Annotated in this window: 50 protein-coding genes and 1 pseudogene (1 of these 51 running past the window's edge); 41 read left to right on the top strand and 10 right to left on the bottom strand. The window is 71.7% G+C overall.

The genetic code is table 11. From position 1 onward, the window contains the following. Window positions 1-260 precede the first annotated feature (260 nt). The 4 genes from ACZ499_RS20950 to ACZ499_RS20965 all read left to right on the top strand — a co-directional run bounded on the left by ACZ499_RS20950 (window position 261) and on the right by ACZ499_RS20965 (window position 5,732). The gene (locus ACZ499_RS20950; protein ID WP_385550206.1) at window positions 261-2,750 is read left to right on the top strand and encodes a RelA/SpoT family protein; all 2,490 of its coding nucleotides are present in this window, start codon (window positions 261-263) and stop codon (window positions 2,748-2,750) included. 92 nt (window positions 2,751-2,842) lie between these two features. Beyond that, a complete protein-coding gene (locus ACZ499_RS20955) occupies window positions 2,843-4,204 on the top strand; it encodes a serine/threonine-protein kinase (RefSeq protein ID WP_468676913.1) in 1,362 nt (453 codons plus the stop codon). A 9-nt stretch (window positions 4,205-4,213) separates the two neighbouring features. Beyond that, entirely contained in the window at window positions 4,214-4,600 is a 387-nt protein-coding gene (locus ACZ499_RS20960) for an effector-associated constant component EACC1 (RefSeq protein WP_468676916.1), read from the top strand. Next, window positions 4,581-5,732: a caspase, EACC1-associated type gene (locus ACZ499_RS20965; protein ID WP_468676917.1), complete on the top strand. Its 1,152-nt coding sequence runs from the start codon at window positions 4,581-4,583 to the stop codon at window positions 5,730-5,732. Before ACZ499_RS20960 ends, ACZ499_RS20965 begins: the two co-directional genes overlap by 20 nt. 68 nt (window positions 5,733-5,800) lie before the next feature. On the opposite strand, the gene ACZ499_RS20970 is transcribed toward ACZ499_RS20965, so the two are convergent. After that, window positions 5,801-7,030, bottom strand: coding sequence for a DUF349 domain-containing protein (locus ACZ499_RS20970; RefSeq protein ID WP_468676919.1), 1,230 nt, complete (start codon window positions 7,028-7,030; stop codon window positions 5,801-5,803). Window positions 7,031-7,205: 175 nt separating this feature from the next. Beyond that, window positions 7,206-7,997 carry a peptidylprolyl isomerase gene (locus tag ACZ499_RS20975; protein WP_385540409.1) on the bottom strand — a complete coding sequence of 264 codons (792 nt, stop codon included), beginning with the start codon at window positions 7,995-7,997 and terminating at the stop codon, window positions 7,206-7,208. A gap of 149 nt (window positions 7,998-8,146) precedes the next feature. On the opposite strand from ACZ499_RS20975, the gene ACZ499_RS20980 reads away from it, so the two are divergent. The 4 genes from ACZ499_RS20980 (at window position 8,147) to ACZ499_RS20995 (ending at window position 12,379) form a co-directional block, all read left to right on the top strand. Then, the gene (locus ACZ499_RS20980; RefSeq protein WP_468408987.1) at window positions 8,147-8,857 is read left to right on the top strand and encodes an MBL fold metallo-hydrolase; all 711 of its coding nucleotides are present in this window, start codon (window positions 8,147-8,149) and stop codon (window positions 8,855-8,857) included. 14 nt (window positions 8,858-8,871) lie between these two features. Further along, window positions 8,872-10,134, top strand: coding sequence for a histidine--tRNA ligase (gene hisS, locus ACZ499_RS20985; protein WP_468408985.1), 1,263 nt, complete (start codon window positions 8,872-8,874; stop codon window positions 10,132-10,134). A 193-nt stretch (window positions 10,135-10,327) separates the two neighbouring features. Next, a complete protein-coding gene (locus ACZ499_RS20990; RefSeq protein WP_468676922.1) occupies window positions 10,328-10,960 on the top strand; it encodes a vitamin K epoxide reductase family protein in 633 nt (210 codons plus the stop codon). Between the two features lie 66 nt (window positions 10,961-11,026). Next, window positions 11,027-12,379 (top strand): replication-associated recombination protein A, encoded by a 1,353-nt coding sequence (locus ACZ499_RS20995; protein WP_468408981.1) that lies wholly within the window; start codon window positions 11,027-11,029, stop codon window positions 12,377-12,379. 253 nt (window positions 12,380-12,632) lie between these two features. On the opposite strand, the gene ACZ499_RS21000 is transcribed toward ACZ499_RS20995, so the two are convergent. Then, window positions 12,633-13,331, bottom strand: a complete 699-nt coding sequence (locus tag ACZ499_RS21000) for a DUF2470 domain-containing protein (protein ID WP_468676924.1) — start codon at window positions 13,329-13,331, stop codon at window positions 12,633-12,635. A gap of 243 nt (window positions 13,332-13,574) precedes the next feature. On the opposite strand from ACZ499_RS21000, the gene rpsD reads away from it, so the two are divergent. Next, complete coding sequence (gene rpsD / locus ACZ499_RS21005; protein ID WP_385540480.1) at window positions 13,575-14,189, top strand: 30S ribosomal protein S4; 615 nt, start codon at window positions 13,575-13,577, stop codon at window positions 14,187-14,189. Window positions 14,190-14,747: 558 nt separating this feature from the next. Here rpsD and ACZ499_RS21010 read toward each other — a convergent pair. Next, window positions 14,748-15,530, bottom strand: a pseudogene (locus ACZ499_RS21010) (ATP-binding protein); the annotation flags it as partial. Window positions 15,531-15,691: 161 nt separating this feature from the next. On the opposite strand from ACZ499_RS21010, the gene ACZ499_RS21015 reads away from it, so the two are divergent. From ACZ499_RS21015 to nusB, 14 genes are all read left to right on the top strand, one after another. Next, entirely contained in the window at window positions 15,692-16,114 is a 423-nt protein-coding gene (locus ACZ499_RS21015) for a DUF948 domain-containing protein (protein WP_079125788.1), read from the top strand. Window positions 16,115-16,121: 7 nt separating this feature from the next. Further along, complete coding sequence (locus ACZ499_RS21020; RefSeq protein ID WP_385540423.1) at window positions 16,122-16,463, top strand: DUF6167 family protein; 342 nt, start codon at window positions 16,122-16,124, stop codon at window positions 16,461-16,463. Continuing rightward, window positions 16,463-19,132: an alanine--tRNA ligase gene (gene alaS, locus ACZ499_RS21025; protein ID WP_468676926.1), complete on the top strand. Its 2,670-nt coding sequence runs from the start codon at window positions 16,463-16,465 to the stop codon at window positions 19,130-19,132. The genes ACZ499_RS21020 and alaS overlap by 1 nt, the downstream gene beginning before the upstream one ends. Next, the gene (ruvX, locus tag ACZ499_RS21030) at window positions 19,132-19,596 is read left to right on the top strand and encodes a Holliday junction resolvase RuvX (RefSeq protein ID WP_371651240.1); all 465 of its coding nucleotides are present in this window, start codon (window positions 19,132-19,134) and stop codon (window positions 19,594-19,596) included. Before alaS ends, ruvX begins: the two co-directional genes overlap by 1 nt. Window positions 19,597-19,697: 101 nt before the next feature. Next, window positions 19,698-21,389, top strand: a complete 1,692-nt coding sequence (mltG, locus tag ACZ499_RS21035) for an endolytic transglycosylase MltG (protein ID WP_468676928.1) — start codon at window positions 19,698-19,700, stop codon at window positions 21,387-21,389. Further along, the gene (locus ACZ499_RS21040) at window positions 21,386-22,231 is read left to right on the top strand and encodes a shikimate dehydrogenase (protein WP_468408970.1); all 846 of its coding nucleotides are present in this window, start codon (window positions 21,386-21,388) and stop codon (window positions 22,229-22,231) included. Before mltG ends, ACZ499_RS21040 begins: the two co-directional genes overlap by 4 nt. A gap of 146 nt (window positions 22,232-22,377) precedes the next feature. Next, complete coding sequence (aroC, locus tag ACZ499_RS21045) at window positions 22,378-23,562, top strand: chorismate synthase (protein ID WP_468408968.1); 1,185 nt, start codon at window positions 22,378-22,380, stop codon at window positions 23,560-23,562. Further along, a complete protein-coding gene (locus tag ACZ499_RS21050; RefSeq protein WP_385540432.1) occupies window positions 23,559-24,077 on the top strand; it encodes a shikimate kinase in 519 nt (172 codons plus the stop codon). Before aroC ends, ACZ499_RS21050 begins: the two co-directional genes overlap by 4 nt. Then, on the top strand, window positions 24,074-25,168 hold the full coding sequence (gene aroB / locus ACZ499_RS21055; protein ID WP_468408966.1) for a 3-dehydroquinate synthase: 1,095 nt from the start codon (window positions 24,074-24,076) through the stop codon (window positions 25,166-25,168). The genes ACZ499_RS21050 and aroB overlap by 4 nt, the downstream gene beginning before the upstream one ends. Beyond that, a complete protein-coding gene (aroQ, locus tag ACZ499_RS21060; protein ID WP_385540436.1) occupies window positions 25,165-25,605 on the top strand; it encodes a type II 3-dehydroquinate dehydratase in 441 nt (146 codons plus the stop codon). The genes aroB and aroQ overlap by 4 nt, the downstream gene beginning before the upstream one ends. A 128-nt stretch (window positions 25,606-25,733) precedes the next feature. Further along, window positions 25,734-26,624, top strand: coding sequence for a Pro-rich N-terminal domain-containing protein (locus ACZ499_RS21065; protein ID WP_468676931.1), 891 nt, complete (start codon window positions 25,734-25,736; stop codon window positions 26,622-26,624). 224 nt (window positions 26,625-26,848) lie between these two features. Continuing rightward, window positions 26,849-27,955, top strand: coding sequence for a M24 family metallopeptidase (locus ACZ499_RS21070; RefSeq protein ID WP_468408962.1), 1,107 nt, complete (start codon window positions 26,849-26,851; stop codon window positions 27,953-27,955). Between the two features lie 60 nt (window positions 27,956-28,015). Further along, on the top strand, window positions 28,016-28,582 hold the full coding sequence (efp, locus tag ACZ499_RS21075; protein WP_468408961.1) for an elongation factor P: 567 nt from the start codon (window positions 28,016-28,018) through the stop codon (window positions 28,580-28,582). 2 nt (window positions 28,583-28,584) lie between these two features. Then, window positions 28,585-29,019 carry a transcription antitermination factor NusB gene (gene nusB, locus ACZ499_RS21080; protein ID WP_385540439.1) on the top strand — a complete coding sequence of 145 codons (435 nt, stop codon included), beginning with the start codon at window positions 28,585-28,587 and terminating at the stop codon, window positions 29,017-29,019. Window positions 29,020-29,212: 193 nt separating this feature from the next. Here nusB and bldD read toward each other — a convergent pair whose 3' ends face one another. After that, on the bottom strand, window positions 29,213-29,713 hold the full coding sequence (bldD, locus tag ACZ499_RS21085) for a transcriptional regulator BldD (RefSeq protein ID WP_067155757.1): 501 nt from the start codon (window positions 29,711-29,713) through the stop codon (window positions 29,213-29,215). A 228-nt stretch (window positions 29,714-29,941) separates the two neighbouring features. Here bldD and pyrR point away from each other — a divergent pair, with 228 nt between their 5' ends. From pyrR to ACZ499_RS21155, 14 genes are all read left to right on the top strand, one after another. Beyond that, window positions 29,942-30,517, top strand: coding sequence for a bifunctional pyr operon transcriptional regulator/uracil phosphoribosyltransferase PyrR (gene pyrR / locus ACZ499_RS21090; protein WP_371651220.1), 576 nt, complete (start codon window positions 29,942-29,944; stop codon window positions 30,515-30,517). 94 nt (window positions 30,518-30,611) lie between these two features. Next, window positions 30,612-31,598 carry an aspartate carbamoyltransferase catalytic subunit gene (locus tag ACZ499_RS21095; protein WP_468676935.1) on the top strand — a complete coding sequence of 329 codons (987 nt, stop codon included), beginning with the start codon at window positions 30,612-30,614 and terminating at the stop codon, window positions 31,596-31,598. A gap of 2 nt (window positions 31,599-31,600) precedes the next feature. Next, the gene (locus tag ACZ499_RS21100) at window positions 31,601-32,887 is read left to right on the top strand and encodes a dihydroorotase (RefSeq protein WP_468676937.1); all 1,287 of its coding nucleotides are present in this window, start codon (window positions 31,601-31,603) and stop codon (window positions 32,885-32,887) included. Further along, window positions 32,884-33,474 (top strand): PH-like domain-containing protein, encoded by a 591-nt coding sequence (locus ACZ499_RS21105; RefSeq protein WP_468408956.1) that lies wholly within the window; start codon window positions 32,884-32,886, stop codon window positions 33,472-33,474. Before ACZ499_RS21100 ends, ACZ499_RS21105 begins: the two co-directional genes overlap by 4 nt. After that, window positions 33,471-34,610, top strand: a complete 1,140-nt coding sequence (gene carA, locus ACZ499_RS21110; protein ID WP_468676938.1) for a glutamine-hydrolyzing carbamoyl-phosphate synthase small subunit — start codon at window positions 33,471-33,473, stop codon at window positions 34,608-34,610. The genes ACZ499_RS21105 and carA overlap by 4 nt, the downstream gene beginning before the upstream one ends. After that, entirely contained in the window at window positions 34,603-37,911 is a 3,309-nt protein-coding gene (gene carB / locus ACZ499_RS21115) for a carbamoyl-phosphate synthase large subunit (protein ID WP_468676939.1), read from the top strand. The genes carA and carB overlap by 8 nt, the downstream gene beginning before the upstream one ends. A gap of 57 nt (window positions 37,912-37,968) precedes the next feature. Further along, entirely contained in the window at window positions 37,969-39,078 is a 1,110-nt protein-coding gene (locus ACZ499_RS21120; RefSeq protein ID WP_468676940.1) for a quinone-dependent dihydroorotate dehydrogenase, read from the top strand. Continuing rightward, complete coding sequence (gene pyrF, locus ACZ499_RS21125) at window positions 39,075-39,914, top strand: orotidine-5'-phosphate decarboxylase (protein WP_468676942.1); 840 nt, start codon at window positions 39,075-39,077, stop codon at window positions 39,912-39,914. The genes ACZ499_RS21120 and pyrF overlap by 4 nt, the downstream gene beginning before the upstream one ends. A gap of 275 nt (window positions 39,915-40,189) precedes the next feature. Continuing rightward, window positions 40,190-40,513 carry an integration host factor gene (locus tag ACZ499_RS21130; protein WP_030493613.1) on the top strand — a complete coding sequence of 108 codons (324 nt, stop codon included), beginning with the start codon at window positions 40,190-40,192 and terminating at the stop codon, window positions 40,511-40,513. A gap of 38 nt (window positions 40,514-40,551) precedes the next feature. Next, window positions 40,552-41,145 carry a guanylate kinase gene (gene gmk / locus ACZ499_RS21135; protein ID WP_371651203.1) on the top strand — a complete coding sequence of 198 codons (594 nt, stop codon included), beginning with the start codon at window positions 40,552-40,554 and terminating at the stop codon, window positions 41,143-41,145. A 26-nt stretch (window positions 41,146-41,171) separates the two neighbouring features. Further along, complete coding sequence (gene rpoZ, locus ACZ499_RS21140) at window positions 41,172-41,444, top strand: DNA-directed RNA polymerase subunit omega (RefSeq protein ID WP_003970369.1); 273 nt, start codon at window positions 41,172-41,174, stop codon at window positions 41,442-41,444. A 107-nt stretch (window positions 41,445-41,551) separates the two neighbouring features. Then, window positions 41,552-42,769 carry a bifunctional phosphopantothenoylcysteine decarboxylase/phosphopantothenate--cysteine ligase CoaBC gene (gene coaBC, locus ACZ499_RS21145; protein ID WP_468676943.1) on the top strand — a complete coding sequence of 406 codons (1,218 nt, stop codon included), beginning with the start codon at window positions 41,552-41,554 and terminating at the stop codon, window positions 42,767-42,769. A 241-nt stretch (window positions 42,770-43,010) separates the two neighbouring features. Then, window positions 43,011-44,219 carry a methionine adenosyltransferase gene (gene metK, locus ACZ499_RS21150; protein ID WP_371651198.1) on the top strand — a complete coding sequence of 403 codons (1,209 nt, stop codon included), beginning with the start codon at window positions 43,011-43,013 and terminating at the stop codon, window positions 44,217-44,219. A 97-nt stretch (window positions 44,220-44,316) separates the two neighbouring features. Continuing rightward, entirely contained in the window at window positions 44,317-46,464 is a 2,148-nt protein-coding gene (locus ACZ499_RS21155; RefSeq protein ID WP_468676945.1) for a primosomal protein N', read from the top strand. Window positions 46,465-46,705: 241 nt separating this feature from the next. Here the strand turns inward: ACZ499_RS21155 and ACZ499_RS21160 are convergent, their stop codons facing one another. After that, window positions 46,706-47,239 (bottom strand): hypothetical protein, encoded by a 534-nt coding sequence (locus ACZ499_RS21160; RefSeq protein ID WP_468676946.1) that lies wholly within the window; start codon window positions 47,237-47,239, stop codon window positions 46,706-46,708. 281 nt (window positions 47,240-47,520) lie between these two features. Here ACZ499_RS21160 and fmt point away from each other — a divergent pair, with 281 nt between their 5' ends. Together fmt and ACZ499_RS21170 are read left to right on the top strand one after the other, a co-directional pair. Next, entirely contained in the window at window positions 47,521-48,450 is a 930-nt protein-coding gene (fmt, locus tag ACZ499_RS21165) for a methionyl-tRNA formyltransferase (RefSeq protein ID WP_468676947.1), read from the top strand. A 101-nt stretch (window positions 48,451-48,551) separates the two neighbouring features. Next, window positions 48,552-50,009: an RsmB/NOP family class I SAM-dependent RNA methyltransferase gene (locus tag ACZ499_RS21170; RefSeq protein WP_468676949.1), complete on the top strand. Its 1,458-nt coding sequence runs from the start codon at window positions 48,552-48,554 to the stop codon at window positions 50,007-50,009. Between the two features lie 38 nt (window positions 50,010-50,047). Here the strand turns inward: ACZ499_RS21170 and ACZ499_RS21175 are convergent, their stop codons facing one another. Continuing rightward, window positions 50,048-52,255: an MMPL family transporter gene (locus ACZ499_RS21175; RefSeq protein ID WP_468676951.1), complete on the bottom strand. Its 2,208-nt coding sequence runs from the start codon at window positions 52,253-52,255 to the stop codon at window positions 50,048-50,050. Window positions 52,256-52,435: 180 nt separating this feature from the next. Between ACZ499_RS21175 and rpe the strand changes: the two genes are divergently transcribed. Continuing rightward, entirely contained in the window at window positions 52,436-53,119 is a 684-nt protein-coding gene (gene rpe, locus ACZ499_RS21180) for a ribulose-phosphate 3-epimerase (RefSeq protein WP_385540467.1), read from the top strand. A gap of 79 nt (window positions 53,120-53,198) precedes the next feature. Continuing rightward, window positions 53,199-54,251 carry a sugar-binding transcriptional regulator gene (locus ACZ499_RS21185; protein WP_371651177.1) on the top strand — a complete coding sequence of 351 codons (1,053 nt, stop codon included), beginning with the start codon at window positions 53,199-53,201 and terminating at the stop codon, window positions 54,249-54,251. Between the two features lie 120 nt (window positions 54,252-54,371). Here the strand turns inward: ACZ499_RS21185 and ACZ499_RS21190 are convergent, their stop codons facing one another. The 3 genes in view from ACZ499_RS21190 to ACZ499_RS21200 are tightly spaced (at most 4 nt apart) and all read right to left on the bottom strand, a layout consistent with a single transcriptional unit that may run on beyond the window. After that, a complete protein-coding gene (locus tag ACZ499_RS21190; protein ID WP_468676954.1) occupies window positions 54,372-55,529 on the bottom strand; it encodes an amidohydrolase family protein in 1,158 nt (385 codons plus the stop codon). Between the two features lies 1 nt (window position 55,530). Then, window positions 55,531-56,859, bottom strand: a complete 1,329-nt coding sequence (locus tag ACZ499_RS21195; protein WP_468676955.1) for a type I glutamate--ammonia ligase — start codon at window positions 56,857-56,859, stop codon at window positions 55,531-55,533. Between the two features lie 4 nt (window positions 56,860-56,863). Beyond that, on the bottom strand, window positions 56,864-57,671 hold the 3' portion of the coding sequence (locus ACZ499_RS21200) for an ATP-dependent DNA ligase (RefSeq protein ID WP_468676957.1). Its footprint extends 737 nt past the window's final position; the window shows 808 of its 1,545 coding nt (coding positions 738-1,545); its start codon lies beyond the right edge, outside the window; the stop codon is at window positions 56,864-56,866.

Below are 57,671 nucleotides of genomic sequence, written 5' to 3' on the forward strand. Positions count from 1 at the left end.
GGGGGAGGGACCGGTGAGAACCCTTTGTGGGGGGGGTGGGGGGGGGTGCCCCTAGCCGCGGGGGGGGGGGGGGGGAGAGGGGGGGGGGGGGGGGGGGCCCCCCCCCCCCCCCCCCCTCCTGCGTTTACCGGGTACAGCCCGTCACACCCGCCCGACACGAACCGGCCGCCCAGGATCGATACCATGGGCTTTCCGGGCCTGACCGGGGGACCCGGATCCTCCCCCAAACTTCGTCCGGGGGGACCCCCAGAGGAGCGCTCTTGCCAGACGAGGCCCAGCCACTCTCCGCCGAGCGGCCCGACCAGCAGGCCGAGCAGGCCACGGCGGCCCCCGCCGCGCCCGAGCAGCCGGCGGCGGAGTCCGAGCCGAGCGCGCCGCAGCCGCCCCAGCGGCCCCTCGCGGCGGCCCCGGCCGCCAAGCCCACGCCCCCCGCGAGCCCGGTGGCCCGCTCCGGCGGCGGCTCCTCCAACCGCGTCCGCGCCCGGCTCGCCCGCCTCGGTGTGCAGCGCACCTCCGCGTACAACCCGGTCCTGGAGCCGCTGCTGCGGATAGTGCGCAGCAACGACCCGAAGATCGAGACCGCCACGCTGCGCCAGGTCGAGAATGCCTACCAGGTCGCCGAGCGCTGGCACCGCGGACAGAAGCGCAAGAGCGGCGACCCGTACATCACGCACCCGCTCGCCGTCACCACCATCCTGGCCGAGCTGGGCATGGACCCGGCGACCCTGATGGCCGGGCTGCTCCACGACACCGTCGAGGACACCGAGTACGGCCTGGACACCCTGCGCCGCGACTTCGGCGACCAGGTCGCCCTGCTCGTCGACGGCGTCACCAAGCTCGACCGGGTCCAGTTCGGCGACGCCGCGCAGGCCGAGACCGTGCGCAAGATGGTCGTCGCCATGGCCAAGGACCCGCGCGTCCTGGTCATCAAGCTCGCGGACCGCCTGCACAACATGCGCACCATGCGCTACCTCAAGCGGGAGAAGCAGGAGAAGAAGGCCCGCGAGACCCTGGAGATCTACGCTCCGCTGGCCCACCGCCTGGGCATGAACACCATCAAGTGGGAGCTGGAGGACCTCGCCTTCGCGATCCTCTACCCCAAGATGTACGACGAGATCGTACGGCTGGTGGCCGAGCGGGCGCCCAAGCGTGATGAGTACCTGGCCATAGTGACCGACGAGGTCCAGTCCGACCTGCGCGCGGCCCGGATCAAGGCCACGGTCACCGGCCGCCCGAAGCACTACTACTCCGTCTACCAGAAGATGATCGTCCGCGGCCGTGACTTCGCGGAGATCTACGACCTGGTGGGCATCCGCGTCCTGGTGGACACGGTCCGCGACTGCTACGCGGCGCTGGGCACCGTCCACGCCCGCTGGAACCCGGTTCCGGGGCGGTTCAAGGACTACATCGCGATGCCCAAGTTCAACATGTACCAGTCGCTGCACACGACGGTCATCGGCCCCAACGGCAAGCCGGTCGAGCTGCAGATCCGTACGTTCGACATGCACCGGCGCGCCGAGTACGGCATCGCCGCGCACTGGAAGTACAAGCAGGAGGCTGTCGCCGGCGCCTCCAAGGTGCGCACCGACGTACCGAAGAAGGCCGGCAAGGACGACCACATCAACGACATGGCGTGGCTGCGCCAGCTGCTCGACTGGCAGAAGGAGACCGAGGACCCCAGCGAGTTCCTGGAGTCCCTGCGCTTCGACCTGTCGCGCAACGAGGTCTTCGTCTTCACCCCCAAGGGTGATGTCATAGCGCTCCCGGCGGGCGCGACGCCGGTGGACTTCGCGTACGCGGTCCACACGGAGGTCGGCCACCGCACGATAGGCGCACGGGTCAACGGCCGCCTCGTCCCGCTCGAATCGACCCTGGACAACGGCGACTTGGTGGAGGTCTTCACCTCCAAGGCGGCCGGGGCCGGGCCCTCGCGCGACTGGCTGGGCTTCGTCAAGTCACCGCGGGCCCGCAACAAGATCCGCGGCTGGTTCTCCAAGGAGCGCCGCGACGAGGCGATCGAGCAGGGCAAGGACGCCATCGCGCGCGCCATGCGCAAGCAGAACCTGCCGATCCAGCGCATCCTCACCGGCGACTCCCTGGTCACCCTCGCGCACGAGATGCGCTACCCCGACATCTCGTCCCTGTACGCGGCGATCGGCGAGGGCCATGTGGCCGCGCAGGGCGTCGTGCAGAAGCTGGTGCAGGCGCTCGGCGGCGAGGAGGCGGCCAACGAGGACATCGCCGAGTCGGCGCCGCCCTCGCGCGGCCGCAGCAAGCGCCGGGCCAACGCCGACCCGGGCGTGGTCGTCAAGGGTGTCGACGACGTGTGGGTCAAGCTGGCCCGCTGCTGTACGCCCGTCCCCGGCGACCCGATCATCGGCTTCGTGACGCGCGGCAGCGGCGTCTCGGTGCACCGCGCGGACTGCGTCAACGTGGACTCGCTCTCGCAGCAGCCGGAGCGGATCCTCGAAGTCGAGTGGGCGCCCACCCAGTCGTCGGTGTTCCTGGTCGCCATCCAGGTGGAGGCACTGGACCGCTCGCGCCTCCTGTCCGACGTCACACGGGTCCTCTCCGACCAGCACGTCAACATCCTCTCGGCGGCGGTCCAGACCTCCCGCGACCGGGTGGCCACCTCCCGCTTCACCTTCGAAATGGGCGACCCGAAGCACCTCGGGCACGTACTGAAGGCGGTGCGCGGAGTGGAGGGCGTGTACGACGTCTACCGGGTGACGTCGGCGCGCAGGCCCTGACCCCTCTACGGCGTCCGCCCCGGATCGTCCAATCAGCTTGCGGTGCAGGCCAGTTGGGCGAATGATCGGGGCGGGCGGCAGTGGGGGGTGAGATGGCGGAGCCAACCTTGATCGGCGGGCGCTTCGAGGTGCTGCGGCGCCTGGGAGCCGGCGGCATGGGCGAGGTCTACGAGGCGCTGGACACGGCACTCGACCGCCGGGTCGCCGTCAAGCTCATCCGCTCCGCGCTCCTGTCCGACGAGTCCGGCGCGCGGTTCGCGCGGGAGGCGCGGGCGCTGGCCAGGATCGACCACCCCAATGTCGTCACGGTGTACGAGGCGGGGGTGCAGGACGACGTCCCCTACCTGGTCATGGAGCTGCTGGAGGGGGTGGGCCTCCAGGACCTGCTCAGGGAGCGCGGGCCGCAGGACGAGGCGACGGTACGCGCGGTGGCCGCCGGGGTCTGCCGGGCACTCGCGGCCGTGCACGAGGCCGACATGGTGCACCGGGACGTCAAGCCCAGCAACATCCAGCTCACCAGGACGGGCCGGGTGGCCCTGCACGACTTCGGCATCGCGCAGCAGCACGACTCCACGGCGGTCACCCGCACCGGCCTCGTCGTCGGCACCCCCGCCTATCTGGCGCCCGAGCAGCTCCTGGGACTGCCGTCCGGACAGCAGTCCGACATGTACGCCCTGGGCAGCTGCGTCTACGAGATGCTGACCGGCGCTCCGCCGTTCGCGGCGGAGTCGGTGCACGCCCTCATGTTCCGGATCACCCAGGAGCCGGCCCCGCCTCTGCACGGCAGCCCCGGGATCCCGGACGACCTCGCGGATCTGGTCGCGGCGCTGCTGCAGAAGGAACCGGCCAAGCGGCCCACCGCGCAGACGGCGATCTTCCGGCTCCACTGCCCTCCGGACGCCGACGAACTGGTCGCGGAGGCGGTCACGGGGGAGCTGCGCCAGCGGGCCGTCGAGAATTTCGCCTCGCCCGCCCCCGAAGCCCGGTCCGTCACCGCCCCGGTGCCCCCGGAGCTGCAGGCGGCCGCCCGGACCTCCGTACCGAAGGAGGGGCGGGAGTCGCGGGAGGAACCCTCCTGGCAGCTGCCGCAGCCCGACGAGCCGCTCGCCCTCAGCCGCAGCACCCGCAGCCAGATCCTGCTGGCCATGTCGCCGGAGGCCGCCGAGGCCCGCCAGCGTGAAGCCGTCAACCTCGTGCTGCGGGGCTCACTCGAAGAGGCCGTGCAGCTCCTCTCGGTGGTCGCCGAGGTGTGGCGCACCATCTACGGCCCCGACCACCCCGCCACCCTTACCTGCAACTACTGGCAGGGAGTCTGCCTCGCCCGGCTCGGGGCCGCAGGGGAGGCGGTCGCCAAGTTCTCGACCGTGTCCACCGCGGCCCACCGCGCCCTCACCCAGCACAAGCTCGCCCGGATCGCCTCGGGCGCCGAACCGAATCCTTCCGACGAAAGGTGATGAGGGCCAGTGACGCAGATCGAGGTCCGGGTGACCGGCGGGGCCGACTCCGAGGAAGAGCTGCGCTCCCTGCTGCGCTGGCTCAAGGCGGACGACGGCATCGGGCGCGGTGTGCACGGGGTGCTCGCCGGCTCCGAGCCCGCCCGCCCCGACCACCTGGGCGTGCTGCTCGATCTCATCTCGCTCAGTGTGAGCGGCGGCCTCTCCGCCGCGCAGCTCTCCCTGGCCATCGACCAGTGGCGTGCGGGCCGGCGCGGCGCCCGCCGGGTCACGCTGCGCAGGGGCGGGTGGGAGATCGAGGTGGACGGCGCGGACGCGCAGACCGTACGGGACATCGCCGGGCTGCTGAGGGAGCCCGCGGACGAGGAGCAGGGCGATGTCGGCGGGCCTGCCTGACCCCTCCGCGTCGGCGGCCGTCCTGATCGGCACGTCCAGCTATCTGCACCTGCCCCAGCTGCCGGCCGTCGAGACCAACATCGCGGACCTGTCGAAGATCCTCCAGGATCCGACCGTGTGGGGGCTGCCCGGCGGGAACACCCTGACGGTGGCCGACCCCGGGACCCCGGCCGCCTTCCTCGACCCCGTGTACGCGGCGGGCGAGCGGGCCGAGGACACCCTGTTCGTCTACTACTGCGGCCACGGCCTGCGCGACTCCGACTCCGCCGACCTCTATGTCGCCCTCACCGGCTCGCGCGAGAGCTCCGGCTACACGGCGGTCGAGTACCGGCATCTGCGCGCCGCGATCCTCGCCTCCCCGGCCCGCCGCAAGATCGTCGTACTCGACTGCTGCTTCAGCGGGCGTGCCGCCCGCACCCTCAGCAGTCCGGGCGCCCTTGCCGCACAGGCCGGGATCCAGGGCGCCTATGTGCTGACCGCCTCGCCCAAGGACCATGTCGCCCTCGCGCCGGAAGGGGAGCGGCACACCGCGTTCACCGGTGAGCTGCTGCACGTCCTCGACAACGGGCTCCCCGAGGCCCCCGACACCCTGGACCTGGAAACACTGTTCCGCGCGGTCGACGCCCGGCTCGGCGCGAGGAACCGGCCGCGTCCGCAGCGCAGCCAGGAGAACGACGTCGGCCGGCTCCCGCTGGTGCGCAACCGCGCGAAGGCGTCGCCCAGCGCCCCGGCCGGGCCGGTCATCGACGCCGACGTCGAGGCCGCGATGGTCTCCTCCGGGCTCCAACTGGCCCGGCTGCTCAGATCGGTGGGCCGCGGCAGGGACGCCCTGCCGGTGCTCCGCATGATCCTCCAGAACAGCGTGCCCGACGCCGACGGCGACACCATCACCGTGCACCTGGAGCTCGCCGAACTGCTCACCGAGACCGGCCAGGACCAGCAGGCCATCCAGGTCCTGGAGAGCGCCTTCCACCAGACGCACAAGCGGTTCGGCCCGGAAGCCGTCACCGTCTCCCGGCGCCTGTCCGAACTGCTCCAGACCGCCGGCAACCACAGCCAGGCCTGCGAGGTGCTGCGCCACGCGCTGGACAGCCTGGAGCGCGCCACCCGGCAGCCGGGTGCCACAGCCTGAGCCGTGCACACGAAAGGGCCTCCCGTACGTCACGTACGGGAGGCCCTCTCGCTGGGGCGGCCAGTGGGTCAGCCGCCGAACTCCTCAAGGCCCTTCAGGGCCTGGTCCAGCAGCGCCTGACGGCCTTCGAGCTCCTTGGCGAGCTTGTCGGCCCTGGCGTTGTTGCCCGCCGCGCGCGCCGCGTCGATCTGGCCGCGCAGCTTGTCGACGGCGGCCTGGAGCTGGCCCGTCAGACCCGCGGCACGCGCGCGCGCCTCCGGGTTGCTGCGGCGCCACTCCGACTCCTCGGCCTCCTGCAGGGCCCGCTCCACGGCGTGCATCCGGCCCTCGACCTTCGGGCGGGCGTCGCGCGGCACGTGGCCGATGGCCTCCCAGCGCTCGTTGATGCCGCGGAAGGTGGCGCGGGCCGCCTTCAGGTCGGTCACCGGGACGAGCTTCTCGGCCTCGACGGCCAGGTCTTCCTTGAGCTTCAGGTTCTCGGTCTGCTCGGCGTCACGCTCCGCGAAGACCTCGCTGCGCGCGGCGAAGAAGACGTCCTGGGCGCCGCGGAAGCGGTTCCACAGCTCGTCCTCGGCCTCGCGCTGGGCGCGGCCCGCCGCCTTCCAGTCCGTCATCAGCTCGCGGTAGCGGGCGGCCGTGTTGGCCCAGTCCGTGGACGAGGACAGCGACTCGGCCTCGACGACCAGCTTCTCCTTGGCCTTGCGGGCCTCCTCGCGCTGCGCGTCGAGCGACGCGAAGTGCGCCTTGCGGCGCTTGGAGAACGCCGAGCGCGCGTGCGAGAAGCGGTGCCACAGCTCGTCGTCGGACTTCCGGTCGAGCCGCGGCAGGCCCTTCCAGGTGTCCACGAGAGCCCGCAGCCGCTCGCCGGCCGAGCGCCACTGCTCGCTCTGCGCCAGCTCCTCGGCCTCGGTGACCAGCGCCTCCTTGGCGTGCTTGGCCTCGTCGGTCTGCTTGGCCTTCTGGACCTTGCGCTCCTCGCGCCGCGAATCCACGGTCTCGACGAGCTTGTCGAGCCGCTTGCGAAGCGCTTCGAGGTCGCCCACCGCGTGGTGCTCGTCCACCTGAGTGCGCAGGTGCTCGATCGCGGTCTGGGCGTCCTTCGCCGACAGGTCGGTGGTCTTCACCCGTCGTTCGAGGAGGCCGATCTCGACAACCAGGCCCTCGTATTTGCGCTCGAAGTAGGCCAGGGCCTCCTCGGGAGTCCCCGCCTGCCACGATCCGACGACGACTTCGCCCTCGGCTGTACGCACATACACGGTGCCCGTCTCGTCGACGCGGCCCCACGGGTCGCTGCTCACAGCGCCTCCTCCACATGATGCCTGCGCGAGGGGTTCGGCCCTCGTGGCATCGTCCACAGTTTCCGGGACGGGCCTCGCCCGCCCTCCACAACGCGATTCTCACCGCGCTGCACAACGCCAATCTAGGCGACCGGCCGCCCGGCTGTCCGCACTCAGCGCGGCCGAATTCCGCGGGTCAGTCCTTGTTGACGGCGGCCTTCGTGATGGTGACGGCCGTCTTCGGCGCGCCGTCCCCGGCACCGCCGGCCACCCCCGCCTTCGCCACCTCCTGCACGACCTTGAGCGCCGCGTCGTCCATCGTGCCGAACGGCGTGTAACTGGGCGGCAGTTTGGTGTCCTTGTAGACCAGGAAGAACTGGCTGCCGCCGGTGTGCGGCTGGCTGGTGTTGGCCATCGCGACCGTGCCCGCCGGGTACGTCACGGTGCCGTCCGCGCCCGCCTTGCCCAGGCCCGTCAGGTTCTCGTCGGGGATCGTGTAACCGGGGCCGCCGCTGCCGTCGCCCTTGGGGTCGCCGCACTGGAGCACGAAGATGCCCTGCGTGGTCAGCCGGTGACACTTCGTGTTGGTGAAGTAGCCCTTGTCGGCGAGGGACTTGAACGAGTTGACCGTGTGCGGGGTCTTCGCCGCCGCCATCTTGAACGCGATGTCACCGGCGCTGGTCTTCAGCGACATCGTGTACGACGCCTTCTGGTCGATCGCCATCTTCGGCTCCGGCGCGGAGTCCTTGCTCGCCGAGGGCGTCGGGGTCTCGGACGGTGCGGCGGCGTCCGACTTCTTCTTGTCGTCGTCGGAGGAGAAGGCTCCCGTGGCGAAGGCCGCCCCGCCCGCCGCGACGACCACCGCGAGGGCGGCGGCGATGACGGTGTTGCGGCGCTTGGACTTGCGACGGGCCTGTTCGCGGCGCTGCTGCTGACGCTCGAACTTCTCCCGGGCGAGCTGGCGCCGGCGCTGATCGCTGCTGACCACCGGTGGTCTCCTTGTGCGGTGTAGTGGAGTACGGACGCGTGTACGCGCGGACTGTGCCCGTACCGTATATGGGTTCGCTGTGACAGGAGCAGCGCCGGTAGGCTCTGAACAGCCGCAATCACCCGTCGTACGAGAAATTGAGGACGATCGTGCTCATTGCCGGGTTCCCCGCCGGGGCCTGGGGCACCAACTGCTATCTGGTCGCCCCCGCCGCAGGCGAGGAGTGCGTGATCATCGACCCGGGCCACCAGGCCGCCCAGGGAGTCGAGGACGCGCTCAGGAAGCATCGGCTCAAGCCCGTCGCCGTCGTCCTCACCCACGGCCACATCGACCACTGCGCCTCGGTCGTCCCGGTGTGCGGGGCCCACGACGTGCCCGCCTGGATCCACCCCTCGGACCGGTACATGATGAGCGACCCGGAGAAGGCGCTCGGCCGCTCCTTCGGCGCGCAGATCATGGGCGAGCTGACCATCGGCGAACCGGACGACGTCAAGGAGCTGACGGACGGCGCGGCGCTGAAGCTGGCCGGCATGGAGCTCACCGTGTCGCACGCGCCCGGCCATACCAAGGGGTCGGTGACGTTCGGGCTGCCCGAGGCGGAGGACATCCCTCCGATCCTGTTCTCGGGCGACCTGCTCTTCGCCGGCTCCGTCGGACGCACCGACCTGCCCGGCGGCAGCCACGCCGAGCTCCTCGAGTCGCTGGGCCGTGTGTGCCTGCCGCTCGACGACTCGACCGTGGTGCTGTCCGGCCACGGCTCCCAGACCACCATCGGCCAGGAGCGCGCCACCAACCCGTATCTGCGGCAGGTGGCCGCCGGCCCGGGAGAGGGCATCGCCTCTCCCCGACGAGGAATGTGACGAGAAGCTTCCCCATGAGTACCTTCCAGGCCCCCAAGGGCACGTACGACCTGCTGCCCCCGGCCAGCGCCACCTACCTGGCCGTCCGCGAGGCGATCGCGGCGCCCCTGCGCAACTCCGGCTACGGGTACGTCGAGACCCCGGGCTTCGAGAACGTCGAGCTCTTCGCGCGCGGTGTCGGCGAGTCCACCGACATCGTGACCAAGGAGATGTACGCCTTCGAGACCAAGGGCGGCGACAGGCTGGCGCTGCGCCCCGAGGGCACCGCGTCCGTGCTGCGCGCGGCCCTGGAGGGCAATCTGCACAAGGCCGGCAACCTGCCCGTCAAGCTCTGGTACTCGGGCTCGTACTACCGCTACGAGCGCCCCCAGAAGGGCCGCTACAGGCACTTCTCGCAGGTCGGCGCCGAGGCGATCGGCGCCGAGGACCCGGCGCTCGACGCCGAGTTGATCATCCTGGCGAACGACGCGTACCGCTCGCTGGGGCTGCGGAACTTCCGCATCCTGCTGAACTCGCTGGGCGACCAGGAGTGCCGGCCGGTCTACCGGGCCGCGCTCCAGGACTTCCTGCGCGGCCTCGACCTCGACGAGGACACCCTGCGCCGGGCCGAGATCAACCCGCTGCGGGTGCTCGACGACAAGCGCGACGCGGTGCAGGCGCAGCTGGTGGGGGCGCCGCTGCTGCGCGACTACCTGTGCGACGCGTGCAAGGCGTACCACGAGGAGGTGCGCGAGCTCCTGAACGCCGAGGGCGTCGCCTACGAGGACGACCCCAAGCTGGTGCGCGGCCTCGACTACTACACCCGCACGACCTTCGAGTTTGTCCACGACGGTCTGGGCTCGCAGTCCGCGGTCGGCGGCGGCGGCCGCTACGACGGCCTCTCCGAGATGATCGGCGGCCCCGCGCTGCCGTCGGTGGGCTGGGCGCTGGGCGTCGACCGTACGGTCCTGGCGCTGGAGGCCGAGGGCGTCACCCTCGACATCCCCTCCGCGACCAGCGTGTTCGCGGTGCCGCTCGGCGAGGAGGCGCGCCGGGTGCTGTTCCGCGTGGTCACCGAGCTGCGCCGGACCGGGGTCGCGACGGACTTCAGCTACGGCGGCAAGGGCCTCAAGGGCGCCATGAAGAACGCCAACCGCTCCGGCGCCCGCCTCACCATCGTCGCGGGCGAGCGGGACCTGGCCGAGGGCGTGGTCCAGCTCAAGGACATGGAGTCCGGCGACCAGGTGGCGGTCCCCGTCGCGGAGGTCGTCGAGGCCGTGCGCGCGCGCCTGGTCTGACGGCCTGGTCAACTCCGTACGTACGGCGTCGTCCTGATGGATGACGCCGATGCCGAAGTGCCAAGTCCGGTCGTCGCGGGCCGGACTTGGCGCGGCGGAAGTCGCCGTCCTTATCTCCATCGAACGGTGGCCGGGCCACGGATTGCGGCACAATGGCCCCTGCCCAGCAGCCACGGAATGACGGAACGGCGATATGACCACAACAGTTGACGACGTCTCCTCCGGCCAGGAGCAGGTGAGCACCAAGGGCACCCTCGGCGGCAGCCGCGCGTTCGCATGGCTCCTGGTGATCACGGGGGCCGCCGGACTGCTCGCGGCCTGGGTCATCACCATCGACAAGTTCAAGCTGCTCGAAGACCCGAACTTCACGCCGGGCTGCAGCCTCAACCCGGTGGTCTCCTGCGGCAACATCATGAAGAGCGACCAGGCCTCGGCGTTCGGCTTCCCGAACCCGATGCTGGGTCTGGTGGCGTACGGGATCGTGATCGCGGTCGGCATGAGCCTGCTGGCGGGCGCGCGCTTCCGCCGCTGGTACTGGCTGACCCTCAACGCGGGCACGCTCTTCGGCGTCGGGTTCTGCACCTGGCTGCAGTTCCAGTCGCTGTACCGGATCAACGCGCTCTGCCTGTGGTGCAGCCTGGCGTGGGTCGCCACGATCTTCATGTTCTGGTACGTGACCTCGCACAACATCCGGCGCGGCCTGCTGCCGGCGCCGGGCTGGCTGAAGTCGTTCCTGTCGGAGTTCACCTGGGTCCTGCCCGTGGTGCACGTCGGGATCATCGGGATGCTGATCCTGACGCGCTGGTGGGACTTCTGGACGAGCTGAGCAGCTGACGGGCGCCGGGGCACCGGGCCGGGGGCGTTGTCAGTGGGGTGACATAGGGTTCTTGATGTGGAGCCCGACCTGTTCACCGCAGCCGCAGAGGACCGCCAGGAGAAAGACCCGGCGGGCAGCCCTCTGGCCGTCCGGATGCGCCCGCGCACCCTCGACGAAGTGGTCGGGCAGCAGCACCTGCTCAAGCCCGGCTCGCCGTTGCGGCGCCTGGTGGGGGAGGGGAGCGGCGGCCCCGCCGGGCCCTCCTCCGTGATCCTGTGGGGCCCGCCGGGCACCGGCAAGACGACCCTGGCGTACGTGGTGTCGAAGGCGACCAACAAGCGCTTCGTCGAGCTCTCCGCGATCACCGCGGGCGTCAAGGAAGTGCGGGCCGTGATCGAGGGGGCCCGCCGGGCCATCGGCGGCTTCGGCAAGGAGACCGTCCTCTTCCTCGACGAGATCCACCGCTTCTCCAAGGCCCAGCAGGACTCATTGCTCCCGGCGGTGGAGAACCGCTGGGTGACGCTGATCGCGGCGACGACGGAGAACCCGTACTTCTCGGTGATCTCCCCGCTGCTCTCCCGCTCCCTGCTGCTGACCCTGGAGCCGCTCACCGACGACGACCTGCGCGCCCTGCTGCGCCGGGCGGTCGGGGAGGAGCGCGGGCTCGGCGGGGCGGTGACGCTGGCCGAGGACGCCGAGGCGCATCTGCTGCGGATCGCGGGCGGCGACGCCCGCCGCGCGCTGACCGCCCTGGAGGCGGCGGCGGGCTCGGCTCTGGCCAAGGAGGAGCCCGAGGTCACGCTCCAGACGGTCGAGGAGACGGTCGACCGGGCGGCGGTGAAGTACGACAAGGACGGCGACCAGCATTACGACGTGGCGAGCGCCCTGATCAAGTCCATCCGCGGCTCGGACGTGGACGCGGCGCTGCACTATCTGGCCCGGATGATCGAGGCGGGCGAGGACCCGCGGTTCATCGCGCGCCGCCTGATGATCTCGGCGAGTGAGGACATCGGCCTCGCGGACCCGACGGCGCTGCCGACGGCCGTCGCCGCCGCTCAGGCCGTCGCCATGATCGGCTTCCCCGAGGCGGCCCTCACGCTCAGCCACGCCACCATCGCCCTGGCGCTCGCCCCGAAGTCGAACGCGGCGACGAACGCGATCTTCGCCGCGATGGAGGATGTACGGAAGGGCCTGGCCGGTCCCGTCCCGCCGCACTTGCGCGACGGCCACTACAAGGGCGCGGCCAAGCTCGGCCACGCCCAGGGGTATGTGTACCCGCACGACGTACCCGGCGCGATCGCGGCCCAGCAGTACGCACCGGACGCGGTGGCCGACAAGCGCTACTACGAGCCGACGCGCTACGGGGCGGAGGCGCGGTACGCGGACGTGGTGGAGAAGGTCCGCGAGAGGCTGGGCCGGGGGGAGTAGCGGCCCAGGCCCAGGCCCTCAGGCCCAGGCCCTCAGGCCCAGGCCCTCAGGCCCAGGCCCTCAGGCCCAGGCCCTCAGGCCCAGGCCCTCAGGCTCAGGCTTCAGGCCCAGGCCCTCAGGCTCAGGCTTCAGGCCCAGGCTTCAGGCCCAGGCCCTCAGGCTTCTGGCCCAGGCCCAGGCCCTCAGGCCCCAGGCGCCCTGCCCCGCTGGGCCGCCCTCCGGCACTCGACACCCGCCCCCACGGACCCGCCGCTCAGTCCGTCGCCGCCTCGAAAAGCCGCCGCATGGCCCGGCGCAGCTGGGCGAGGTCCGCCACCGGCTCCGGGAACTCGAAGCGCGCGTCGCAGCAGGACCCGCCGGTGTCCTGGAAGCGGACCCGCAGACCGAACCGGTCGAGCGCCAGCGGCGTGACCGATCTCATCCCCCGGTCCCCCTCGCGTCCCTCCCGGCCCACCAGCCCGCACAGCGACCGCATCTGCTCCCCGTGGTGGGCGTGCAGATGCTGGAGCAGCTCCGTCTCGTCCCGGGTCAGCGGATCGGGCAGGGCGGCCGCGAACTCCTCGGGCTCCACCGCGCTCGCGCCCCACAGGTCGTCCACGTACGCCTCGTTCACCTCCAGGCGCAGCGTCATGCTGCCGGGCGGGGCCAGGCCGGGGACGCGGGTGAGCCAGCCGGTGATCCAGGCGCGGCCCCGGATACGGTGGGGGACGGAGACCGGCGCCACATCGGTGATCTCCAGGACGGCCGACAGCTCGTCGTCCTGGGCGTGCGTGGCGGCCCGTACGGCGGGGGAGTCGGCGGGGAAGAGCAGGAACAGGTCGCCCTCGGGCCCCACGTTCCGCAGCCGGGGCTCCAGCTGCTCCGGGCGGGCGCCGTCAAGGCCGGTGATGAGCAGCGCCGACGAGCAGGTACTATGTACGAGAGTTCGTGTGCGCTCGGCTGCTGACGGCATCCGTGCGATCTCAAGTCCGCTGGGACGCGGCTGACCACGATCTGATCGGACCTCCGTCACGTGACCGGCGCCATGATGCGCGCCGGTACCGGCCCCGTCTTGCGGGCCGGTGGAGTCGACCCCCTGCGCGGGGTCGGCCTTCTTCGTGCTGTCCGTGATGTGACTGGTGTTCCCCGGACGAGACATACGATCTCCTTGAGTAAGGTGAGCCTAACCTAACCCAACCATGGAGGTTTGGAGAACGTGCCTAACCAGTCGCGTCCCAAGGTCAAGAAGTCTCGTGCGCTCGGCATCGCGCTGACGCCGAAGGCCGTCAAGTACTTCGAGGCCCGTCCGTACCCGCCGGGCGAGCACGGCCGTGGCCGCAAGCAGAACTCGGACTACAAGGTCCGTCTGCTCGAGAAGCAGCGTCTGCGCGCGCAGTACGACATCTCTGAGCGTCAGATGGCGCGTGCCTACGACCGCGCCAAGAAGGCCGAGGGCAAGACGGGCGAGGCGCTGGTCGTCGAGCTCGAGCGCCGCCTCGACGCCCTGGTCCTGCGTTCGGGCATCGCCCGCACCATCTACCAGGCCCGCCAGATGGTCGTCCACGGCCACATCGAGGTCAACGGTGGCAAGGTCGACAAGCCGTCGTTCCGTGTCCGTCCGGACGACGTCATCACCGTCCGCGAGCGCAGCCGCGAGAAGCACCCCTTCCAGGTTGCCCGCGAGGGTGGCTACGCCGGTGAGGGCGAGACCCCGCGCTACCTCCAGGTGAACCTGAAGGCCCTGGCCTTCCGCATGGACCGTGACCCGAACCGCAAGGAAATCCCGGTCATCTGCGACGAGCAGCTCGTCGTCGAGTACTACGCCCGCTGATTCAGGCGCGGTATTCAGCGCTCCGCGCTCCGGCCCGCCGTCCCCTCGCTCCGCACGGAGCGGGAGGCGGCGGGCCCTCGCGTTTCCGGAGCCGGTGCGTCGCGGGCCGTTGGGCACCTCATGGGCCGTGTCGCCGGTACCCGCCAGCGCCCGGGCCACCGCCGCGTCCAGGCCGAGCCCGCGGCCCCGGGTCCGGAACGTCTCGTACGCCGGGTCGCCCAGCCACCCCCCGGGCCCGACGCTCGCACAGCATGTGCGCCGCGTTGAAGCACGCGGAGCCGAACGGCGGCAGCCCCACCGACGGCCAGATCCCCTCGGCCGCCCCTGCAGCACCGCCGCCTCCGCCGGATCGCCGCCGTCCACCGCGACCAGCGCCATCAGCTCCAGCGCGAGCACCGTGCCCAGCAGGTCGTGGAAGGCGTGGTCGATCACCAGGCACTCGGTGAGCAGCGCCCACGCCCGGCCCAGGTCCTGGGCGTGCCAGGCCGCGTACCCGAGGACGTACAGCGCGTACGCCCGGGCCCAGCGCTCGCCGTGGTCCGCGCAGACCTCCACCACCAGCAGTCGCCGGGCCGGGGTGCACAGCTCGTGGCTCCAGCCGATCGTGGTGCGCGGGGTCTGGTGGCGCGCGAGCACCCCGCGCCCGCCGCCCGTCAGCAGCCGGAACCGGTCGTCGAGGCGGCGCAGCACCTGCTCCACCGAGAGCGCGCCGAGCCGCCCGGCCGCCAGCTCCAGCGCGAGCGGGATCCCGTCGAGCCTTCGGCACAGCTCCAAAGTGGCCGCTGCCTGCTCGTCGGTGAGCGCGAAGCCGCCGCGTCCGGCGGCGGCCCGGTCGGCGAAGAGCGTCACCGCGTCCTCGTCGTCCATCGGCGCGAGCGCCGGCAGCGGCTCGCCGGCCAGGCGCAGCGGCAGCCGCCCGGCGGCGAGCACCCGCAGCCCGGGGGAGCGCCGCAGCAGTTCGCACACCAGCTCCGCGCAGGCGTCCGCGAGTTGTTCGAAACCGTCCAGGACCAGCAGCAGGCTGCGGTCGGCGAGGTGGTCCAGGAGTATGCGGCGGGGCGGGCGGCTGGTGTGGTCGGTGAGCCCGAGCGCCTCCATCACCGCGTGGCCGAGCAGCCCCGGGTCGGTGACCGTGGAGAGGTCGGCCGGCCAGACGCCGTCGCAGTAGCGTTCCCGCACCGCCGCGGCGGATGCGGCGCGCAGGGCGAGTCTGCTCTTCCCGACGCCGCCGACCCCGACCACGGTGGTCGGCCGCGATTCGGCCAGCAGCCCGTACAGCGCGGCCAGTTGACGTTCTCGTCCCACGAAGCGATTCAGCTCTGCGGGCAGCTGGGAGCGCATGGGGCACGCAGAGTACTCATGGGTCAACACTGCGTACAAGCGGCTTGGGGGACTCCGCCCGCGCGGGCCCCTAATGCGGTAGGGGGCAAGACCCTCGGCGCGATAGGGTCGGGAGACAACTTTTTCTTGTCCGACGGTCGATGCGCAGGGAGCGGTGCGAAGTGTCCGGTGGAGAGGTGGCCGGGATCCTGGTGGCCGTCTTCTGGGCGATCCTGGTGTCCTTCCTCGCCGTAGTCCTCGTGAGGCTGGCCCAGACGCTGAAGGCGACGACCAAGCTGGTGGCGGACGTGACCGAACAGGCCGTCCCGCTCCTCGCGGACGCCTCGACGGCGGTGCGCTCGGCGCAGACCCAGCTGGACCGGGTCGACGCGATCGCCTCGGACGTCCAGGAGGTCACCTCCAACGCCTCGGCGCTCTCCACCACGGTCGCCTCGACCTTCGGCGGCCCGCTGGTGAAGGTCGCGGCCTTCGGGTACGGCGTGCGCCGGGCCATCGGACGGAAAACCGGGCCCGCCGAGCCGCCTCGTACGGTGATCGTCGGGCGGACTCTGCCGTCCGCGCGGCGGAGCAAGCGAAAGGGCTGACGCTGCGATGTTCCGCCGTACGTTCTGGTTCACCGCGGGCGCCGCAGCCGGTGTGTGGGCCACCACCAAGGTCAACCGGAAGCTGAAGCAGCTCACCCCGGAGTCGTTGGCCGCGCGCACCGCCGACAAGGCGATCGAGGCGGGCCACCGGCTCAAGGACTTCGCGCTCGACGTGAAGGCCGGAATGGTCGAGCGCGAGTCCGAACTCAACGACGCGCTGGGGCTCAACGCCTCCAATGTGCGGGAGCTCCCGGCGCAGCGCCGCCTCGCGGCCATCGACCAACCCCACCAGCAGAACCCGAAGATCTCGCACAAGAAGATCTCGTACAACCGGAATGAGGACCACTGATGGAGTCGGCTGAAATCCGCCGCCGCTGGCTGAGCTTCTTCGAGGAGCGCGGTCACACCGTCGTCCCTTCGGCGTCGCTCATCGCGGACGACCCGACTCTGCTCCTGGTCAACGCGGGCATGGTGCCGTTCAAGCCGTACTTCCTCGGTGAGACCAAGCCGCCCGCCCCGCGCGCCACCAGCGTGCAGAAGTGCGTGCGTACGCCGGACATCGAAGAGGTCGGCAAGACCACCCGGCACGGCACGTTCTTCCAGATGTGCGGCAACTTCTCGTTCGGCGACTACTTCAAGGAAGGCGCCATCAAGTACGCCTGGGAGCTGCTGACCGGCTCCGTGGCGGACGGCGGCTTCGGCCTGGAGCCGGAGAAGCTCTGGATCACGGTCTACCTCGACGACGACGAGGCCGAGCAGATCTGGCGCGAGAAGATCGGCGTCCCGGCCGAGCGCATCCAGCGCCTGGGCAAGAAGGACAACTTCTGGTCCATGGGCGTCCCCGGCCCCTGCGGCCCCTGCTCCGAGATCAACTACGACCGCGGCCCCGAGTTCGGCGTCGAGGGCGGCCCGGCCGTCAACGACGAGCGGTACGTGGAGATCTGGAACCTCGTCTTCATGCAGTACGAGCGGGGCGCCGGCGAGGGCAAGGAGGACTTCCCGATCCTCGGCGACCTGCCGTCGAAGAACATCGACACCGGTCTGGGCCTCGAGCGTCTCGCCATGATCCTGCAGGGCGTACAGAACATGTACGAGACCGACACCCTGCGCGTCGTCATGGACCAGGCCACCGAGCTGACCGGTGTGCGCTACGGCGACAAGCACGACACCGACGTCTCCATGCGTGTGGTGGCCGACCACATCCGTACGTCCGTGATGCTCATCGGCGACGGCGTGACCCCCGGCAACGAGGGCCGCGGCTATGTGCTGCGCCGCATCATGCGCCGCGCCATCCGCAACATGCGTCTGATGGGAGCCACCGGCCCGGTCGTCCAGGACCTCATCGACGTCGTGATCGACACGATGGGCCTGCAGTACCCGGAGCTGATCACCGACCGCAAGCGCATCGAGACGGTGGCGCTCGCCGAAGAGGCCGCCTTCCTGAAGGCCCTCAAGGGCGGCACCAACATCCTGGACACCGCCGTCACCGACACCAAGGCCGCCGGCGGCACGGTCCTCGCCGGCGAGAAGGCCTTCCTGCTCCACGACACCTGGGGCTTCCCGATCGACCTCACCCTGGAGATGGCCGCCGAGCAGGGCCTCTCCGTGGACGAGGACGGCTTCCGCCGTCTGATGAAGGAGCAGCGGGAGCGGGCCAAGGCCGACGCCCGGGCCAAGAAGACCGGCCACGCCGACCTGTCGGCCTACCGCGAGGTCGCCGACACCTCCGGCGAGACCGACTTCACCGGCTACGTGCTCACCGAGAACGAGTCGACGGTCGTCGGCCTCCTCGTCGACGGCGTGCCCTCGCCCGCCGCCTCCGAGGGCGACGAGGTCGAGGTCGTCCTCGACCGCACCCCGTTCTACGCCGAGGGCGGCGGCCAGCTCGCCGACCAGGGCCGCATCAAGCTCGACACCGGCGCGGTCATCGAGATCCGCGACGTGCAGAAGCCGGTCCCCGGCGTACACGTCCACAAGGGCGTCGTCCAGGTCGGCGAGGTCACCGTCGGCGCCTCGGCCTACGCCGTCATCGACATCAAGCGCCGCCGCGCCATCGCCCGCGCCCACAGCGCCACGCACCTGACCCACCAGGCCCTGCGCGACGCGCTCGGCCCGACGGCCGCCCAGGCCGGTTCGGAGAACTCGCCGGGCCGCTTCCGCTTCGACTTCGGCTCGCCCGCCGCCGTTCCCGGCACGGTCCTCACCGACGTCGAGCAGAAGATCAACGAGGTCCTCTCGCGCGAACTGGACGTCCAGGCCGAGGTCATGTCGATCGACGAGGCCAAGAAGCAGGGCGCCATCGCCGAGTTCGGCGAGAAGTACGGCGAGCGCGTCCGTGTGGTCACCATCGGGGACTTCTCCAAGGAGCTGTGCGGCGGTACGCACGTCCACAACACCGCCCAGCTGGGCCTGGTGAAGCTGCTCGGCGAGTCGTCCATCGGCTCCGGCGTGCGCCGCATCGAGGCTCTGGTCGGCGTGGACGCGTACAACTTCCTCGCCCGTGAGCACACGGTCGTCGCCCAGCTCCAGGAGCTGGTCAAGGGCCGCCCCGAGGAGCTGCCGGAGAAGATCTCCACCATGCTCGGCAAGCTGAAGGACGCCGAGAAGGAGATCGAGAAGTTCCGCGCGGAGAAGGTGCTCCAGGCCGCCGCCGGGCTCGCCCAGGGCGCCAAGGACGTCCAGGGCGTGGCCCTGGTCACCGGTCAGGTGCCGGACGGCACCTCCGCCGACGACCTGCGCAAGCTCGTCCTCGACGTGCGCGGTCGCATCTCGTCGGACCGCCCGGTCGTGGTGGCCCTCTTCACCACGGCCAACGGCCGTCCGGTGACGGTCATCGCTACCAACGAGGCCGCCCGCGAGCGCGGTCTGAAGGCCGGTGAGCTGGTCCGTACCGCCGCGAAGACGCTCGGCGGCGGCGGTGGCGGCAAGCCGGACGTCGCCCAGGGCGGCGGCCAGAACCCGGACGCGATCGGCGACGCCATCGACGCCGTCGAGCGCCAGGTCGGCGAGACCGTCTGATGCGGCGCGGACGACGCCTCGCGATCGACGTCGGGGACGCCCGGATCGGGGTCGCCTCGTGCGACCCCGACGGGGTCCTCGCCACGCCGGTGGAGACCGTGCCGGGACGTGACGTCCCGGCTGCCCACCGGCGGTTGCGCCAGATCGTCGAGGAGTACGAGCCCATCGAGGTCGTCGTGGGACTGCCTCGCTCCCTCAGCGGGGGCGAGGGGCCGGCGGCCGTCAAGGTCCGCAAGTTCGCCCAGGAAATGGCGAAGGGCATCGCCCCGGTCCCGGTCCGTCTGGTCGACGAGCGGATGACCACGGTCACAGCCACTCACGGACTGCGCGCTTCCGGTGTGAAGGCGAAGAAGGGCAGGTCGGTCATCGATCAGGCTGCCGCAGTGGTCATTCTGCAGACCGCGCTTGAGGCCGAACGGGTGTCAGGACGCCCGCCCGGCGAGGGCGTCGAAGTGGTTATCTGATCGCGATACGGTAACGTTCCGCGCGATGCGGCGACATTCGAACAGCGGCCGCACAGCAAAAGAGGCGGACCGTCCGGATGCCTCGCGGCTCTAGGGGACCGATGACTGAGTATGGCCGGGGCGCAGGCCCCGAACCGTGGCATCCCGAGGATCCCCTCTACGGGGACCAGGGGTGGGGAGCGCAGCAGGCTGCGCCCGGTCAGGCTCCGTACGGCGACCAGCAGGCCCAGCAGCAGTACGCCCAGCAGCAGAATCAGCAGTACCAGCAGCATCCTCAGCACCAGCAGCAGTACGTGCAGCAGCCGCAGGACCCGTACGGTCAGCAGCCGCACTACGGCGAGCAGCCCCAGCAGGGTTACCCGCAGGAGCAGTACGTACAGCAGGCCCAGTACAACGCGGGTTGGGACACCGGCCAGCAGGCCGCCATGCCCTACGCGGGCCAGCAGCCCGAGGGGTACCAGGACTACGGCACCGAGACCCCGGACTACTACGGCACGCCCGAGGCGTATCCGCCGCCGCAGCCCCCCGGGCAGCGGCGCGCGGTGCCCGAGCAGGCGCCGGAGTGGAACCCCGAGGCGGACCAGGAGCCGGAGGAGGAGACCCACCCCTTCTTCAGCGACGGCGGCAGCGGCGACGAGCCGGAGTCCGACGAGGACGAGCCGCGCTCCCGGCGCGGCGGCGGTGGCCGCGACCGCCGGGGCAAGGGCAAGAAGAAGGGCAAGAGCGGGCGCGCCTGCCTGGTGCTCGTCGTGGTCTTCTCGCTCGGCGTGGGCGGCGCCGGCTATTTCGGCTACCAGTTCTGGCAGAAGAAATTCGGCGCGGCCCCCGACTACGTCGGAACCGGCTCCACCCCGGTCCAGGTGGAAATCCCGCAGGGCGCCGGCGGTTACGAGATCGGCAGCATTCTGGCGAAGGCCGGAGTGATCAAGAGCCAGGGCGCGTTCGTCTCCGCGCAGAACGACAACCCCAAGGGCAAGACCCTCCAGGCGGGCGTCTACACGCTCAACAAGGGAATGTCGGCGGCGAACGCGGTCGCGGCCATGCTCAACCCGGCCAGCCGCAGCAACTTCATCATTCCCGAGGGCAAGCGGAACGCCTGGGTCTACGAGCAGATCGACAAGCGCCTCGAACTCAAGCCGGGCACGACCAAGGACGTGGCGAAGGCCCAGGCGAAGAACCTCGGTCTGCCCGACTGGGCGAACGACAGCAAGGAGATCGCGGACCCGCTGGAAGGGTTCCTCTACCCCGCCAGCTACCCGGTCGCCAAGGGCACCAAGCCCGAGGACGTGCTGCGCAAGATGGTCTCCCGCGCCAACCAGGAGTACGGCAAGGTCGACCTGAAGGGCATGGCCTCCAAGCTCGGCCTGAAGTCGCCCCTCCAGCTCATCACGGTCGCGAGCCTCGTCCAGGCGGAAGGCAAGTACAAGCACGACTTCGACAAGGTCGCGCGGGTCGTCTACAACCGTCTGAAGCCCAACAACACCGAGACCTACGGCCTGCTCGACTTCGACTCGACGGTGAACTACGCGAAGAGCCAGTCGACCCTCGACATCGGCTCGGTCAGGAAGCTGCGGGAGTTCAAGCACCCGTACAACACGTACTACATCCACGGCCTGCCGCCCGGTCCGATCGGCAACCCCGGCGACTCCGCGCTGCACTCGGCGCTCAACCCGACGCCGGGCCCGTGGTACTACTTCGTCTCCGTCACCGAGGACGAGACCCTGTTCGCGGTCACCAACGAAGAGCACGAGCAGAACCGCAAGAGGTACGAGAAGGAGAAATCCGGCCAGTGAGCTCCGTGAGTCAGGAGAGCGGTGCGCGACGGGCGGCCGTACTGGGATCGCCCATCGCGCACTCGCTCTCCCCGGTGCTGCACCGCGCCGCCTACCGGGAACTCGGCCTCAGCCACTGGTCGTACGACCGGTTCGAAGTGGACGAGGACGCGCTGCCCGGCTTCATCGGCGGGCTCGACCGGTCGTGGGCGGGGCTCTCGCTCACGATGCCGCTGAAGCGGGCGATCATCCCGCTGCTCGACGGCATCAGCGACACCGCATCCTCCGTGGAGGCGGTCAACACGGTCGTCCTCACCGCCGACGGGCGCCGCTACGGCGACAACACCGACATCCCCGGCATGATCGCCGCCCTGCGTGAGCGCGGCGTCGAGCGCGTGCCGTCCGCCGCCGTCCTCGGCGCGGGCGCCACCGCGTCCTCCGCGCTGGCCGCCCTCGCCCGCATCTGTACGGGGGAGGTCACCGCGTACGTGCGCAGCGCCGAGCGGGCCGAGGAGATGCGGGGCTGGGGCGAGCGGCTCGGGGTGGCCGTGCGCACCGCCGACTGGGCGGACGCGGCCGGGGCCTTCGAGGCGCCGCTGGTCGTCGCCACCACCCCGGCGGGCACCACCGACGCGCTCGCGGCGGCCGTCCCCGAGCGGCCCGGCACCCTCTTCGACGTCCTGTACGACCCCTGGCCGACCCCACTGGCCGCCGCCTGGGTGAATCGCGGCGGCGCGGTCGTCGGCGGGCTCGACCTCCTGGTGCACCAGGCGGTGCTCCAGGTCGAGCAGATGACCGGGGCGAAGGCGGCTCCGCTCGCCGTGATGCGGAAGGCCGGCGAAGAGGCGCTCGCCGCCCGCTGACCGTCCGCTCGGCGGATCCGGCGTCCGACTGCTGGACCTGGGGCCCGGTCGCCTCCGCGGACATGGGAGGATCACTGTGGCGGGCCAGGGCCGCGCACCCGGCCGCGCCGTAGAAGTCCAGGACGCGCGAGCAACGAGGAGCACCGTTGAGCAGGTTGCGCTGGCTGACCGCGGGGGAGTCCCACGGACCCGCACTGGTGGCGACGCTGGAGGGCCTTCCCGCCGGCGTGCCGATCACCACGGAGATGGTGGGGGACCACCTGGCCCGGCGGCGTCTCGGATATGGACGCGGCGCCCGCATGAAGTTCGAGCGCGACGAGGTGACCTTCCTCGGCGGCGTCCGGCACGGCCTGTCGATGGGTTCCCCCATCGCGATCATGGTCGGCAACACCGAGTGGCCCAAGTGGGAGCAGGTGATGTCGGCCGACCCCGTGGACCCCGCGATCCTCGCCGACCTGGCCCGCAACGCGCCGCTGACGCGCCCGCGCCCCGGGCACGCCGACCTCGCGGGCATGCAGAAGTACGGCTTCGACGAGGCCCGGCCGATCCTGGAGCGCGCCAGCGCCCGTGAGACGGCCGCCCGGGTGGCCCTCGGCGCGGTGGCCCGCTCGTACCTGAAGGAGACGGCGGGCATCGAGGTCGTCTCCCACGTGGTCGAGCTGGCCTCGGCCAAGGCGCCGTACGGCGTGTACCCGACCCCGGCGGACGTCGAGAAGCTCGACGCCGACCCGGTGCGCTGCCTGGACGTGGACGCGTCGAAGGCGATGGTCGCGGAGATCGACCAGGCCCACAAGGACGGCGACACGCTCGGTGGCGTGGTCGAGGTCCTCGCCTACGGTGTGCCGGTCGGCCTGGGCTCGCACGTCCACTGGGACCGGCGCCTGGACGCCCGCCTCGCCGCCGCCCTGATGGGCATCCAGGCGATCAAGGGCGTCGAGGTCGGCGACGGCTTCGACCTGGCCCGGGTCCCCGGCTCGAAGGCGCACGACGAGATCGTCAGGACCGCGGAGGGCGTCAAGCGCACCTCCGGCCGTGCGGGCGGCACCGAGGGCGGTCTGACCACCGGTGAGCTGCTGCGCGTACGGGCGGCGATGAAGCCCATCGCGACCGTGCCGCGCGCGCTGGCGACCATCGACGTGGTCACCGGCGAGGCGACCAAGGCCCACCACCAGCGCTCCGACGTGTGTGCCGTGCCCGCCGCCGGGATCGTGGCCGAGGCCATGGTCGCGCTGGTCCTCGCGGACGCGGTCGCGGAGAAGTTCGGCGGCGACTCGGTCCCCGAGACCCGTCGCAACGTCCAGTCCTACCTCGACAACCTGCAGATCCGGTGACCACCGGTCCGCTGGTCGTCCTGATCGGCCCGATGGGCTCCGGAAAGTCCACCGTGGGCGCGCTGCTCGCCGAGCGGCTCGGCGCGCCCTACCGGGACACCGACGCCGACATCGTGGCCGCCCAGGGCCGGGAGATCGCCGACATCTTCGTCGACGAGGGAGAGCCGCACTTCCGCGAGCTGGAGCGGGAGGCGGTGCGCGCCGCGGTCGCCGAGCACACCGGTGTGCTCTCGCTCGGCGGCGGCGCCATCCTGGACGCGTCCACGCGCGCGTCGCTGTCCGGCCTGCCGGTCGTCTATCTGTCCATGGACGTCGAGGAGGCGGTGAAGCGGGTCGGCCTCAACACCGCCCGCCCGCTCCTCGCCGTCAACCCGCGCCGCCAGTGGCGCGAACTGATGGAAGCCCGGCGCCATCTGTACACCGAAGTCGCCCGGGTCGTCGTCGAGACCGACGGCCGTACCCCCGAAGAGGTCGCCCAGGCGGTCCTCGACGCACTGGAGCTGAAATCCGCATGAGCGAGCAGGCACCCACCCGGATCCAGGTCGGCGGTACCGCCGGGACGGACCCGTACGAAGTGCTCGTCGGCCGCAACCTCCTCGCCGAACTGCCCGGCCTGATCGGCACCAGGGCCCGCAAGGTCGCCGTCGTCCACCCGGAGGCGCTGGCCGGCACCGGCGACGCCATCCGCGAGGACCTGGCCGCCCAGGGCTACGAGGTCATCGCCATCCAGGTGCCCAACGCCGAGGAGGCGAAGACCTACGAGGTCGCCGCGTACTGCTGGAAGGCGCTCGGCCAGTCCGGCTTCACCCGTACCGACGTCGTCGTCGGCGTGGGCGGCGGCGCCACCACCGACCTCGCGGGCTTCGTCGCGGCGACCTGGCTGCGCGGGGTGCGGTGGATCTCGGTCCCGACCACCGTGCTCGGCATGGTCGACGCGGCCGTCGGCGGCAAGACCGGCATCAACACCGCCGAGGGCAAGAACCTGGTGGGCGCGTTCCACCCGCCGGTGGGCGTCCTGTGCGACCTCGCGGCGCTGGACTCGCTGCCGGTCCACGACTTCGTCTCCGGCATGGCCGAGGTCATCAAGGCCGGCTTCATCTCCGACCCGGTGATCCTCGATCTGATCGAGGCCGACCCGGCGGGCGCCCGCACCCCCGAGGGCCCGCACACGGCCGAGCTGATCGAGCGCGCGATCCGGGTGAAGGCGGAGGTCGTCTCCAGCGACCTCAAGGAGTCGGGCCTGCGCGAGATCCTGAACTACGGGCACACCCTCGCGCACGCCATCGAGAAGAACGAGCGCTACAAGTGGCGCCACGGCGCCGCCGTCTCCGTCGGCATGGTCTTCGCGGCCGAACTGGGCCGCCTCGCCGGGCGCCTCGACGACGCCACGGCCGACCGGCACCGCTCCATCCTGGAGTCGGTGGGCCTGCCGCTCACCTACCGCGCCGACCAGTGGCCCAAGCTGGTCGAGAACATGAAGCTGGACAAGAAGTCGCGGGGCAACCTGCTGCGCTTCATCGTCCTGGACGGGCTCGCCAAGCCGACGGTCCTGGAGGGCCCGGACCCGGCGGTGCTGCTCGCGGCGTACGGCGAGGTGTCCTCGTGAGCCGTCGCGTCCTGGTGCTCAACGGCCCCAACCTGGGCCGCCTGGGCTCGCGGGAGCCGGACGTGTACGGGGCGACGACGTACGCCGGTCTCGTCGAGGTCTGCCAGAGCCTCGGCAAGGAGCTCGGCTTCGACGTGGAGGTCCGCGAGACCAACGACGAGGGCGACATGATCCGCTGGCTGCACGAGGCCGCCGACGGAAAGATTCCGGTCGTTCTCAACCCGGGCGCGTTCACCCACTATTCGTACGGAATGCGGGACGCGGCCGCCCAGCGCACCGCCCCGCTCATCGAGGTGCACATCTCAAACCCGTACACCCGCGAGGAGTTCCGCCACACCTCCGTGGTGGCGGCCGTGGCCAGCGGCACCGTCGCGGGCTTCGGAATCGGCTCGTACCGCCTGGCGCTGCGCGCGCTCGCCGACGAGACCGGCGGCTGACCGGGCACCTTCGCCGAACCCCGGCCGTTCACACTGCGACGGCCGGGGAAGGTACGGTTCTGGACCGGACGCTTCCGACGGGCGTCGGACCAGCGCCAGTTGCCTTGTACGAGACGGAGTGGCACCGGATGCAGCACGAAGCGGGAGCGCCGCTTCCGCCGCCCCACGCCCCGGGGCACGGAGCAGGGCCCGACTGGGCTTTCGCCGCCCACCAGCCCGTGGCCCAGGGCGGACCCGCGGCGCCGGGTGCCCACCAGCCCCTCACCCACGGCGTCCAGCTGCCCCCCGTCCCCGGTCCGCCGCCCCCGCCGGGGTGGCACGCCCCGGCCCCGCCGCACGCCCCGCCGCACGCCCCGGCCCCGCCGCACGCCCCGGCGCCGCCGTCCCGGGACACCACGGGGCACGTCCAGCTGCCCCCGGGCGGCCCCGTGCCTCTGCCGCAGGCCCCGGAGGGCACCGGGGTCACCACGCTCGCCGTGCTGCTCATAGGTCCGGCGGGCGCGGGAAAGACCACGGTCGCCCGCTACTGGGCCCAGCACCGTCGCGTCCCCACCGCCCACATCAGCCTCGACGACGTGCGCGAATGGGTCTGCGCGGGTTTCGCCGACCCGCAGTCGGGCTGGAACGACCACTCCGAGGCGCAGTACCGCCTGGCCCGCCGCACCTGCGGCTTCGCCGCGCGGAACTTCCTGGCCAACGGCATCTCCTGCATCCTCGACGACGCGGTCTTCCCGGACCGCCCGGTCGTCGGCCTCGGCGGCTGGAAGCGCCACGTAGGCCCCGGCCTGCTGCCCGTCGTCCTCCTGCCGGGCCTGGACATCGTCCTGGAGCGCAACGCCGAGCGCTCCGGCAACCGCCGCCTCTCCGACGAGGAGGTCGCCGGCATCCACGGCCGCATGGCCGGCTGGTACGGCTCGGGCCTCCCGATCATCGACAACTCCCAGTACGACGTCCCCACGACGGCCCGCCTACTGGACGACGTCCTGGCAAAAGCAATCGCGAGCCCGCCGAGCTGGTGAGGGATCAACTTCGCCTGGTGCGGCGCGCCCATCAGGTGCGCGGGGCTGTGACATCGTGCGGCTCCGCCGGGTGGGCGGGACCAGCCACAACCGGCTCGCAGCAACCAACCACCGGCGGGAGCCGAGAGCCGGTCCGGCGACTGAGGACGCATCGGCCACCGGGACGACCCCCGGAAGGACGCGCAGAAACGGCCGACCCCAGACACCGCTCATACGCTCGACGCATGTCAGAGGTGTACGCGGTCCGCCGCGGCTGGCTGAGGGACCGGTGCGCCGCCGCGGGCAGCGCCGCCGCCCTGGTCTCCCGCCCCGCCAATGTCCGCTATCTCGCGGGCGGCGCCCCGCCCGGCGCCGTACTGCTGCTCGGCCCGGCCGAGGACGTCCTGCTCTGCCCCCGTACGCCCACCGGCGACCTGGTGGAGGGGCGGCTCGACGAGCTGCTGCGGGTCACCGTGCTGCCCGCGCCCGGGGGCGACCCGGCGGTCGCCGCGGCCGACCTCGCCCAGGCCTCCGGCGCCGACTCGCTGAGCGTGGAGGAGCACGACCTCACCGTCGCCCGGCACCGCGCGCTCGGCTCGGTCGCGCCCCGGCTGCTCCTCGGCGACCTCGGGGGAGCGGTCGAGCAGAAGCGGCTGGTCAAGGACGAGGAGGAGATCGCGTGTCTGCGCATCGCGGCCGAGATCGCCGACCAGGCGCTCGGCGAGCTCCTGGAGTCGATCCTCGTCGGCCGCACCGAGCGCCACCTCGCCCTGGAGCTGGAGCGCCGCCTCGTCGACCACGGCGCAGACGGCCCCGCCTTCACCACTTCCGTGGGTACCGGCCCCAACTCCGGCCGCGGCGGCCACCGGCCCTCGGACCGGCGGGTCGAGGAAGGTGATTTCCTCTCGGTCTGCCTCGGCGCCACCTACCGCGGCTACCGCTGCGAGATCGGCCGTACGTTCGTCATCGGGACGACTCCCGCCGACTGGCAGATCGAGCTCTACGACGTCGTCTTCGCCGCTCAGCGGGCCGGCCGGGAGGCGCTGGCCCCGGGCGCCGAGTACCGCGCGGTGGACCGCGCGGCCCGCCAGGTGCTGGACGCGGCGGGCCACGCGGAGGGCCTGGGAGCGTGCACCGGACACGGCGTCGGGCTCGAAATCAGCGAGGACCCGCAGCTCGCACCTGGAGCCATGGGTAAACTGGACGCTTGCGTGCCGGTCACCGTCGAACCGGGGGTCCACCTCCCGGGCCGGGGTGGTGTCCGAATCGATGACACGCTCGTCGTCCGCCCCGAGGCGGACGGTGGGCCAGAGCTACTCACCATTACGACCAAGGAACTGCTCGCGCTCTAGCCCTGCTGTGCCGCGCGCACCCTCGGTCCCACCAGCTTCAGTCCAGGAGATTCCGCAACCGTGGCTTCCACGAACGACCTCAAGAACGGCATGGTGCTCAAGCTCGACGGGGGCCAGCTCTGGTCCGTCGTCGAGTTCCAGCACGTCAAGCCCGGTAAGGGCCCGGCCTTCGTGCGCACCAAGCTCAAGCACGTGCTCTCCGGCAAGGTCGTCGACAAGACCTTCAACGCCGGTACGAAGGTCGAGACCGCCACCATCGACCGCCGCGACATGCAGTTCTCGTACATGGACGGCGAGTACTTCGTCTTCATGGACATGGGCACCTACGACCAGCTGATGGTCGACCGCAAGTCCGTCGGCGACGCCGCCAACTTCCTGATCGAGGGCTTCACCGCCTCCGTGGCGCAGCACGAGGGCGAGGTGCTCTACGTGGAGCTGCCGGCCGCCGTCGAGCTCGTCATCCAGGAGACCGAGCCGGGTGTCCAGGGCGACCGCTCCACGGGTGGCACCAAGCCCGCCACCCTGGAGACCGGTTACCAGATCCAGGTCCCGCTCTTCATCACCACTGGTGAGAAGGTCAAGGTCGACACCCGTACGAGCGACTACCTCGGCCGGGTGAACAGCTAACCGTGGCTGCCCGGAACAAGGCGCGCAAGCGCGCCTTCCAGATCCTCTTCGAGGCCGACCAGCGCGGTGAGTCCGTGCAGACGGTGCTCGCGGACTGGGTGCGCCACTCGCGGTCCGACGACCACCAGCCGCCGGTCAACGAGTACACGATGCAGCTCGTCGAGGGGTACGCCCAGTACGTGGCGCGCATCGACGACCTCATCTCCACGTACTCCGTCGACTGGACGCTCGACCGGATGCCGGTCGTCGACCGGAACATCCTGCGGCTCGGGACGTACGAGCTGGTCTGGGAGGACGAAACGCCGGACGCCGTCGTCATCGACGAGGCGGTGCAGCTGGCGAAGGAGTTCTCCACGGACGACTCCCCGGCCTTCGTGAACGGGCTGCTCGCCCGTTTCAAGGACCTCAAGCCGAGTCTTCGCCGGGACGACGCCTAGCCCCAGGCCAGGCCCAGGCACCAGACACCCGAAGGGGCCCGCTGTACGCACGTACAGCGGGCCCCTTCGTCATGTCCGGGCCCGGGTGCCCACCCAGCCGTCCGGGGCCCGCAGAAAGCCGCTGGGCCGGCCAGGACCCTTGAAGGTCCCGGCCGGCCCGGCGGCGGCACGTTTCTGCTGAGCGTCAGAGGTGTCAGTTGTCCTCGTGGGCGACCGCGCGGCGCGCGTCCGCGTCCAGGACGCCCCAGCTGATCAGCTGCTCGGTGAGGACCGAGGGCGACTGGTCGTAAATGACGGCGAGGGTGCGCAGGTCGTCCTGGCGGATCGACAGCACCTTGCCGTTGTAGTCGCCGCGCTGCGACTGGATCGTCGCCGCGTACCTCTGCAGGGGGCCCGCCTTCTCCGGCGGGACGTGCGCGAGGCGCTCAAGGTCGAGAACGAGCTTCGGCGGCGGCTCGGCGGCACCGCCGGGCGTGGTGCCGGGCAGCAGCTCCTGCACCGGGACCCCGTAGAAGTCCGCCAGCTCGGCAAGGCGCTGTACGGTCACGGCGCGGTCGCCGCGCTCGTACGACCCGACCACTACGGCCTTCCAGCGGCCCTGGGACTTCTCCTCCACACCATGGAGGGACAGACCCTGCTGGGTGCGGATGGCGCGGAGCTTGGCCCCGAGCTGTTTTGCGTATTCGCTGGACATATAGCTCCCCGGACGCTGTGACAACGTGCGGCTCCGCCGCGTGGCTGGTAACTCACTGTGAGGTTACGCAGCGTTACTTGCCCGCGTCAAGCCGAATGGTCCATACCCCCACCCCAGACGGGTGACGACCCCGTGTGAAGGCGGGCAAAGGCCCTGGTACCGTGGACTCTGTAATTCCGACGTCCTTTAAGGTCCGTCCCGTGAGGCGGAGAAGGAGGTCCGTTTCGTATGGACACGCAGCAGAGCGATCCGGCGCGCCCCGTTCTTGAGGGCCCCGACATCGCGCGGGTACTGACCCGCATCGCCCATGAGATCGTCGAACGCGCCAAGGGCGCCGACGACGTGGTGCTCCTCGGCATTCCCACCCGTGGCGTCTTCCTCGCCCGCAGGCTGGCCGACAAGCTCGAAGAGATCACCGCGGGCAAGATCCCGGTCGGCTCCCTCGACATCACCATGTACCGCGACGACCTGCGCATGCACCCGCCGCGCGCGCTGGCCCGCACCGAGATCCCCGGTGACGGCCTGGACGGCAAGCTGGTCGTCCTCGTCGACGACGTGCTCTTCTCCGGCCGCACCATCCGCGCCGCGCTCGACGCCCTCAACGACCTCGGCCGCCCGCGCGCCGTACAGCTCGCGGTCCTCGTCGACCGGGGCCACCGCGAACTCCCGATCCGCGCCGACTACGTCGGCAAGAACCTCCCCACGTCGCTGCGGGAGACGGTCAAGGTCCTGCTCGCCGAGGAGGACGGCCGCGACGCCGTGCTGCTCGGTGCCAAGCGGACCGCCCAGGCCGGCGAGCAGTAAGCCACTTCCGCACGGAGCACGGGTCGCACCGGCCCGTGCGGCACTTCTGCGCGCCCGCACGCCCGAACCTCCACCCTCCTGGAGAAGAAACCAGATGAAGCGTCACCTCATCTCGGCCGCCGACCTCACCCGCGACGACGCCGTGCTCATCCTCGACACCACCGAAGAGATGGCCAGGGTCGCCGACCGGCCGATCAAGAAGCTGCCCACCCTGCGCGGCCGTACCGTCGTCAACCTCTTCTTCGAGGACTCGACCCGCACCCGGATCTCCTTCGAGGCCGCCGAGAAGCGCCTGTCGGCCGACGTCATCAACTTCACCGCCAAGGGCTCCTCGGTCTCCAAGGGCGAGTCCCTCAAGGACACCGCGCAGACGCTTGAGGCGATGGGCGTGGACGCCGTCGTCATCCGGCACGGCGCCTCCGGAGCCCCCTACCGGCTCGCCACCTCCGACTGGATCGACGCGGTCGTCATCAACGCCGGCGACGGCACCCACCAGCACCCCACCCAGGCCCTCCTCGACGCCTTCACCATGCGTCGCCGCCTGGTCGGCCGGGACGCCGGGCTCGGCCAGGACCTGGCGGGCAAGCGCATCACCATCGTCGGCGACGTGCTGCACAGCCGGGTGGCCCGCTCCAACGTGGACCTGCTGCACACCCTCGGCGCCGAGGTCACCCTGGTGGCCCCGCCCACCCTGCTGCCGGTCGGCGTCGACCACTGGACCTGCGACGTCTCGTACGACCTCGACAGCGTGCTGCCGAAGTCCGACGCGGTGATGATGCTGCGTGTGCAGCGCGAGCGGATGAACGCCGCCTTCTTCCCGACAGAGCGCGAGTACTCGCGGCGGTACGGCCTGGACGGCGAGCGCATGGCGAAGATGCCCGAGCACGGCATCGTGATGCACCCCGGCCCGATGGTCCGGGGCATGGAGATCACCGCCGAGGTCGCCGACTCCGACCGCTGCACCGTCATCGAGCAGGTCGCCAACGGCGTCCACACCCGGATGGCGGTCCTCTACCTGCTCCTGGGCGGCAACGAGCCCGCCGTCAGCCACGCCCGCCCCGTCGATTCGGAGACCAAGTAATCATGAGCAAGATCCTCATCCGTGGTGCGAAGGTGCTGGGCAGCGAGGTCCAGGACGTCCTGATCGACGGCGAGACGGTCGCGGCCGTCGGTACCGGCCTCTCCGAGGAGGGCGCCCGGGTGATCGACGCGGCGGGCCAGATCCTGCTCCCCGGTCTCGTCGACCTCCACACCCATCTGCGCGAGCCGGGCCGCGAGGACTCCGAGACCGTCCTGACCGGCACCCGGGCCGCCGCGCGCGGCGGGTACACCTCGGTGTTCGCCATGGCCAACACCTTCCCGGTCGCCGACACCGCGGGCGTCGTCGAGCAGGTCTGGCGGCTCGGCCGCGAGCACGGCTACTGCGATGTGCAGCCCATCGGCGCCGTCACCGTCGGCCTGGAGGGCAAGCAGCTCGCCGAGCTCGGCGCGATGCACGACTCGGCCGCCGGGGTCACCGTCTTCTCCGACGACGGCAAGTGCGTCGACGACGCCGTGATCATGCGCCGCGCCCTGGAGTACGTGAAGGCCTTCGGCGGCGTCGTCGCCCAGCACGCCCAGGAGCCCCGCCTCACCGAGGGCGCCCAGATGAACGAGGGCATCGTCTCGGCCGAGCTCGGCCTCGGCGGCTGGCCCGCCGTCGCCGAGGAGTCGATCATCGCGCGCGATGTGCTGCTCGCCGAGCACGTCGGCTCCCGGGTGCACATCTGCCACCTCTCCACGGCCGGCTCGGTCGAGATCGTCCGCTGGGCCAAGTCGCGCGGCATCGACGTCACCGCCGAGGTCACCCCGCATCACCTGCTCCTCACCGACGAGCTGGTCCGCTCGTACAACCCGGTCTACAAGGTGAACCCGCCGCTGCGCACCGAGGCCGACGTCATGGCGCTGCGCGAGGCGCTCGCGGACGGCACGATCGACATCGTCGCCACCGACCACGCCCCGCACCCGCACGAGGACAAGGACTGCGAGTGGGCCGCGGCCGCCATGGGCATGGTGGGCCTGGAGACCGCGCTCTCCGTCGTCCAGCACACGATGGTCGACTCCGGCCTGATGAACTGGGCCGACGTCGCCGACCGCATGTCGGTCAAGCCCGCCAGGATCGGCGGCGCCGAGGACCACGGCCGCCCCGTCTCGGCAGGCGAGCCCGCCAACCTCACGCTCCTGGATCCGGCATACCGTGGTCCCGTGAACCCCGCGGGCTTCGCCTCCCGCAGCCGCAACACCCCGTACGAGGGCCGCGAGCTGCCGGGGCGCGTCACCCACACCTTCCTGCGGGGCAGGGCGACGGTCGTGGACGGGAAGCTGGCATGACATCTGCACTCTTCAATCTCGGCGTACAGACGCTGGCCGACGAGCAGAAGTCGGCAGAGGTGACGCACTGGGGGGCCCGGATCGCCTGGGTCGTCGGCGTGCTGATCTTCATCGGCCTCGTCTACTGGCTGATGCGCCAGGGCTGGAAGTGGCGCGGCACCCTCCAGTCGGACCTGCCCGAGCTGCCCGCCGTGCCCAAGGCGACCGGCCCGGCGACACTGAGCATGAGCGGCCGCTACCACGGCTCCACCACGGCCGGGCAGTGGCTCGACCGGATCGTCGCGCACGGTCTGGGCGTCCGCAGCAAGGCCGAGCTCACCCTGACGGCCGAGGGAGTGAACGTCGTACGCCCCGGGGCGGACGACTTCTTCATCCCGGCCGAGGCGCTGCGCGAGGCCCGGTCCGAGAAGGCCATCGCCGGAAAGGTCCTCCCGGAGGGCGGCCTGCTGGTCGTCACCTGGACCCTCGGCGACAAGCTGATCGACTCCGGCTTCCGCTCCGACCGGGCGTCCGAGCACCCCGCCTGGATCGAGGCCATCAACTCCATGAACCACCCCACCACCACGACGGAAGGCGCCGCACGATGACGACCTCCACCAGAGGAGCCAAGGCTCCCGCAGTACTCGTCCTGGAGGACGGCCGTACGTTCCACGGCCGCGCCTACGGGGCCGTGGGGGTGACCTTCGGCGAGGCTGTGTTCTCCACCGGCATGACCGGCTACCAGGAGACCCTCACCGACCCGTCGTACCACCGCCAGGTCGTCGTGATGACCGCGCCGCACATCGGCAACACCGGCGTCAACGACGAGGACCCCGAGTCGCAGCGGATCTGGGTCGCCGGTTACGTCGTGCGCGACCCCGCGCGCGTGTCCTCCAGCTGGCGCGCCAAGCGCTCGCTCGACGAGGAGCTGCGCCAGCAGGGCGTCGTCGGTATCTCCGGCATCGACACCCGCGCCCTGACCCGCCATCTGCGCGAGCGCGGCGCGATGCGCGTCGGCATCTTCTCCGGCAACGCGCTGCCCGACGCGGGCACCATGCTCGCCGAGGTCCGCCAGGCCCCCGAGATGCAGGGCGCGGACCTCTCCGCCGAGGTCGCCACCAAGGAGGCGTACGTCGTCCCGGCGATCGGTGAGAAGAAGTTCACCGTGGCCGCCGTCGACCTCGGCATCAAGGGCATGACCCCGCACCGGATGGCCGAGCGGGGCATCGAGGTGCACGTGCTGCCCGCCACCGCCACGGCCGAGGACGTGTACGCGGTGAACCCGGACGGCGTGTTCTTCTCCAACGGCCCCGGCGACCCGTCCACCGCCGACGGCCCGGTCTCGGTGATGCGCGCCGTCCTGGAGCGCAGGACGCCGCTGTTCGGCATCTGCTTCGGCAACCAGATCCTGGGCCGCGCGCTCGGCTTCGGCACGTACAAGCTGAAGTACGGCCACCGCGGCATCAACCAGCCCGTGCAGGACCGCACGACCGGCAAGGTCGAGATCACCGCGCACAACCACGGATTCGCCGTCGACGCCCCGCTCGACAAGGTCTCCGACACCCCCTTCGGCCGTGCCGAGGTCTCCCACGTCTGCCTCAACGACAACGTGGTGGAGGGCCTCCAGCTGCTCGACCAGCCGGCCTTCAGCGTCCAGTACCACCCCGAAGCCGCCGCGGGCCCGCACGACGCCGCGTACCTGTTCGACCGCTTCGTAGAGCTCATGGAGGGCCAGCGTGCCTAAGCGCACCGATATCCAGTCCGTCCTGGTCATCGGCTCCGGCCCGATCGTCATCGGCCAGGCAGCGGAGTTCGACTACTCCGGCACCCAGGCCTGCCGCGTCCTGAAGGCCGAGGGCCTGCGGGTCATCCTGGTCAACTCCAACCCGGCCACGATCATGACCGACCCGGAGATCGCCGACGCCACCTACGTCGAGCCGATCACCCCGGAGTTCGTCGAGAAGATCATCGCGAAGGAGCGCCCCGACGCGCTGCTGCCGACGCTGGGCGGCCAGACCGCGCTGAACACCGCGATCTCCATGCACGAGCAGGGCGTCCTGGAGAAGTACGGCGTCGAGCTGATCGGCGCCAACGTCGAGGCGATCAACAAGGGCGAGGACCGCGACCTGTTCAAGGGCGTCGTCGAGGCCGTCAAGGCGAAGATCGGCTACGGCGAGTCCGCCCGCTCGGTCATCTGCCACTCGATGGACGACGTCATCGCGGGTGTCGAGACCCTCGGCGGCTACCCGGTCGTGGTACGCCCCTCCTTCACCATGGGCGGCGCCGGCTCCGGCTTCGCGCACGACGAGGAGGAGCTGCGCCGCATCGCCGGCCAGGGCCTCACGCTCTCCCCGACCACCGAGGTGCTCCTGGAGGAGTCCATCCTGGGCTGGAAGGAGTACGAGCTGGAGCTGATGCGCGACACCAGGGACAACGTGGTGGTCGTCTGCTCCATCGAGAACTTCGACCCGATGGGCGTGCACACCGGTGACTCGATCACCGTGGCCCCGGCGATGACGCTGACCGACCGCGAGTACCAGCGGCTGCGCGACATCGGCATCGCGATCATCCGCGAGGTCGGCGTGGACACCGGTGGCTGCAACATCCAGTTCGCCATCGACCCCACCGACGGCCGGGTCATCGTCATCGAGATGAACCCGCGTGTCTCGCGCTCCTCGGCCCTCGCCTCCAAGGCGACGGGCTTCCCGATCGCGAAGATCGCCGCGAAGCTCGCCATCGGCTACACGCTGGACGAGGTCCCCAACGACATCACCGAGAAGACCCCGGCCTCCTTCGAGCCGACCCTCGACTACGTCGTGGTCAAGGCGCCCCGCTTCGCCTTCGAGAAGTTCCCCTCCGCCGACTCCACGCTGACGACCACCATGAAGTCGGTGGGCGAGGCCATGGCGATCGGCCGGAACTTCACCGAGGCGCTGCAGAAGGCGCTGCGCTCGCTGGAGAAGAAGGGCTCGCAGTTCACCTTCGTCGGCGAGAGCGGTGACAAGGCCGAGCTGCTGCGCGAGGCGGTGCGCCCGACCGACGGCCGGATCAACACGGTCATGCAGGCCATCCGCGCCGGGGCCACGCCCGAGGAGGTCTTCGACGCCACGAAGATCGACCCGTGGTTCGTGGACCAGCTCTTCCTGATCAAGGAGATCGCGGACGGGCTCGCGGACGCCGCCAAGCTGGAGCCGGAGCTGCTGGCCGAGGCCAAGCGGCACGGCTTCTCGGACGCCCAGATCGCCGAGATCCGGGGCCTGCGCGAGGACGTGGTGCGCGAGGTGCGCCACGCCCTGGGGGTGCGCCCGGTGTACAAGACGGTCGACACCTGCGCCGCCGAGTTCGCCGCGAAGACCCCGTACTTCTACTCGTCCTACGACGAGGAGTCCGAGGTCGCGCCGCGCGAGAAGCCCGCGGTGATCATCCTGGGCTCGGGCCCGAACCGTATCGGCCAGGGCATCGAGTTCGACTACTCGTGCGTGCACGCCTCCTTCGCGCTGAGCGACGCGGGCTACGAGACGGTGATGGTCAACTGCAACCCGGAGACCGTCTCCACCGACTACGACACCTCCGACCGCCTCTACTTCGAGCCGCTCACCCTCGAAGACGTGCTGGAGATCGTCCACGCCGAGACGCTGGCCGGTCCCGTCGCGGGCGTGGTGGTCCAGCTCGGCGGCCAGACCCCGCTGGGCCTGGCCCAGGCGCTCAAGGACAACGGCGTCCCGGTCGTCGGTACCCCGCCGGAGGCCATCCACGCCGCCGAGGACCGCGGCGCCTTCGGCCAGGTCCTCGCCGAGGCCGGGCTGCCCGCCCCCAAGCACGGCACCGCCACCACCTTCGCGGGTGCGAAGGCGATCGCGGATGAGATCGGCTACCCCGTGCTCGTCCGCCCCTCGTACGTGCTCGGCGGCCGCGGCATGGAGATCGTCTACGACGAGACCCGCCTGGAGTCGTACATCGCGGAGTCCACCGAGATCTCCCCGACCCGCCCGGTCCTGGTCGACCGCTTCCTGGACGACGCCATCGAGATCGACGTGGACGCGCTCTACGACGGCACCGAGCTCTACCTCGGCGGCGTCATGGAGCACATCGAGGAGGCCGGCATCCACTCCGGCGACTCGGCGTGCGCGCTGCCCCCGATCACGCTCGGCGGCTTCGACATCAAGCGCCTGCGCGCCTCCACCGAGGCCATCGCCAAGGGCGTCGGCGTGCGCGGCCTGATCAACATCCAGTTCGCGATGGCCGGGGACATCCTCTACGTCCTGGAGGCCAACCCGCGCGCCTCCCGCACGGTCCCCTTCACCTCGAAGGCGACCGCGGTGCCGCTCGCCAAGGCCGCCGCCCGCATCTCGCTGGGCGCCACCATCGCCGAGCTGCGGGCGGAGGGCCTGCTGCCGAAGAACGGCGACGGCGGCACGCTGCCGCTGGACGCGCCGATCTCCGTCAAGGAGGCGGTGATGCCCTGGAGCCGCTTCCGCGACATCCACGGCCGTGGCGTCGACACCGTGCTCGGCCCGGAGATGCGCTCCACCGGCGAGGTCATGGGCATCGACTCGGTCTTCGGCACCGCCTACGCCAAGTCCCAGGCGGGCGCCTACGGCCCGCTGCCCACCAAGGGCCGCGCCTTCATCTCGGTCGCCAACCGCGACAAGCGCTCGATGATCTTCCCGGCGCGCGAGCTCGTCGCCCACGGCTTCGAACTCCTCGCCACCTCCGGCACCGCCGAGGTCCTCAAGCGCAACGGCATCAACGCCACCGTCGTACGCAAGCAGTCCGAGGGCGAGGGCCCCAGCGGCGAGAAGACGATCGTCCAGCTCATCCACGACGGCCAGGTCGACCTCATCGTCAACACGCCGTACGGCACCGGCGGCCGCCTGGACGGCTACGAGATCCGTACGGCGGCGGTGGCGCGCAGCGTCCCGTGCCTGACCACGGTCCAGGCCCTCGCGGCCGCCGTACAGGGCATCGACGCCCTCAACCACGGTGACGTGGGCGTCCGTTCGCTCCAGGAACACGCGGAACACCTGACCGCGGCCCGCGACTAGCAAACGCCCGAGGGGGACACCGGAATCCGGTGTCCCCCTCCGCATGAGGACTCCGACATGTACAAGCTGTTCTTCAACCTGGTCTTCAAGCGGATGGACCCGGAGCAGGCCCACTACCTGGCCTTCCGCTGGATCCGCCTCGCCGCCCGGATCCCCGTCCTGCGCACCTTCGTCGCGGCCGCGCTCGCGCCCCGCTACAAGGAGCTGCGCACCGAGGCCTTCGGCCTGCGGATGCACGGCCCGTTCGGCCTCGCCGCGGGCTTCGACAAGAACGCCGTGGCGATCGACGGCATGTCGATGCTCGGCTTCGACCACATCGAGATCGGCACGGTCACCGGCGAGGCCCAGCCCGGCAACCCCAAGAAGCGGCTGTTCCGGCTGGTCCAGGACCGTGCGCTGATCAACCGCATGGGCTTCAACAACGAGGGCTCGGCGGCGGTCGCCGAGCGGCTCGCGGCCCGCAACGCCGTGTTCCGTACGACCGTCGGCGTCAACATCGGCAAGACCAAGGCCGTCCCCGAGGCGGACGCCGCCGCCGACTACGTGAAGTCGACCGAGCGGCTCGCCGCGCACGCCGACTACCTCGTGGTGAACGTGTCCTCGCCGAACACGCCCGGGCTGCGCAACCTCCAGGCGACCGAGTCGCTGCGGCCGCTGCTCACCGCGGTGCGCGAGGCCGCCGACCGCACGGTGACCTCCCGGCGGGTGCCGCTGCTCGTCAAGATCGCCCCGGACCTCGCGGACGAGGACGTCGACGCCGTCGCCGACCTCGCGGTCGAGCTCGGCCTGGACGGCATCATCGCCACCAACACCACCATCGCGCGCGAGGGCCTCGGCCTGAAGTCGGACGCGGCGCTCGTGAAGGAGACCGGCGGCCTCTCCGGCGCCCCGCTCAAGGAGCGCTCCCTGGAGGTCCTGAGCCGCCTCTACGCGCGCGTGGGCGACTCGATCACCCTCGTGGGCGTCGGCGGCATCGAGACGGCCGAGGACGCCTGGCAGCGGATCCTGGCCGGGGCCACCCTGGTCCAGGGCTACAGCGCCTTCATCTACCAGGGCCCCTTCTGGGGCCGGGCGATCCACAAGGGCCTCGCGGCCCGGCTCGCTGCCTCCCCGTACGCCACTCTCGCCGAGGCCGTCGGCGCCGAGACCCGAAAGGCCGTGAAGTGACACTTCCCTTCGGCGCGCGGCTGCGCCACGCCATGGACGAGCGCGGTCCGCTCTGCGTCGGCATCGACCCGCACGCCTCGCTGCTCGCCGACTGGGGCCTCGGTGACGACATCGCGGGCCTGGAGAGGTTCTCCCGTACGGTCGTGGAGGCCCTGGCCGACCGCGTGGCCGTCTTCAAGCCGCAGGCGGCGTTCTTCGAGCGCTTCGGCTCGCGCGGCATCGCGGTCCTGGAGCGGACCGTGGCGGACGCCCGCGCGGCCGGCACGCTGGTCCTCATGGACGCCAAGCGCGGCGACATCGGCTCCACCATGGCCGCGTACGCCGAGACCTTCCTGCACAGGGACGCGCCGCTGTTCTCCGACGCTCTCACCGTCTCGCCCTACCTCGGCTACGGCTCGCTCAAGCCCGCCGTGGAGCTGGCCCGCGAGAGCGGCGCCGGGCTCTTCGTGCTCGCCCTGACCTCCAACCCGGAGGGCGCGGAGGTGCAGCGCGCGGTGCGCGAGGACGGCCGCACGATCGGCGCGACCATGCTGGCGCACCTGGCGGACGAGAACGCGGACGCGACCCCGATGGGCTCGTTCGGCGCCGTGGTGGGGGCGACCCTCGGCGATCTGTCGGCCTTCGACCTCGACATCAACGGGCCGCTGCTCGCTCCGGGCATCGGGGCGCAGGGCGCGACGGCCGCGGACCTTCCCGCGGTGTTCGGCGCGGCCGTCCGCAATGTGGTCCCGAACGTCAGCCGAGGTGTTCTGCGTCACGGTCCCGACCTCGCGGGACTGCGGGATTCGGCCGCCCGTTTCGCGGACGAGATCCGTACGGCGGTGGCCTCGGCCTAGCGGTGTGCGCGCTCTTCGCCGGAGTCCGCGCGCCAAAGGTTGACGCAATCCTTACCCAAAACCGGGGTGTTATGTCGCGAATGTCCTGGTCGGCAGAGGCTGACCAGGACTTTTCGTCTGTTCTCGCTGACTGGAGCGGTCCTGGCCGCTAGTCTCCGACGAGAGCAGAGACGAGCGAACGGACATTGTCCGTCGCTCGTTGCTCGCCTGGTGTGGGGCGCCTAGGTCCCGCACCGGTCCGTATCCGACAGTTCGACATCCGAGGTGACGTAGGCGTGGCTCTTCCGCCCCTTACCCCTGAACAGCGCGCAGCCGCGCTCGAAAAGGCCGCCGCGGCTCGCCGGGAGCGGGCCGAGGTCAAGAATCGACTCAAGCACTCCGGCGCCTCCCTCCACGAGGTCATCAAGCAGGGCCAGGAGAACGACGTCATCGGCAAGATGAAGGTCTCCGCCCTGCTTGAGTCCCTGCCCGGCGTGGGCAAGGTCCGGGCCAAGCAGATCATGGAGCGGCTGGGGATCTCCGAGAGCCGCCGTGTGCGGGGTCTCGGCTCCAACCAGATCGCATCCCTTGAGCGCGAGTTCGGCGGTGCGGGGGCCTGACGTCCCGGGCACCCCCGGGAAGCTGGAATAATCGCTGCATGGCAGCTACACCCCGGGGGTCATCCCCCGTACCCCCGGACGCACGTCCGCGGCTGACCGTGCTCTCCGGCCCCTCCGGGGTCGGCAAGAGCACGGTCGTCGCTCATATGCGCAAGGTTCACCCCGAGGTCTGGCTCTCGGTGTCGGCGACGACCCGCAAGCCGCGCCCCGGCGAGCGCCACGGCGTTCACTACTTCTTCGTGGACGACGAGGAATTCGACAAGCTGATCGCCAATGGCGAGCTGCTGGAGTGGGCCGAATTCGCGGGCAACCGCTACGGCACACCGCGCCGCGCCGTCCTGGACCGCCTGGAGGCCGGCGAGCCGGTCCTCCTGGAGATCGATCTCCAGGGCGCCCGGCTGGTGCGCGAGTCGATGCCCGAGGCGCTGCTCGTCTTCCTGGCCCCGCCGAGCTGGGACGAGCTGGTCCGCCGGCTCACCGGCCGGGGGACCGAGGCGCCCGACGTCATCGAGCGCCGGCTGGCGGCCGCGAAGGGGGAACTGGCCGCCGAGTCGGAGTTCGATACGACGCTGGTCAACACCTCCGTCGAGGACGTGGCGCGCGAGCTGCTAGCCTTGATGAAAGTTGTTTGATCTTTATTCCCCTTCGGAAGGCAGACGTGTCCTCTTCCATCACCACGCCCGAGGGCATCATCAACCCGCCGATTGATGAGCTGCTCGAAGCAACCGACTCGAAGTACAGCCTCGTGATCTACGCCGCCAAGCGCGCGCGCCAGATCAACGCGTACTACTCGCAGCTCGGTGAGGGCCTGCTGGAGTACGTCGGCCCCCTGGTGGACACCCACGTCCACGAGAAGCCGCTCTCTATCGCGCTTCGCGAGATCAACGCGGGTCTGCTGACCTCCGAGGCCATCGAGGGCCCGGCCCAGTAAGACACCGTTTCGTGTGACCACAGGCCCGGCAGGGGTCACCTCCCAGCGTTTTGGCTGGGGGAGCGACTGCCGGGCCTGTGGTGTGTCATAGGGGGGTACGTATCCGAATGCGGGGAGACGCGGTGGACAAGCCGAAGGTCGTTCTGGGGGTCAGTGGCGGGATCGCCGCCTACAAGGCGTGCGAGCTGCTGCGCCGGCTGACCGAGTCCGGGCACGACACGCGTGTGGTGCCGACCGCGTCGGCGCTGCACTTCGTGGGCGCGGCCACCTGGTCGGCGCTCTCCGGGCACCCGGTCTCCACCGAGGTCTGGAACGACGTCCACGAGGTGCCGCACGTGCGGATCGGCCAGGAGGCCGACCTGGTGGTGGTCGCCCCCGCCACCGCCGACATGCTGGCCAAGGCGGCCCACGGTCTCGCCGACGACCTGCTCACCAACACCCTGCTCACCGCCCGCTGTCCGGTCGTCTTCGCACCCGCGATGCACACCGAGATGTGGGAGCACCCCGCCACCCAGGAGAACGTGGCGACGCTGCGCCGCCGGGGCGCGGTCGTGATCGAGCCCGCCGTCGGCCGCCTCACCGGCGTCGACACCGGCAAGGGGCGCCTCCCCGAGCCCGCCGAGATCTTCGAGGTCTGCCGCAGGGTCCTGGCCCGGGGGACCGGCGAGCGGGACCTGGAGGGCCGCCACGTGGTGGTCAGCGCGGGCGGCACGCGTGAGCCGCTGGACCCGGTCCGCTACCTGGGGAACCGTTCCTCCGGGAAGCAGGGATACGCCCTGGCCCGCACGGCCGTCGCCCGGGGGGCCCGGGTCACGCTGATCGAGGCCAACACCGGGCTGCCCGACCCGGCCGGGGTGGACGTCGTCCGGGCGGGCACCGCCGTTCAACTGCGGGAGGCGGTGCTGAAGGCCGCCTCGGAGGCGGACGCGGTGGTCATGGCGGCCGCCGTGGCCGATTTCCGGCCGGAGTCGTACGCCGCCGGAAAGATCAAGAAGAAGGACGGCCAGGAGCCCGCGCCGCTCGCCCTGGTCCGCAACCCCGACATCCTCGCCGAGCTCTCCGCCGACCGGCCGCGCCCGGGCCAGGTGGTCGTCGGCTTCGCCGCCGAGACCGACGACGTCCTCGCCAACGGCCGGCAGAAACTGCGGCGCAAGGGCTGTGACCTGCTGGTCGTCAATGAGGTGGGGGAGCGCAAGACCTTCGGTTCGGAGGAGAACGAGGCGGTGGTGCTGGCCGCCGACGGAACCGAGACCCCGGTTCCGTACGGACCCAAGGAAGCGCTCGCGGACGTGGTGTGGGATCTCGTCGTCCCGCGTTTCGCATAAATTCACGTTCGCCCCCGCGTCCGCCCGAAACCCGCCAAAAACCGGCCCCGGAGCCCCTGGCGAGAGACGATCTTCGTACCGCAGAATGCGGTGTCGCAGGTCACAGAGCTTTCAATGTGCGAGACAAGTGGCCCGATGACCGGTACCGACCGATAAACTGGTCGTGGAACGACGCCGGGCGCAGCCCCCGGCCCGTCCCACCCATGATCAGCCAGCAGCCGCTGCAACCCCAGGGAGCATTGTGTCCCGTCGTCTGTTCACCTCGGAGTCCGTGACCGAGGGTCACCCCGACAAGATCGCTGACCAGATCAGCGACACGATCCTCGACGCGCTCCTGCGCGAGGACCCGACGTCCCGTGTCGCCGTGGAGACCCTGATCACCACGGGTCTGGTCCACGTAGCGGGCGAGGTCACGACCAAGGCGTACGCGCCGATCGCCCAGCTGGTCCGCGACAAGATCCTGGAGATCGGGTACGACTCGTCGAAGAAGGGCTTCGACGGCGCGTCCTGCGGCGTCTCGGTCTCCATCGGCGCGCAGTCCCCGGACATCGCGCAGGGTGTCGACACCGCGTACGAGAAGCGGGTCGAGGGCGATGAGGACGAGCTCGACAAGCAGGGCGCCGGCGACCAGGGCCTGATGTTCGGCTACGCGTGCGACGAGACGCCCGAGCTGATGCCGCTCCCGATCCACCTGGCGCACCGCCTCTCGCGCCGGCTGTCCGAGGTGCGCAAGAACGGGACCATCCCCTACCTGCGCCCCGACGGCAAGACCCAGGTCACCATCGAGTACGACGGCGACAAGGCCGTCCGCCTCGACACCGTCGTCGTCTCCTCGCAGCACGCGAGCGACATCGACCTGGACTCGCTGCTCGCCCCGGACATCCGCGAGTTCGTCGTCGAGCACGTGCTCAAGCAGCTCGTCGAGGACGGCATCAAGCTGGACACCGACGGCTACCGCCTGCTGGTCAACCCGACCGGCCGCTTCGAGATCGGCGGCCCGATGGGCGACGCCGGTCTGACCGGCCGCAAGATCATCATCGACACGTACGGCGGCATGGCCCGCCACGGCGGCGGCGCCTTCTCGGGCAAGGACCCGTCCAAGGTCGACCGCTCCGCGGCGTACGCGATGCGCTGGGTGGCGAAGAACGTCGTCGCCGCCGGCCTCGCGGCCCGCTGCGAGGTCCAGGTCGCGTACGCGATCGGCAAGGCCGAGCCGGTCGGTCTCTTCGTCGAGACCTTCGGCACCGCCACGATCGACACGGACAAGATCGAGACCGCCATCGCCGAGGTGTTCGACCTCCGCCCGGCCGCGATCATCCGCGACCTCGACCTGCTCCGCCCGATCTACGCCCAGACCGCCGCGTACGGCCACTTCGGCCGCGAGCTCCCCGACTTCACCTGGGAGCGCACGGACCGCGTGGACGCGCTGCGCAAGGCCGCGGGCCTGTAACCGACCCGGCTTCCCGACGGCCCCGGACCACTGCGGTCCGGGGCCGTGGTGCGTCCGGGCCCGGCCACTGTCAGTGCCGTCTGGTAGGAATTTGGCTGTGAGCAGCGAGAACGAGAAGCCGGATGGGGGCGCCGAGGGGGGCGGGGCGGAGCAGCTCGCACTCATTCGGGAGACCGTGCGCAAGGCCAAGGTGCCCAAGGCCAAGCCGCGGACCTGGCGCGGGGCCGCCCTTGCCAAGGGGCTGCCCGTGGCGCGGGTCGTGGTGGACAAGGGCGGCGTCCACCTCGACCGGTTCTTCGACTACGCGGTCCCGGAGGAGCTGGACGCGGACGCGCAGCCGGGGGTGCGGGTGCGGGTGCGGTTCGGGGCCGGGGCGCGCCATGTGCAAGGCGGGCGCCGGGAGGGCGGCGGGCTGATCGACGGGTTCGTGGTCGAGCGCCTCGCCGAGTCCGACTACTCGGGGCCGCTCGCCGCGCTGGCCAGCGTCGTCTCGCCGGAGCGGGTGCTCAGCCCCGAGATGCTGGCCCTGGCCCGGGCGGTCGCCGACCGGTACGCGGGCAGCCTGGCGGACGTGCTGCAGCTCGCGGTGCCGCCGAGGAACGGAAGGGCCGAGGCGAAGCCTTCGCCCGAGCCGCCGGAAGCACCGCCGGTGCCGGACGCGGGGACCTGGGTGCGGTACGGCAACGGGGGCGCCTTCCTGCGCGCGCTGTCCGCGGGCGGGGCGCCGCGCGCGGTGTGGACCGCGCTGCCCGGGGCGTCCTGGGCCGACGAGATCGCCCGGGCCGTCGCGGCCACGCTCGCGGGCGGGCGCGGCGCGCTGGTCGTGGTGCCCGACGGGCGCAGCGCCGGGCGGGTCGACGCCGCGCTCACGGCGCTGCTCGGAGAGGGGCGGCATGCGCTGCTGACCGCCGAGTCCGGCCCGGAGAAGCGGTACCGGCAGTGGCTGGCGGTGCGGCGGGGATCGGTGCGGGCCGTGGTCGGGACCCGGGCCGCGATGTTCGCCCCGGTCGAGAAGCTCGGCCTGGTGGTCGTCTGGGAGGACGGCGACTCCAGCCACAGCGACGACCACGCGCCCTTCCCGCACGTCCGCGAGGTCCTCGAACTGCGCGCCACCCACGACAAGTGCGCGTTCCTGCTGGGCAGTACGAGTTGTACGGTCGAGGCCGCGCAACTCGTCGAGAGCGGCTGGGCGGCGCCGCTGGTGGCCGACCGGGCCACCGTACGGGCGGCCGCGCCGCTGGTGCGCACCGTCGGGGACGGCGAGCTGGCCCGGGACGAGGCGGCGCGCGCCGCCCGACTGCCCAGCCTCGCCTGGCAGGTCGTCCGGGACGGGCTGAAGAGCGGCCCTGTCCTGGTCCAGGTGCCCCGGCGGGGCTACGTACCCCGGCTGTCCTGCGAGCGGTGCCGGACGCCCGCGCGCTGCCGCCACTGCGCAGGACCCCTGGAGGCGCCGGACGAGCGGGACCTGCGATGCGGGTGGTGCGGGCGGGGTGAGCCGGAGTGGCGCTGCGCGGAGTGCGGCGGTGTACGGCTGAGGGCGCGCGTCGTCGGGGCGCGCCGGACCGCCGAGGAGCTCGGCCGGGCGTTCCCGGCGGTGCCGGTACGGACCTCCGGGCGCGACCACGTGCTGGACAGCGTGCCCGGGCGCCCCGCGCTCGTCGTCTCCACGCCGGGCGCCGAGCCGGTCGCCGAGGGTGGTTACGCGGCGGCGCTGCTCCTCGACGGCTGGGCGATGCTCGGGCGGCCCGATCTGCGCGCCGGGGAGGAGGCGCTGCGGCGCTGGATCGACGCCGCCTCGCTGGTGCGCGGCCAGGACGAGGGCGGCACGGTGGTGGTGGTCGCCGAGCCGACCCTGCGGCCGGTCCAGGCCCTGGTCCGCTGGGACCCGGTCGGCCACGCCCTGCGCGAGCTGTCCGAGCGGGCCGAACTGGGCTTCCCGCCGGTTTCCCGGATGGCCGAGGTCCTGGGCCGGGCGGAGGCGGTCGGGGCGTTCCTGGCGAGCGCTCAGCTGCCGCCCGACGCACAGGTGCTCGGCCCGGTCCCGATGCGGCCGAGCGAGCCGGGCCGCGCCCGGCGCCCCGGTGACCCCCCGGTGGGGGAGACCTGGGAGCGGGCCCTGATCCGGGTGCCTCCCGGCAGCGGCTCGGCCCTGGCCGCCGCGCTGAAGACCGCTCAGGCCGTACGGCTGGCGCGCGGGGGCGGGGACCCGGTGCGGATCAGGGTGGACCCGCCGGACATCGGCTGAGGGGCTGCGCCGTGGGCGGGGCGCGTGGGTGGGGCTGCTGGGGGCGGCGGCCCGGCCCGTGCACCCGGCGCCCCGTGCACCCGGCGCCCTTTGCACCCGGGGTGCCCAGCCCAACGCCCGGGGTCCCAGCCCCGTGACATCCCGGCGTGCTCCGCCCCGTACGCCCTCCGGAGCCGTGCAGACAGGTGCCCTCGGCGCGCATTCAGATGCGACGAGGGCACGAAAAGCTTCAGGGGTGTGGTCAACCGTTGCGCGGGCCCGGGAACGCCGTCGTGCGGGCCTCCTCGCGCAGCGACTGCGTGGTCGCCGTCGGCTGGGGCGGCATCGAGCGCGCGGCTGGCACCGCCGGGATCCCGGCGGGGACCGGCAGGGTGCGCGTCACGGTCGCCTCCTCGGCCGGGAGCTCCGCCTCGGCGGTCTGGGCGGCGGCCCGCCGCGCCCCGTAACGCCGGTGCACCGCCTGCTTGGTGACCCCCAGCGCCGAACCCACCGCGTCCCACGAGAAGCCCAGGGAGCGGTCGAAGTCCACCGCCGCCGTCACCAGGGTCTCTACGCTGTCCCGCAGCTCCTGGGCGAGCCGGACGGTGGGGGCGGGAGCCCTGCCGTAGACGACGAAGCCCGTGGACGGGCCGGAGCGGCGCGGACGGTAGACGTTGCCGAGCTGGGCGGTGAGGGTGCGCAGCGCGTCCACCTGCCGGCGGACCCGCTCGATGTCCCGCACCAACAGGTGCAGACTGGCCCGTGCCTGGGCGTCGTGGGTTGCGTGGTCGGCCATGAACAAGCCTCTCGAACCGGCGTTGTTGAAAAGGGATCGGGCCGCAAGCGCGGCCCGTTTCGGTCAATCTCTTTTGACCAACGCGCCACCTGGTGTTGTGGTCACGCTGCGGGGGCGTATGGGGATATGCAGAGGGCGCGCGCGGCCGCGTACGCCCCTGTCCCCGTGGCGCGTGTGAGACGCCCCGGCGGGACACCCGGCGGCCGGCCGGGACACCCAACCGGCCGGCCGGGACACCCAATAGACTGGGCGTCGCTCTCTACAAAGCGAGGTACCCCCCAGTGAAGCTCGTCTTCGCAGGCACCCCCGAGGTCGCCGTTCCCGCCCTGGACGCCCTGATCGCCTCCGGCCGCCACGAGGTCGCCGCAGTGGTGACCCGGCCCGACGCGCCCGCCGGACGCGGCCGCCGGCTGGTGGCCAGCCCCGTCGCCCAGCGCGCCGAGGAGGCCGGCATCGAGGTGCTGAAGCCGGTGAAGCCGCGCGACGAGGACTTCCTGGCGCGGCTGCGCGAGATCGCCCCCGACTGCTGCCCCGTCGTCGCCTACGGGGCGCTGCTGCCGCAGGTGGCGCTCGACATCCCGGCCCACGGCTGGGTGAACCTGCACTTCTCGCTGCTCCCCGCCTGGCGCGGCGCGGCCCCGGTCCAGCACGCGCTGATGGCGGGCGACGAGATCACCGGCGCCTCCACGTTCCTGATCGAGCGAGGGCTCGACTCCGGTCCGCTGTACGGGACGGTGACCGAGGTCGTCCGCCCCACCGACACCAGCGGCGACCTGCTGACCCGGCTCGCGTTCGCCGGTTCCGGGCTGCTCGCCGCGACGATGGACGGCATCGAGGACGGCTCCCTCAAGGCCGTTCCGCAGCCCGCCGACGGGATCACCCTCGCCCCGAAGATCACCGTCGAGGACGCGCAGATCGACTGGTCCGCCCCGGCGCTCCGGGTCGACCGCGTCGTGCGCGGCTGCACCCCGGCCCCGGGTGCCTGGACGGTCTTCCGCGGCGAGCGGCTCAAGCTCGTCCAGGCGGCGCCGGTCCCGGACCGTACGGACCTGGCGCCGGGCGAGCTGTCCGCCGGCAAGAACAACGTGTACGTCGGCACCGGCTCGCACGCCGTCGAGCTGCTCTGGGTCCAGCCCCAGGGCAAGAAGCCGATGAAGGGCGCGGACTGGGCGCGGGGCGTGCGCATCGCTGCGGACGAGCACGTCGGCTGACCCGGGGCTCGGCCGGGCGGGGCCGACCCGGGTGGGGGCGCGCGGCGAACAGTCGTACGCTGGTCGGGTTCGCACCATCTGACCAGCGGAGCACCTTTCACGTGAACGATCAGCCGCACAGCCGTCCCCGGAACAGCGACGGCAAGGGCGGTGGCAAGCCGTACCGCCGCCCCAAGAAGGACCCCGTCCGCATCCTCGCCTTCGAGGCGCTGCGCGCCGTCGACGAGCGGGACGCGTACGCCAACCTCGTACTGCCGCCGCTGCTGCGCAAGGCCCGCGAGGGCGGGAACTTCGACGGCCGCGACGCGGCGCTCGCCACCGAGCTCGTCTACGGCACGCTGCGCCGCCAGGGCACCTACGACGCGATCATCGCCGCCTGCATCGACCGGCCGCTGCGTGAGGTGGACCCGCCGGTCCTCGACGTGCTCGCGCTCGGCGCGCACCAGCTGCTCGGGACCCGGATCCCGAGCCACGCGGCGGTCTCCGCCAGCGTCGAGCTCGCCCGCGTGGTGCTCGGCGACGGCCGGGCCAGGTTCGTCAACGCCGTGCTGCGCAAGATCGCGGCGGACGACCTGGACGGCTGGCTGGAGAAGGTCGCACCCCCGTACGACGACGACGCCGAGGACCATCTCGCGATCGTGCATTCGCACCCGCGATGGGTCGTCTCGGCGCTCTGGGACGCCCTGGGCGGCGGCCGTGCGGGCATCGAGGACCTCCTGGAGGCCGACAACGAGCGGCCCGAGGTGACCCTGGTCGCCCGCCCCGGCCGGTCCACCACCGACGAGCTCATGGACGCGCTCGGCGAGGAAAGCGCGCTGCCCGGCCGCTGGTCGCCCCATGCCGTACGGATGGCCGAGGGCGGCGAGCCGGGCGCGCTCGACGCCGTGAAGGACGGCCGGGCCGGTGTGCAGGACGAGGGCAGCCAGCTGGTGGCCATCGCACTCGCGAACGCTCCGATCGAGGGGCGGGACGAGCGCTGGCTGGACGGGTGCGCGGGCCCCGGCGGCAAGGCGGCCCTGCTCGCCGCGCTGGCCGCCGAGCGCGGAGCCGCCCTGCTCGCCTCCGAGAAGCAGCCCCACCGGGCCCGCCTTGTGGAGCGCGCGCTCGCCGGCAACCCCGGCCCGTACCAGGTGATCGCGGCCGACGGCACCCGGCCGCCGTGGCGGGAGGGCTCCTTCGACCGGGTCCTGATGGACGTGCCGTGCTCCGGGCTCGGCGCGCTGCGCCGCCGTCCCGAGGCCCGGTGGCGCCGCCGCCCCGAGGACCTGGAGGGTTTCGCACCGCTCCAGCGCGGGCTGCTGCGCGAGGCGCTCTCGGCGGTCCGGGTGGGCGGCGTGGTCGGTTACGCGACCTGCTCGCCGCACCTCGCCGAGACGCGGATCGTGGTGGAGGACGTGCTCAAGGGCCGGGGCGGGGCTCCCGTCGAGGCCGAGTGGATCGACGTACGGCCGCTGATGACGGGCGTCGCGGGCCTGGGCGAGGGCCCCGACGTACAGCTGTGGCCGCATCTGCACGGGACGGACGCGATGTATCTGGCGCTGCTGCGGCGCACGGCGTGAGAGAAGGGCCCGGAGCGTCGACTCCGGGCCCTTTCCGGCTAGTCGGGGGCGTCCGCGCGGCCATGTCCGACCCCCGCCGGTACCGCCGCCGGGCCCTCCTCAGGGTCCCGCGACAGCCGGTGCGGCCACCACACCCGCCGCCCCACGTCCAGGAACAGCGACGTCACCAGGATCGAGCGGACGATGAAGGTGTCGAGCAGGACGCCCAGCGCCACCGCGAAGCCGATCTCGGCGAAGGCCACCATCGGCAGGGTGCCGAGCACCGCGAAGGTGCCCGCCAGGACGAGGCCCGCGGAGGTGATCACCGCGCCGGTGGCAGCGAGGCCGGTCACGACACCCCGGCGGGTGCCCTGGCGGGCCGCCTCCTCGCGGATGCGGGTGGACAGGAAGATGTTGTAGTCGATGCCCAGCGCCACCAGGAAGACGAAGACGAAGAGCGGGAAGTCGGTGGACTCGCCCGCGTAGTCGAAGAGATGACGGAAGGCGAGCGCGCTGATGCCGAGCGCCGCCGCGAACGACAGCACGACCGTCGCGATCAGCAGCAGCGGCGCGACCAGCGCCCGCAGCAGGATGCCCAGGACGCACAGCACCACCAGCAGCACCAGCGGGATGACCAGCTTGTTGTCGTGCGTGGTGGCCTTCTCCATGTCCAGGACCGCGGCCGTGCCGCCGCCCACCCGGGCATGGGCGCCGGGCACCGCGTGGACCGCGTCCCGCACCCGCTCCACGGTCGCGTGCGCGGCGTCGCTGTCCGGGCTCGCGGTCATCGTGGCTTCGAGCAGGACCTCGCCGTCGTGCTCGGCCGCGGTGCCCGGTGGCACGCCGATCGACGCGGGCACCACGCCGTCGGTGGCCGCGACGGCCCGGCGCACCTCCGCCGCCTTGTCCGCCGCCGTGATGATCACCAGGGGATCGCCGCTGCCCGCCGGGAAGTGCTTCGCCTGCACCTCCGCGCCCACGATCGAGTCCGGTCTGCCGGTGAACGAGTCCGCGTTGCTCAGCCCGTTCGCCTTCAGTTGGAGCAGGCCGAGCGAGCATGCCGCGAGTATCACGGCCGTCGTCACCCAGACCGTACGGGGACGGGTGGCGATGCGTCGGCCGGTGTGGGCCCAGACCCCGCGCGCGGTCGGGTCGGGGGAGCCGAACACGGGCTTGACCGGCCAGAAGATCCAGCGGCCGAAGATCACCAGGAGTGCCGGGAACAGCGTGAGCATGGCGAGCAGCGCGACCGCGACGCCGATGGCCGCGACCGGGCCGAGGCCCTTGGTGGAGTTCATCTCGGCCACCATCAGGACCAGCATGCCGAGGACGACCGTCGCGCCGCTGGCGAGGACCGCCGGCCCGGCCCGGTGCAGGGCGAGCGCCATCGCCTCGTGGCGGTCCTCGTGGCGGCGCAGTTCCTCGCGGTAGCGGGAGACGAGCAGCAGCGCGTAGTCGGTGCCCGCGCCGAAGACCAGCACGGTGAGGATGCCCGCGCTCTGGCCGTTGACGGTCAGGCCCGCGTGCCGGGCCAGCAGATAGATCAGCGCCTGCGCGGCGGAGAGCGCCCAGACCACGGAGATCACCGGCACCAGGATCAGCGTGGGGCTGCGGTACGTGATCAGGAGCATCACCACGACCACCGCGAGCGCCGAGAAGAGCAGGGTCGAGTCGATGCCGGAGAAGGCCTTGGCGAAGTCGGCCGAGGTGCCGCCCGGGCCGGTGATGTGCACCTGGAGCCCGCTGTCGCCGGTGCCCGACCGGTCGCGCAGCCGGTCCGCGGCGTCCGCGATGTGGTTCCAGCCGTTCTTGTCCATCTTGATCGGCACGAGGATCTGCGCGGCGGTGGCGCCGGAGTCGAACTGCGGGCCCTGGACGCGGGCACCCTGGATCCCGTCCGCGCTCATCCCGCGCATCGCCGTCGCGTCGGCGCCGATCTTCTGCTTGTCGGCGAGGGTGAGGCCGCCGTCGCGCGCGTAGACGACGACCGCCGGGATCTCCTCCGGCCTGAAAGCCTTGGCGGAGTCGAAGACTTGGGTGGACTCCGCGCTGCCGGGCAGCCACGAGGTGGCGTCGTTGTCCTGGGCGTCGGTGAGCTTCTGGGCGAGCGGGAAGGCGACCGCGACCACGATCAGCCAGAGGACGAGCACCAGCCATTTGGTGCGGCGTCCGCAGACGAGCCACGCGACTCCGCGGGGGCCGGGGCCCTGCCCGGCCGCCGAGGGGCGTTCTTCGCTCTGGTCAGGGTGAGTGCGCGCGTCGGACATCACGTCCCCCATCGGCCCGCGGACGGCGCGGGATGCCGCTCCCGAAATGGCCTGAAACCTCAGGATTACACGGAGTCTCCCGGCCCGGCGAGTCGCAGGAGAGACGTAGGTCTCGTGTCCCGGGGGCCCCGAATCCGTACCGTGGCAGGCAAGTGGTGCGAGGCATGGCAGGCTTGGGGCATGGCTCAGATCAACCCCAGCATTCTCTCCGCCGACTTCGCGCGGCTCGCCGAAGAGGCCAAGGCCGTCGAGGGCGCCGACTGGCTGCACGTGGACGTCATGGACAACCACTTCGTGCCGAACCTCACGCTCGGCGTGCCGATCGTGGAATCCCTGCGCCGGGCGACGGAGACCCCGCTGGACTGCCATCTGATGATCGAGGACCCGGATCGATGGGCCCCGCAGTACGTCGAGGCGGGGGCCGGATCGGTCACCTTCCACGCGGAGGCCGCCGCCGCCCCGGTGCGGCTCGCGCGCGAGATCCGGGCCAAGGGGGCGCGGGCGTCGATGGCGCTCAGGCCCGCGACGCCCATCGAGCCGTACGAGGACCTGCTGCCCGAGCTGGACATGCTGCTCATCATGACCGTGGAGCCGGGCTTCGGCGGCCAGCCGTTCCTGGACGTGATGCTGCCGAAGATCCGCCGCACCCGGGAACTGATCTCCAAGCACGGCCTCGAACTGTGGCTCCAGGTGGACGGCGGGGTCTCCGCGACGACCATCGAGCGGTGCGCGGAGGCGGGCGCGGACGTCTTCGTGGCCGGGTCGGCCGTATACGGAGCCAACGACCCCGCCGACGCGGTGCGTACCCTGCGCTCCATGGCGGAACGGAGCACGGCGAGCGCCCCATGGGCATGCGGCCACTGAGCCACGGCTCGGTGAACGCGGCCCTACGGGGCTGATCAAGGACCGTTGGATCTGACAGGATGAACAACGAGTCCAGAGTGTGAACAGCAGTGAGGAGATCGCGGTGTCTGCAATGTCGGCGGGTCGGTCAGCCCTGCGGATGGGACCCGCGGAGCTGGTGCAGGCGGCGGCCATGGCCCGCCGCTTCTATCTGGAGGGCAAGTCCAAGATCCAGATCGCCGAGGAGTTCGGCGTCAGCCGCTTCAAGGTGGCCCGGGTCCTGGAGACCGCCCTTGAGCGCGACCTGGTGCGGATCGAGATCCGCGTCCCGGCGGAGCTGGACGCGGAGCGCTCGGACGCGCTGCGCGCCCGGTACGGGCTGCGGCACGCCGTCGTCGTCGAGTCCCCGGAGGCCGGCGAGGACGAGTCGTCGCCCGACCCGGAGAACCTGGGCGAGGTCGCCGCGGACCTGCTCGGCGAGCTGGTCAGCGAGGGCGACGTCCTCGGCCTGGCCTGGGGCCGGTCCACCATCCACATGGCCGCGGCCCTCGACCGGCTGCCGCCGTGCACGGTCGTGCAGCTCACCGGGGTGTACGACGCGGGCACGGCCGAGCGCGGCTCGGTGGAGGCCGTACGGCGCGCCGCCCAGGTCTCCGGCGGTGACGCCCACCCCATCTACGCGCCGATGCTGCTGCCGGACGCGGCCACCGCGGCCGCGCTGCGCAACCAGACCGGGATCGCGCGGGCCTTCGAGTACTTCGACAAGGTGACGGTGGCGGCGGTCTCCATCGGCTCGTGGGAGCCGGGCATCTCCACGGTGCACGACATGCTGACCGACGAGGAGCGGGCGCACTACGCCTCGCTCGGCGTCGCGGCCGAGATGTCCGCGCACCTCTTCGACGCGGACGGCCGACGGGTCGGCCGGGACCTCGGGGAGCGGTGCATCACCGTCGAGGCGGACCGGCTGCGGCGGATCCCGGAGGTCGTGGCGATCGCCGGGGGGCAGCGGAAGGCTTCCGCGATCGATGCGGTGCTGCGGTCGGGCCTCGTCACCAGTCTGGTGACGGACACCGCCGCGGCGGACTTCCTGCTGCACGAGACCGGTGCGCAGCCTCGGCCCGCGCTGGACCGGGCCGACCCCGACGGGGACTGAGCCCCTCGTCGGTGTCGGTCCGTTTCCGGGGCTTCGCCCCGGGCCCCGTTCGCCTGCGGACCCGTAGGGGCTTGTCGCGCCCACGCGGCGGAGCCGCACAATGTCACAGCCCCGCGCCCCTCACGGGGCGCTGTACACCCGCTCGGCGTTCTTGCTCGCGATGAGCTCCGCCACCCTGGCCGCGTCCGCGTGAGCCCACGCGCCCGACGCCGTCCAGGTTTCCAGCAGCTCATCCAGGCCCTCCCTGAAGAGGCGGGCCCCCACCACGTACAGCTCGGGCAGGCCGTAGGCGTCGGTGGAGAAGAGGAGCTTGCCGAACGGGGTGAGCTCCAGCATCTCGGCCAGTACGGCACCGGCCCGGGCGCCCGTGTGGCTGAGGGTGAGCCCCATGTCCGCGTACACATGCGGATACACATGGGCGAGGTAGGCGGCGTTGCGGTGGTACGGGTAGCCGTGCAGCAGGATCAGCGGGGTGCCGGAGCGGCGCGTGGCCCGGATGAAGTCGGTCAGGAGCAGCGGGTCGCAGCGGTGCAGCCGTAGGTCCGGGTCGCCGAAGCCGGTGTGCAGCTGGAGCGGGAGCCGGGTGGCCACCGCCGACCACAGCAGATGGCGCAGCAGGACCGGATCCTTGAGACGGTCGTCCTTCGGCCGTTTTTTCAGCCAATTCGCCGCCGCGTCGCGCACCTCGTGGAGCTCGGGCGGCTCGGGGGCGAGGTCGAGCCCGTACCGGTAGGCGGCCACCGACTTGAAGCCCACGGCCGTGGTCGCCGCCGAGCGGATCCCCGCCGCCAGCTCCGCCAGGAACGCGTCCGCGTCCCGGGCCGTGTCGGCGGCGAGCTCGGCCAGCCGCTCCAGGCGCACGATCTCGTGGACGGGGGCGCCGCTCAGCTCGGCGAGTTCGTCGGGCCCCGTGATGTCTCCGGGGAGTCCGGTGTCCATGACGTACGCGCCGATGCCGCTGCCCCGCAGCAGCAGCCGGGTCGCCTCGCGGGCGCCGAGCTCGTGGCGCCGCGCCAGATAGCGCTCCGGCGTGCAGTGCGGCTCCAGGCCGAGCAGCGGCGGGCACCAGCGGCGCACCGCGAAGCCGAGCTGGGTGTCGAAGAAGCTGGTCCCGGGCGCGGCGGGCCCGTCTGCCTCGGTCAGGAACGCCTCGAAGGCGGCCGGGCCGGGGTCGGTGCGCAGCACACCGTGGCAGTGGTGGTCGAGCAGGGTGCCCGGGGGTGACTCGACCGCCGCGTTCCCGGGCGAGCCCGTCGCCGCCCCCTCCCGTCCCGTCACCTCAGTACCTTCCCCGCGTCGCGTCCGCGATCTCCTGGGCGGACTTGCCCTCGAACAGGGCCGACTCCGCCTTGCGGACCGCCGCGAACGCCTCGAAGAGCGGGTCGCCCATCGCCTCGCGCAGGACCTCGGATGCGGTGAAGTGGCGCAGCGCCTCGGGCAGGGAGGCGGGGAGCCGGGGGCGGCCGCCGACCACCGCCGGGTCGCCCGCGACGGGGTCGGGCAGCATCGCCTTGGCGTCGAGGCCCGCCAGACCGGCCGCGATCACCGCGCCCACCGCCAGATACGGATTGGCGGCCGGGTCGAAGCACTTGACCTCGGCGTTGGCGGTGTCCGGGGCGTCGGGTGTGCCGGCGATGAAGCGGAGGGCGGCCTCCCGGTTCTCCAGCCCCCAGCACTGGAACGCGCCGGCCCAGCGGGAAGGTTCCAGGCGGAGGTAGCTGGCGGGGGAGGGGGCGCCGATGGCGAGGAGGGCGGGCAGGGCCGCCAGGACGCCCGCGAGGAACGACTCGCCGTCGGCCGTCATGGCGAACCGGCCGTCCCCGCCGCCGCACAGGTTCCGGTCGTCCTGCCAGAGGCTGAGGTGGAGGTGGGCGCCGTTGCCGACGCCGCCCGCCGTGACGACCGGGCCGAAGAACGGGGTGAGCCCGTGCCGTACCGAGACCGCGCGGATCGTCTCGCGCACCAGCACCGCCAGATCCGCCGCCCCTACCGGATCGGTGGGGGCCACCGACACCTCGAACTGGCCCTCGGTGTACTCGGGGTGGATCTGGAGCACATCCACGTCCTGCTCCAGGAGTGCGCCGAGCACATCACCCACATACGCGGACCGCTCCACGATGCGCGCCATCCCGTACGCCGGGCCTTCGAGGGAGGGCGAGACCGTCCACTCCGTTTCGAAGCCCATCCGCAGCGAGAGGCCCCGCTCGGCGGCCCGGCGCGTCATCCGCCGGGCGAACAGCCGCTGGCAGCCCGGGTGTTCACCGCCCTGCTGGTCGTAGCGGTCGACCGGGGCCCACGCCCAGCCCGGCTGCCCGGCGAGCACGGTCAGCCGGTCCAGATCGGGGAAGAGCCGCAGATCGCCGTCCGGGCCGCCGCTGTAGCGGCTGGAGGTGGCCGAGTCGTCCACCAGGAAGGCGTCGAAGCACGGCGACATGCCGACCCCGCGCTCCACGGCCGAGGGGAGGCGACCCGCGGGCACCGCCTTCACACGGGCGATGCCCGCGTTGTCGACCGAGGTCAGCGCCACCGCGCGCACCCCCTCGGCGGCGAGTCGCGCCGCCTCCTGCCGGGCCCGCTGTACCCGCTCCCGCACCTGCTCCGACCGCACTTGTTCAGTCCCTCCCGCCGCCCAGTGCCTTCACCGTGGCGACCGTGTCCGCCTCCGAGGCGCTCTTGTCCTCGCGGTAGCGCACTACCCGCGCGAACCTCAGTGTCACCCCCTCCGGGTAGCGCGACGATCTCTGCACCCCGTCGAAGGCGATCTCTACGACGAGTTCCGGCCGCACCCGCACCCCCCACGGCTCCTCGGCCACCGCCAGTGCCCGCAGCCGCCCGGTCTGCCAGGCGAGCAGCGCGTCGGTGAGCCCCTTGAAGGTCTTGCCCAGCATGGCGAACGAGCCGTCCGGGCGGCGGGCGCCGAGGTGCAGATTGGAGAGCGTGCCGGTGCGCCGGCCGTGGCCCCACTCGGCCGCGAGCACCACCAGGTCGAGGGTGTGCACCGGCTTGACCTTGAGCCAGGAGGCGCCCCTGCGGCCCGCGCTGTACGCCGAATCCAGCGCCTTCACCACCACGCCCTCGTGGCCGCGCTCCAGCGTCAGGGCCGCGAACTCCCGTGCCGCCGCGCGCTGTTCGGGATCGTCCGGACCCTCCACCGTCACCCGCCGCACCCGGCGCGGCTCGGGCGTCACCCGGACGAGCTCGGCGCTCCGCTCCCGTACGGAGAGGTCCAGCAGGTCGCGGTCGTCCACCGAGAGCAGATCGAAAAAGACCGGAAACAGCGGCAACCGGTCCCGTGCGCCGGCCACATCCAGCCGTGAGCCGACCCGGCCCGCGATGTCCTGGAACTGCCGGGGCCGCCCCTCCCGGTCGAGCGCGATCACCTCGCCGTCGAGGATCGCCCGCTGCGCCGTCAACTCCCGG

Source organism: Streptomyces sp. NPDC031265 (assembly GCF_055570295.1).

What these genes read in the sequence shown, in the direction of transcription:
- rpe (WP_385540467.1), top strand. Translation starts at nt 52,436, where the DNA reads ATGGCTCAGATCAACCCCAGCATTCTCTCCGCCGACTTCGCGCGGCTC.
- ACZ499_RS21070 (WP_468408962.1), top strand. Translation starts at nt 26,849, where the DNA reads ATGTCAGAGGTGTACGCGGTCCGCCGCGGCTGGCTGAGGGACCGGTGC.
- coaBC (WP_468676943.1), top strand. Translation starts at nt 41,552, where the DNA reads ATGCGGGGAGACGCGGTGGACAAGCCGAAGGTCGTTCTGGGGGTCAGT.
- ruvX (WP_371651240.1), top strand. Translation starts at nt 19,132, where the DNA reads ATGCGGCGCGGACGACGCCTCGCGATCGACGTCGGGGACGCCCGGATC.
- hisS (WP_468408985.1), top strand. Translation starts at nt 8,872, where the DNA reads ATGAGTACCTTCCAGGCCCCCAAGGGCACGTACGACCTGCTGCCCCCG.
- pyrR (WP_371651220.1), top strand. Translation starts at nt 29,942, where the DNA reads ATGGACACGCAGCAGAGCGATCCGGCGCGCCCCGTTCTTGAGGGCCCC.
- bldD (WP_067155757.1), bottom strand. Translation starts at nt 29,713, where the DNA reads ATGTCCAGCGAATACGCAAAACAGCTCGGGGCCAAGCTCCGCGCCATC.
- ACZ499_RS21100 (WP_468676937.1), top strand. Translation starts at nt 31,601, where the DNA reads ATGAGCAAGATCCTCATCCGTGGTGCGAAGGTGCTGGGCAGCGAGGTC.
- ACZ499_RS21095 (WP_468676935.1), top strand. Translation starts at nt 30,612, where the DNA reads ATGAAGCGTCACCTCATCTCGGCCGCCGACCTCACCCGCGACGACGCC.
- ACZ499_RS21160 (WP_468676946.1), bottom strand. Translation starts at nt 47,239, where the DNA reads ATGGCCGACCACGCAACCCACGACGCCCAGGCACGGGCCAGTCTGCAC.
- ACZ499_RS21120 (WP_468676940.1), top strand. Translation starts at nt 37,969, where the DNA reads ATGTACAAGCTGTTCTTCAACCTGGTCTTCAAGCGGATGGACCCGGAG.
- ACZ499_RS20990 (WP_468676922.1), top strand. Translation starts at nt 10,328, where the DNA reads ATGACCACAACAGTTGACGACGTCTCCTCCGGCCAGGAGCAGGTGAGC.
- gmk (WP_371651203.1), top strand. Translation starts at nt 40,552, where the DNA reads ATGGCAGCTACACCCCGGGGGTCATCCCCCGTACCCCCGGACGCACGT.
- ACZ499_RS21105 (WP_468408956.1), top strand. Translation starts at nt 32,884, where the DNA reads ATGACATCTGCACTCTTCAATCTCGGCGTACAGACGCTGGCCGACGAG.
- mltG (WP_468676928.1), top strand. Translation starts at nt 19,698, where the DNA reads ATGACTGAGTATGGCCGGGGCGCAGGCCCCGAACCGTGGCATCCCGAG.
- carA (WP_468676938.1), top strand. Translation starts at nt 33,471, where the DNA reads ATGACGACCTCCACCAGAGGAGCCAAGGCTCCCGCAGTACTCGTCCTG.
- ACZ499_RS21020 (WP_385540423.1), top strand. Translation starts at nt 16,122, where the DNA reads ATGTTCCGCCGTACGTTCTGGTTCACCGCGGGCGCCGCAGCCGGTGTG.
- ACZ499_RS20955 (WP_468676913.1), top strand. Translation starts at nt 2,843, where the DNA reads ATGGCGGAGCCAACCTTGATCGGCGGGCGCTTCGAGGTGCTGCGGCGC.
- ACZ499_RS21065 (WP_468676931.1), top strand. Translation starts at nt 25,734, where the DNA reads ATGCAGCACGAAGCGGGAGCGCCGCTTCCGCCGCCCCACGCCCCGGGG.
- ACZ499_RS20965 (WP_468676917.1), top strand. Translation starts at nt 4,581, where the DNA reads ATGTCGGCGGGCCTGCCTGACCCCTCCGCGTCGGCGGCCGTCCTGATC.
- alaS (WP_468676926.1), top strand. Translation starts at nt 16,463, where the DNA reads ATGGAGTCGGCTGAAATCCGCCGCCGCTGGCTGAGCTTCTTCGAGGAG.
- ACZ499_RS21000 (WP_468676924.1), bottom strand. Translation starts at nt 13,331, where the DNA reads ATGCCGTCAGCAGCCGAGCGCACACGAACTCTCGTACATAGTACCTGC.
- ACZ499_RS21175 (WP_468676951.1), bottom strand. Translation starts at nt 52,255, where the DNA reads ATGTCCGACGCGCGCACTCACCCTGACCAGAGCGAAGAACGCCCCTCG.
- aroB (WP_468408966.1), top strand. Translation starts at nt 24,074, where the DNA reads ATGAGCGAGCAGGCACCCACCCGGATCCAGGTCGGCGGTACCGCCGGG.